Source organism: Streptomyces sp. NPDC020801 (assembly GCF_044334385.1).
Lineage (GTDB): Bacteria > Actinomycetota > Actinomycetes > Streptomycetales > Streptomycetaceae > Streptomyces.
Map to the genome: position 1 here is coordinate 163,859 of NZ_JBIRST010000010.1, position 57,087 is coordinate 220,945.

General features: G+C 71.5%; 47 protein-coding genes and 2 pseudogenes (1 of these 49 running past the window's edge). 25 read left to right on the forward strand and 24 right to left on the reverse strand.

What is annotated here, in order from left to right:
• A partial coding sequence (locus ACH4UM_RS22080) for an NAD(P)/FAD-dependent oxidoreductase (RefSeq protein WP_398182101.1) occupies window positions 1-1,393 on the reverse strand: 1,393 nt, incomplete at its 3' end.
• A 97-nt stretch (window positions 1,394-1,490) separates the two neighbouring features.
• Between ACH4UM_RS22080 and ACH4UM_RS22085 the strand changes: the two are divergent.
• Window positions 1,491-1,934, forward strand: a pseudogene (locus tag ACH4UM_RS22085) (LLM class F420-dependent oxidoreductase); the annotation flags it as partial.
• A gap of 168 nt (window positions 1,935-2,102) precedes the next feature.
• On the opposite strand, the gene ACH4UM_RS22090 reads toward ACH4UM_RS22085, so the two are convergent.
• On the reverse strand, window positions 2,103-2,597 hold the full coding sequence (locus tag ACH4UM_RS22090; protein WP_398181807.1) for a phage holin family protein: 495 nt from the start codon (window positions 2,595-2,597) through the stop codon (window positions 2,103-2,105).
• A 110-nt stretch (window positions 2,598-2,707) separates the two neighbouring features.
• On the opposite strand from ACH4UM_RS22090, the gene ACH4UM_RS22095 reads away from it, so the two are divergent.
• Window positions 2,708-3,055, forward strand: a complete 348-nt coding sequence (locus ACH4UM_RS22095; protein WP_398181810.1) for a VOC family protein — start codon at window positions 2,708-2,710, stop codon at window positions 3,053-3,055.
• A 132-nt stretch (window positions 3,056-3,187) separates the two neighbouring features.
• On the opposite strand, the gene ACH4UM_RS22100 is transcribed toward ACH4UM_RS22095, so the two are convergent.
• From ACH4UM_RS22100 to ACH4UM_RS22155, 12 genes and pseudogenes are all read right to left on the reverse strand, one after another.
• Window positions 3,188-5,185 (reverse strand): DUF5107 domain-containing protein, encoded by a 1,998-nt coding sequence (locus tag ACH4UM_RS22100; RefSeq protein WP_398181813.1) that lies wholly within the window; start codon window positions 5,183-5,185, stop codon window positions 3,188-3,190.
• Window positions 5,186-5,403: 218 nt separating this feature from the next.
• Window positions 5,404-5,955, reverse strand: a complete 552-nt coding sequence (locus ACH4UM_RS22105; RefSeq protein WP_398181816.1) for a GNAT family N-acetyltransferase — start codon at window positions 5,953-5,955, stop codon at window positions 5,404-5,406.
• A gap of 61 nt (window positions 5,956-6,016) precedes the next feature.
• Entirely contained in the window at window positions 6,017-6,940 is a 924-nt protein-coding gene (locus ACH4UM_RS22110; RefSeq protein ID WP_398181819.1) for an LD-carboxypeptidase, read from the reverse strand.
• Window positions 6,937-9,006, reverse strand: a complete 2,070-nt coding sequence (locus ACH4UM_RS22115; protein ID WP_398181821.1) for an LpqB family beta-propeller domain-containing protein — start codon at window positions 9,004-9,006, stop codon at window positions 6,937-6,939. Before ACH4UM_RS22115 ends, ACH4UM_RS22110 begins: the two co-directional genes overlap by 4 nt.
• A gap of 4 nt (window positions 9,007-9,010) precedes the next feature.
• Window positions 9,011-10,315: a M20/M25/M40 family metallo-hydrolase gene (locus tag ACH4UM_RS22120; RefSeq protein ID WP_398181824.1), complete on the reverse strand. Its 1,305-nt coding sequence runs from the start codon at window positions 10,313-10,315 to the stop codon at window positions 9,011-9,013.
• A complete protein-coding gene (locus ACH4UM_RS22125; protein ID WP_398181826.1) occupies window positions 10,308-11,141 on the reverse strand; it encodes a M55 family metallopeptidase in 834 nt (277 codons plus the stop codon). The genes ACH4UM_RS22120 and ACH4UM_RS22125 overlap by 8 nt, the downstream gene beginning before the upstream one ends.
• Before the next feature lie 127 nt (window positions 11,142-11,268).
• Window positions 11,269-12,402 (reverse strand): glycosyltransferase, encoded by a 1,134-nt coding sequence (locus ACH4UM_RS22130; protein WP_398181829.1) that lies wholly within the window; start codon window positions 12,400-12,402, stop codon window positions 11,269-11,271.
• Window positions 12,399-15,275 carry a CDP-glycerol glycerophosphotransferase family protein gene (locus ACH4UM_RS22135; protein ID WP_398181832.1) on the reverse strand — a complete coding sequence of 959 codons (2,877 nt, stop codon included), beginning with the start codon at window positions 15,273-15,275 and terminating at the stop codon, window positions 12,399-12,401. Before ACH4UM_RS22135 ends, ACH4UM_RS22130 begins: the two co-directional genes overlap by 4 nt.
• 155 nt (window positions 15,276-15,430) lie before the next feature.
• Window positions 15,431-16,156: a class I SAM-dependent methyltransferase gene (locus ACH4UM_RS22140; RefSeq protein ID WP_398181835.1), complete on the reverse strand. Its 726-nt coding sequence runs from the start codon at window positions 16,154-16,156 to the stop codon at window positions 15,431-15,433.
• A gap of 509 nt (window positions 16,157-16,665) precedes the next feature.
• Complete coding sequence (locus ACH4UM_RS22145) at window positions 16,666-19,137, reverse strand: SpoIIE family protein phosphatase (RefSeq protein WP_398181838.1); 2,472 nt, start codon at window positions 19,135-19,137, stop codon at window positions 16,666-16,668.
• 147 nt (window positions 19,138-19,284) lie between these two features.
• A pseudogene (locus ACH4UM_RS22150) lies at window positions 19,285-19,643 on the reverse strand (carboxypeptidase-like regulatory domain-containing protein); the annotation flags it as partial.
• A 170-nt stretch (window positions 19,644-19,813) separates the two neighbouring features.
• Window positions 19,814-20,257, reverse strand: a complete 444-nt coding sequence (locus ACH4UM_RS22155) for an SRPBCC family protein (protein WP_398181841.1) — start codon at window positions 20,255-20,257, stop codon at window positions 19,814-19,816.
• A 192-nt stretch (window positions 20,258-20,449) separates the two neighbouring features.
• Between ACH4UM_RS22155 and ACH4UM_RS22160 the strand changes: the two genes are divergently transcribed.
• The 4 genes from ACH4UM_RS22160 to ACH4UM_RS22175 all read left to right on the forward strand — a co-directional run bounded on the left by ACH4UM_RS22160 (window position 20,450) and on the right by ACH4UM_RS22175 (window position 24,287).
• The gene (locus tag ACH4UM_RS22160) at window positions 20,450-21,532 is read left to right on the forward strand and encodes an Rv2578c family radical SAM protein (protein ID WP_398181844.1); all 1,083 of its coding nucleotides are present in this window, start codon (window positions 20,450-20,452) and stop codon (window positions 21,530-21,532) included.
• Window positions 21,533-21,667: 135 nt separating this feature from the next.
• On the forward strand, window positions 21,668-23,272 hold the full coding sequence (locus ACH4UM_RS22165) for an alpha/beta fold hydrolase (protein ID WP_398181847.1): 1,605 nt from the start codon (window positions 21,668-21,670) through the stop codon (window positions 23,270-23,272).
• An 80-nt stretch (window positions 23,273-23,352) separates the two neighbouring features.
• Complete coding sequence (locus tag ACH4UM_RS22170; protein ID WP_398181849.1) at window positions 23,353-23,766, forward strand: Rid family hydrolase; 414 nt, start codon at window positions 23,353-23,355, stop codon at window positions 23,764-23,766.
• Window positions 23,767-23,786: 20 nt separating this feature from the next.
• Window positions 23,787-24,287, forward strand: coding sequence for a GNAT family N-acetyltransferase (locus ACH4UM_RS22175; protein ID WP_398182104.1), 501 nt, complete (start codon window positions 23,787-23,789; stop codon window positions 24,285-24,287).
• Window positions 24,288-24,291: 4 nt separating this feature from the next.
• Here the strand turns inward: ACH4UM_RS22175 and ACH4UM_RS22180 are convergent, their stop codons facing one another.
• A complete protein-coding gene (locus tag ACH4UM_RS22180; RefSeq protein WP_398181852.1) occupies window positions 24,292-24,867 on the reverse strand; it encodes an adenylosuccinate lyase in 576 nt (191 codons plus the stop codon).
• Window positions 24,868-25,406: 539 nt separating this feature from the next.
• Here ACH4UM_RS22180 and ACH4UM_RS22185 point away from each other — a divergent pair.
• The 9 genes from ACH4UM_RS22185 to pssA all read left to right on the forward strand — a co-directional run bounded on the left by ACH4UM_RS22185 (window position 25,407) and on the right by pssA (window position 36,600).
• Window positions 25,407-27,212 carry a 3-hydroxyacyl-CoA dehydrogenase family protein gene (locus ACH4UM_RS22185; protein WP_398181855.1) on the forward strand — a complete coding sequence of 602 codons (1,806 nt, stop codon included), beginning with the start codon at window positions 25,407-25,409 and terminating at the stop codon, window positions 27,210-27,212.
• A gap of 322 nt (window positions 27,213-27,534) precedes the next feature.
• Window positions 27,535-28,353: a TetR family transcriptional regulator gene (locus ACH4UM_RS22190; RefSeq protein WP_398181858.1), complete on the forward strand. Its 819-nt coding sequence runs from the start codon at window positions 27,535-27,537 to the stop codon at window positions 28,351-28,353.
• A gap of 474 nt (window positions 28,354-28,827) precedes the next feature.
• Window positions 28,828-30,165, forward strand: a complete 1,338-nt coding sequence (gene ccrA / locus ACH4UM_RS22195; RefSeq protein ID WP_398182107.1) for a crotonyl-CoA carboxylase/reductase — start codon at window positions 28,828-28,830, stop codon at window positions 30,163-30,165.
• A gap of 18 nt (window positions 30,166-30,183) precedes the next feature.
• On the forward strand, window positions 30,184-32,211 hold the full coding sequence (locus tag ACH4UM_RS22200; protein WP_398181861.1) for a protein meaA: 2,028 nt from the start codon (window positions 30,184-30,186) through the stop codon (window positions 32,209-32,211).
• Complete coding sequence (locus tag ACH4UM_RS22205) at window positions 32,208-33,182, forward strand: HpcH/HpaI aldolase/citrate lyase family protein (RefSeq protein ID WP_398181863.1); 975 nt, start codon at window positions 32,208-32,210, stop codon at window positions 33,180-33,182. Before ACH4UM_RS22200 ends, ACH4UM_RS22205 begins: the two co-directional genes overlap by 4 nt.
• 15 nt (window positions 33,183-33,197) lie before the next feature.
• Complete coding sequence (locus ACH4UM_RS22210) at window positions 33,198-33,725, forward strand: MaoC family dehydratase (RefSeq protein ID WP_398181866.1); 528 nt, start codon at window positions 33,198-33,200, stop codon at window positions 33,723-33,725.
• Window positions 33,725-34,930 (forward strand): acyl-CoA dehydrogenase family protein, encoded by a 1,206-nt coding sequence (locus tag ACH4UM_RS22215; protein ID WP_398181869.1) that lies wholly within the window; start codon window positions 33,725-33,727, stop codon window positions 34,928-34,930. The genes ACH4UM_RS22210 and ACH4UM_RS22215 overlap by 1 nt, the downstream gene beginning before the upstream one ends.
• Before the next feature lie 169 nt (window positions 34,931-35,099).
• Window positions 35,100-35,756: a phosphatidylserine decarboxylase gene (locus ACH4UM_RS22220; RefSeq protein WP_398181872.1), complete on the forward strand. Its 657-nt coding sequence runs from the start codon at window positions 35,100-35,102 to the stop codon at window positions 35,754-35,756.
• Between the two features lie 22 nt (window positions 35,757-35,778).
• Complete coding sequence (pssA, locus tag ACH4UM_RS22225; RefSeq protein WP_398182109.1) at window positions 35,779-36,600, forward strand: CDP-diacylglycerol--serine O-phosphatidyltransferase; 822 nt, start codon at window positions 35,779-35,781, stop codon at window positions 36,598-36,600.
• A gap of 18 nt (window positions 36,601-36,618) precedes the next feature.
• On the opposite strand, the gene ACH4UM_RS22230 is transcribed toward pssA, so the two are convergent.
• Both ACH4UM_RS22230 and ACH4UM_RS22235 read right to left on the reverse strand, forming a co-directional pair.
• Window positions 36,619-36,942, reverse strand: a complete 324-nt coding sequence (locus tag ACH4UM_RS22230) for a hypothetical protein (protein ID WP_398181874.1) — start codon at window positions 36,940-36,942, stop codon at window positions 36,619-36,621.
• 37 nt (window positions 36,943-36,979) lie between these two features.
• Window positions 36,980-38,098, reverse strand: coding sequence for a glycerate kinase (locus ACH4UM_RS22235; RefSeq protein ID WP_398182112.1), 1,119 nt, complete (start codon window positions 38,096-38,098; stop codon window positions 36,980-36,982).
• Window positions 38,099-38,293: 195 nt separating this feature from the next.
• Here ACH4UM_RS22235 and ACH4UM_RS22240 point away from each other — a divergent pair, with 195 nt between their 5' ends.
• Both ACH4UM_RS22240 and ACH4UM_RS22245 read left to right on the forward strand, forming a co-directional pair.
• Complete coding sequence (locus ACH4UM_RS22240) at window positions 38,294-39,367, forward strand: ADP-ribosylglycohydrolase family protein (RefSeq protein ID WP_398181877.1); 1,074 nt, start codon at window positions 38,294-38,296, stop codon at window positions 39,365-39,367.
• Window positions 39,364-39,855: an NUDIX domain-containing protein gene (locus ACH4UM_RS22245; RefSeq protein ID WP_398181880.1), complete on the forward strand. Its 492-nt coding sequence runs from the start codon at window positions 39,364-39,366 to the stop codon at window positions 39,853-39,855. Before ACH4UM_RS22240 ends, ACH4UM_RS22245 begins: the two co-directional genes overlap by 4 nt.
• Window positions 39,856-39,872: 17 nt before the next feature.
• Here the strand turns inward: ACH4UM_RS22245 and ACH4UM_RS22250 are convergent, their stop codons facing one another.
• The gene (locus ACH4UM_RS22250) at window positions 39,873-40,073 is read right to left on the reverse strand and encodes a type II toxin-antitoxin system VapB family antitoxin (protein WP_398181883.1); all 201 of its coding nucleotides are present in this window, start codon (window positions 40,071-40,073) and stop codon (window positions 39,873-39,875) included.
• A gap of 563 nt (window positions 40,074-40,636) precedes the next feature.
• Here ACH4UM_RS22250 and ACH4UM_RS22255 point away from each other — a divergent pair.
• Both ACH4UM_RS22255 and ACH4UM_RS22260 read left to right on the forward strand, forming a co-directional pair.
• A complete protein-coding gene (locus ACH4UM_RS22255) occupies window positions 40,637-40,978 on the forward strand; it encodes a hypothetical protein (protein ID WP_398181886.1) in 342 nt (113 codons plus the stop codon).
• A 136-nt stretch (window positions 40,979-41,114) separates the two neighbouring features.
• The gene (locus tag ACH4UM_RS22260; protein WP_398181889.1) at window positions 41,115-41,849 is read left to right on the forward strand and encodes an SIR2 family NAD-dependent protein deacylase; all 735 of its coding nucleotides are present in this window, start codon (window positions 41,115-41,117) and stop codon (window positions 41,847-41,849) included.
• Between the two features lie 149 nt (window positions 41,850-41,998).
• On the opposite strand, the gene ACH4UM_RS22265 is transcribed toward ACH4UM_RS22260, so the two are convergent.
• From ACH4UM_RS22265 to ACH4UM_RS22290, 6 genes are all read right to left on the reverse strand, one after another.
• Complete coding sequence (locus ACH4UM_RS22265) at window positions 41,999-42,208, reverse strand: hypothetical protein (RefSeq protein WP_398181892.1); 210 nt, start codon at window positions 42,206-42,208, stop codon at window positions 41,999-42,001.
• Window positions 42,209-42,636: 428 nt separating this feature from the next.
• On the reverse strand, window positions 42,637-43,119 hold the full coding sequence (locus ACH4UM_RS22270) for a methylated-DNA--[protein]-cysteine S-methyltransferase (RefSeq protein WP_398181894.1): 483 nt from the start codon (window positions 43,117-43,119) through the stop codon (window positions 42,637-42,639).
• A gap of 65 nt (window positions 43,120-43,184) precedes the next feature.
• Window positions 43,185-44,693, reverse strand: coding sequence for a DNA-3-methyladenine glycosylase 2 family protein (locus ACH4UM_RS22275; protein WP_398181896.1), 1,509 nt, complete (start codon window positions 44,691-44,693; stop codon window positions 43,185-43,187).
• A gap of 128 nt (window positions 44,694-44,821) precedes the next feature.
• Window positions 44,822-45,340 (reverse strand): O-acetyl-ADP-ribose deacetylase, encoded by a 519-nt coding sequence (locus tag ACH4UM_RS22280; RefSeq protein WP_398181899.1) that lies wholly within the window; start codon window positions 45,338-45,340, stop codon window positions 44,822-44,824.
• Entirely contained in the window at window positions 45,337-46,746 is a 1,410-nt protein-coding gene (locus ACH4UM_RS22285) for a phytoene desaturase family protein (protein WP_398181902.1), read from the reverse strand. The genes ACH4UM_RS22280 and ACH4UM_RS22285 overlap by 4 nt, the downstream gene beginning before the upstream one ends.
• A 144-nt stretch (window positions 46,747-46,890) precedes the next feature.
• On the reverse strand, window positions 46,891-47,262 hold the full coding sequence (locus ACH4UM_RS22290) for a hypothetical protein (RefSeq protein ID WP_398181905.1): 372 nt from the start codon (window positions 47,260-47,262) through the stop codon (window positions 46,891-46,893).
• A 313-nt stretch (window positions 47,263-47,575) separates the two neighbouring features.
• Between ACH4UM_RS22290 and ACH4UM_RS22295 the strand changes: the two genes are divergently transcribed.
• From ACH4UM_RS22295 to ACH4UM_RS22320, 6 genes are all read left to right on the forward strand, one after another.
• Window positions 47,576-49,180 (forward strand): penicillin-binding transpeptidase domain-containing protein, encoded by a 1,605-nt coding sequence (locus tag ACH4UM_RS22295; RefSeq protein WP_398181908.1) that lies wholly within the window; start codon window positions 47,576-47,578, stop codon window positions 49,178-49,180.
• Between the two features lie 156 nt (window positions 49,181-49,336).
• Window positions 49,337-51,691, forward strand: coding sequence for an alanine racemase (gene alr, locus ACH4UM_RS22300; RefSeq protein ID WP_398182115.1), 2,355 nt, complete (start codon window positions 49,337-49,339; stop codon window positions 51,689-51,691).
• On the forward strand, window positions 51,688-53,376 hold the full coding sequence (locus ACH4UM_RS22305; protein ID WP_398181910.1) for a sensor histidine kinase: 1,689 nt from the start codon (window positions 51,688-51,690) through the stop codon (window positions 53,374-53,376). Before alr ends, ACH4UM_RS22305 begins: the two co-directional genes overlap by 4 nt.
• The gene (locus ACH4UM_RS22310) at window positions 53,354-54,052 is read left to right on the forward strand and encodes a response regulator (RefSeq protein WP_398181912.1); all 699 of its coding nucleotides are present in this window, start codon (window positions 53,354-53,356) and stop codon (window positions 54,050-54,052) included. The genes ACH4UM_RS22305 and ACH4UM_RS22310 overlap by 23 nt, the downstream gene beginning before the upstream one ends.
• Window positions 54,053-54,254: 202 nt before the next feature.
• Window positions 54,255-55,064, forward strand: a complete 810-nt coding sequence (locus ACH4UM_RS22315; protein WP_398181915.1) for an ABC transporter ATP-binding protein — start codon at window positions 54,255-54,257, stop codon at window positions 55,062-55,064.
• A 48-nt stretch (window positions 55,065-55,112) separates the two neighbouring features.
• Window positions 55,113-57,087, forward strand: partial view of an ABC transporter permease gene (locus ACH4UM_RS22320; protein ID WP_398181917.1) — the 5' portion only. The gene runs 617 nt beyond the window's last position; the window shows 1,975 of its 2,592 coding nt (coding positions 1-1,975); its start codon is at window positions 55,113-55,115; the stop codon falls past the right edge of the window.

A 57,087-nucleotide genomic window follows, 5' to 3' on the forward strand; every position in this document is an offset into this window, starting at 1 on the left:
TCGCGGGCTCGCCGCCCGGCTGGTTCTTCGCCGGCTTCGCCCCCGCGTCCGAACAGGTGGCGGCTCCCGGTCCGGAGCGGTCGGCCGTCTCCCCGTGCGGTTGTGGGCCGCCCGGCACACGCGCCAGCTCCGGGGAGGCCGACTCCAGCGGCACCGACCAGGAGCGTACGAGACCCAACTGCACCGCCTGGCGCGGCAGTACGGCGTCGAGCAGCCAGTCCGCGGCCACCCGGACGCGGTTGCCCGGCAGCGCCGCGAGGTGGTACCCGCGGGTGACCGCACCGGCCACGGGGCCGGACAGCGCAACGCCGAGCGGGTTGGCGGCGGCCTGCGCACCGCCGAGGTCCACCACGAAGCCCAGGTCGCGATGGCGGTAGGGACGCCGCTCGCCGACGCCGAGCGAGGCGGCGACGTTGATCCCGGCGACCCTGCCCTGCCGCCAGGCGTGCTGGGCGGTCATCGGGGTGTACTTCCCCGGGTTGTCGAGGTCGGGGACGGCGGCCGCGTCGCCGCACGCGAAGACCTCGGGCCGCCCCGGCACCTGGAGATACGGGTCGACGACGAGCCGGCCGCGCTCCAGCGGCTGTCCGGTGCTCTCCACCAGCGGGTCGGGCCGTACGCCGACGCACCACACCAGCGTGCGGGTCGGCACGAAGTCGCCGTCGGTCAGCAGCACCCCGTCGTGCGTGGCCTCCTTCACGGAGGTGCCCATGCGCACGTCCACGCCCCGCTCCCGCAGCACGCGGTCGGCGGTGCGTGAGAGCCGTTCGTCCATCTCGGGCAGCACACGGGGCGCGATGTCCAGAAGCATCCAGCGCGGGCGCATGCCCTGCCGCAACGGGTGTTTGCGCACCTGCGCGTCCGTGTACATCTTCCCGTGCGCGGCGACCTCGGTGCCGGTGTAACCGGCGCCCACCACCACGAAGGTGCAGCGGGCGGCGCAGCTGTCGTCGTCCTCGGCGGCGGCCGCGAGCTCCACCTGACGGGTCACGTGGTCCCGCAGGTAGAGCGCCTCGGGCAGCCCCCGGAAGCCGTGCGCGTGCTCGGCGACACCGGGGATCGGCAGCAGCTTGTTGACGCTGCCCACGGCCAGCACCAGCCGGTCGTAGGCCAGCGAGCCGCCCTTGCCCTCGGGGTCGGTGCAGTGCACGGTGCGCGCGTCCATGTCGATGCCGCGGGCCTCGCCGAGGACCAGTCGGGCGTGGGGCAGGGTGCCGGAGAGGGAGACGGTCACCCGGCGCGGTTCCAGGATGCCGGCGGCGACCTGGGGCAGCAGCGGCAGGTACAGGAAGTAGTCGGTCGGGTTCAGCAGGGTGATGTCCGCCTTCCCCCTGGACATCCGGGACAGGGTCCGGGCGGCGCGGTAGCCGGCGAAGCCTGCACCGACGATCACGATGCGGGGTGGGCTCACGGTTCGCCTCCGGCGCTGTCGCCTGCCTGGTACGGAACCTTCCGCGTCCCCCCGGCCAGGGCCCCCAAACGTGCGCCGGGCCGGCCCGGCGGCGATCCAGCTGGCCTCCCGTGTCGCCGGCGGCTTCATCACGGAGATGCCGGACGCGGCGATGGTGGAGCAGTTCCGCAAGGGCGGAGGCGGCGGCAACCTCGTCAGCGGCGGCACCAAGGTGTGCTACGGCGCGGACAAGGACGCGTGCGTGCGCACCGTGCACCGGCTGTGGGCGAACGAGCAGCTGCCCGGCGAACTGGGGCAGGTGCTGCCCTCGCCCAAGCACTTCGAGCAGGCGCAGCGGCTGGTCACCGAGGACATGGTGCGGGACAACCGCGTCTGCGGCGACGACGTTGACGAGCACGTCGCGGAGCTGGGGCGGTTCGCCGACGCGGGCTTCGACCGGATCTACGTCAACCAGATCGGCCCGGACCACCGCGGCTTGTTCGACTTCTACCGTACGAAGGTGCTGCCGCAGCTGCCGCGGTGAGGGCGCGGGACGGGACCGACGCACACGGGGGGCGGACATGGGTGGGCGCCCGCCGTCGAAGGACGAGCGGGCGCCCGCGATCGTTCGGGGGCCACCTTCAGGGCCGTTCCTCCGGGGCCGTTCCGGGGCCCTTCCGGAATCGTCGGGCCCGGTGATCAGGCCCGGTGATCAGGCCCGGTGATGCGGCTCCCGGTCGGTGCCCTCCCAGCCCGGCGGCCGCGTTCCGGCCGGGGGCGCGGGCGGGACCGGCGGCACCGGTGGGTACGCGGCGCCACCCGGTCCGCCGGAGGGGACTGCGGGCGCCGCGCCGCCGTGGGCGCGGTCGTGGCCGGCCGTGAGGTCGTCCGTCTGCCCCGGCCCGGGCCGGGACGCGGTGGGCCGGGCGGCGCCCCGCAGCGCGTAGGCCACCGCGCCCAGGATCGCCGCGGTGATCAGCGCGGCCGCCCAGCCTGGCAGGCCGATCGCGAGGGCCAGTCCCACGGCGAGCGCGACGGCCCCGCCCGCGTACAGGGCGGCGGCGCCGGACGCCGCGTACAGCATCGCCGTGCGGCGCTGCCTGCGAGTCTGCTCGCGCAGTTCGTCGCGCACGGTCTCGCGCGCCACCTGCGCCAGCTCGTCGACCAGTTGCTTGTCCAAGTGCTCCAGGTGATCCAAGCGCTCCATGCCCTGCGGGCACCCGTACAAGCGTGCGGATAACACGGCCCGGCGGCCCTCCCCCGGCGATCACCGGAAACGATCTCCCTCGTCGGCCGCCCCCAATTAGGCTCGTCCGCATGGAGATTCTCGGAGCCACCCTGCGAGTCTGCGTCGACGATCTGGAGACCGCGGTCCCCTTCTACGAACGTCTCGCGGGCGGCAGAGCTCTCCGTTTTGAACGTGGCGGCGTCGAGGTGGCCGCGATCGGCTGCTTCCTGCTGATGAGCGGGCCCGAGTCCCAGCTGGAGGTGCTGCGCAAGGTGGCGGCCACCATCGCCGTCGAGGACGTCGACGAGGCCCACCGGGTGCTGACCGAGCTCGGTGCCCGTATCGTCGCGGGCCCGCTCCCGACCCCGGCGGGCCGCAATCTCATCGCCATGCACCCGGACGGCGCGGTGTACGAGTACGTGGACCGCCGGGGCTGAGGACGGGTACGCGCACGCCTGGACCGAGGACGAGAACGCGCACACCTGGACCGAGGACGAGTACGCGGACCGCCTGGACCGAGTGCGAGTACGCGGACCGCCTGGACCGAGTGCGAGTACGCGGACCGCCGGTCAGGCGGACGGCGGGCGCATCCGGAAGTCGTAGCGCCCGGGCAGTTCCTCACCGCAGATCCGTTCCCACACCCGGCCGATCCGCTCGTCGCCCTCGCGCAGATCGGCGACCTCGAAGCCCTCCTCGAAGATGGCCCGCGCCCGCTCGGGCCGCCCCTCGGCGAGCAGCATCTCCGCCTCCAGCAGCCGGAACCGGCCGCGCGCCCGGGTCGCGGGATCGACCCGCTCCCACACGGCGCGGGCGTCCTCCGGGCGCCGCACCTTCAGCAGCGCCTCGATCGCCTCGCGGCCGAGCGCGGCGGTGGCCGCCGTCCACTGCTCACCGCTGTCGCGGCGCTCCTGGCACAGGTCGTCGAAGGCCTCGGCATAACGGTCGGCGGCCCGCTCGTGGTGGCCGGCCTCCTGATCGGCGACGGCGAGACAGCGCAGCAACGGCCAGACCGACGGGGCGAGCGCGAGCGCCCGCTCCCAGCTGCGCACCGCCTGGGCCCGGTCGCCGGCGTGCCACTGGGCGACCCCGAGGTGGTACTCGGTGAGCGGGGTGGCGGGCGCCGTCTCCAGCAGGTCCCGCCAGTGCGGGGCGACGAGCGTCTCCCCGGGCGGCCGGACCCTGCGGGGCTCCGGGAGGGAGCCGGAGCGCAGCAGTTGCCGCCAGGGCTCCTGGGCCTCGCCGATCGTGGCCTCGGCGAACGGCGTGCCGGGCAGCTTCCAGTCGGCGCGCAGCACTTCGAGCGCGCCCCACCCGGAGCCGGTGCCGAGGATCTCGCCGGGTTCGGCGTCGGCGTGCGGCTTCCAGGCGGCGTAGGCGGCCTCGACGTCGGCGCGCGGCAGGGCGGCGTCGAGATGGGCCTCGGTCCGCTCCACGACGGTGTCCCACTGCCCGGCCGGCGGCGACGCGTCCAGCGGCCCGTAGGCCTCCAGCCACGCCACCTCGCTCTCCGGCTCCAGCCGTACGTGCTCCAGCTGGGTGCGGGCGAGTCCCGCCTGGATCTCGCAGTAGCCGCCGGTGCCGGGCTCGGTGAGCCACTGCTGCCAGCGCCGCCCGCCGGGCCCGGCGCCCCAGACGAACAGCTTGCGGCCGCGCAGCACGTCGGTCGACGTCTGCACCAGCCCGTGGCCGTACTCGTCGAGCGCGGCGATCCAGCGGCGCCGTCCGTCGGGCATCTCGTAGAAGTAGTCGGCGGGGTAGGTGCTGTTGAGCGGGTACGTCCGGTCGACGCCGTCGTGTTCCGGGACCGGCACCCGCCGCAGCCGGCGCTCGTGGCCGATGGGGGTACCTCCCACGCCGTCAAGGCAGTGGGGGAGCCACGCCTCCTCGGCCGGGGCGAGTACCCGGCGCTCCTCGGGGACGGCGATGTTGGACCACCAGTAGGTGGGCACGGGCCGCTGGTGCGGATTGCGGATGCGGACGCCGACGTGAAGGAAGTCGGAGCCCTCCGGCAGCCACAGGTCGACCTGGAAGGGCAGGTCGCGCAGCCGCTCCCACTCCCACAGGCGCAGCATCTCCCCGCCGCCGGGGGCGGGGACGCGGGCCGCGTGCAGGGGCGAGCAGGAGAGGGTGGTGTGGCCGGTGGCGCCGATGTTCCACTCGATGCCGCCGGAGAACCAGGCGCCGTTGAGGGCGAAGTTGGCGGGCTGCAACACCGGGTTGCGGTAGAGCAGTTCCCGTCCGGTGGGCTTGTGGACGAGGGAGGCGACGCGGCCGCCGAGGCCGGGCAGCACCGTCGCGCGCAACCGGTCGTTCTCCAGCACCAGGGCCTCGACGCGGCGGGGCTCGCGGGTTCTGCCGTAGCCGTCACGGACCCGAACCGGCAGCAGACTGTGCAGCGGTGCGTAGCCGACCTGCCGGGCCATGTCGCGCGGCAGGTCCTGCTTGTCGCGGTCCTCGATGCGGTGGACTTCGTCGAGCGGCCGCAGGGCGGGCAGGGGGTTGTCCGGTCCCATGGGCGCGGCGGGCAGCGTCAGTTCCTCGCGTCGGATCGTCGTCACGATGACCATGGAACCCGGTCGCCGGTGAGCTGACCAGGGGCGCCGCCGGTCAGGATTGCGCAAAGGCGCCCGGACGGGGGGCCGTTGGGACATCCGTGGGCGGCGGGTCACCGGCGCCGTTGCGCCTGCTCCGTGACGACGTGTACCGATGCGTCGCACGACGACTGACGATGCCCGCCGAGGAGTGCGGAGGCCGGCGAGCGAGCAGCGCACCCACCGGGTCGAGATCAACCGGAAGACCGCATCTCGGCGGTGATCGCCCACCGCTCGTGGTCCCGCCAGGCCCCGTCGATGTACAGCATGTTCGGCGAGAACCCCTCCAGGCGGAAGCCGCAGGAGCGGGCCAGCGCGATCGAGGCGGTGTTGCCCGGCTGCACGTTGATCTCCAGCCGGTGCAGCCGCATCGGGCCGAAGGCGTGTGAGACGACCAGGTCCAGCCCCTCGCGCATCAGACCGCGCCCGGCGGCGTGGGCGAAGGCGCCGTAGCCGAGCGCGCCGGACAGGAAGGCGCCCTCGACGATGTTGTTGATGTTGATGTACCCGGCGATGGCGCCGCCGTCCTTCTCGCAGACCAGGAAGCCGGCCTTCGTCGGGTCCTCGATCAGCCGCGCCGCGTAGGCGGTGTACGCCTCGGCCGTGTCCGGCGGGAACAGCCAGGGGTGGTGCAGGTCCTTGCTCTCCCGGGCGCGGGCGGTGAACTCGGCGCCGTCGTCGTGGGTGAATTGGCGGATGCCCACGCGGGGGCCCTCGGCGAGATGGCGGGAAGGGGTGTGCGGCATCCCGTCACCCTACGCGGCACCCGTCCCTGCCGGCTCGGGGCCGGGCTTCGCCGCGCACCGCTCAGCGCAGGGCGGGTTCGTCGAGCGTCAGGGTGCCCGCATCCGCGTCGAGGAGGGCCGCGACGCCGAAGGGAATCGTCAACGCCCCCTCGCAGTGGCCGAATCCGAACTCCTCGGCGATGGGCACCCCGAGTCCGCCGAGCCGGTCGGCGAGCAGGGCACGCACCCGGTCGTACTCCTCGCAGCTCTGCCACGAGCCGAGCAGCACGCCGCGCACCCCCTCCAGCCAGCCGGCGCGCAGCAACTGGGTGAGACAGCGGTCGAGGCGGTACGTCTCCTCGCCCACGTCCTCCAGGCACAGCAGACCGCCGGCCGCCGAGGTCCGCGCCTGCGGGGTGCCGAGGTCGGCGGCGAGCAGGGCCAGGCAGCCGCCGAGCGTGACGCCCCGGGCCCGCCCGGGGACCAGCGCCGTGCCGCCGGAGGCGATGGTGCGGACCGTCTCGGGGGCGAACAGCGTGGCCCTGAGGTGGTCCTGCGCGCGGGCGTTCTTGATGAAGTCGATGCCGGCCGCCATCGGCCCGTGCAGCGTGACCAGGCCGAGGCGGGCGGCGAAGGCCTCGTGCAGCGCGGTGATGTCGCTGAAGCCGACGAACACCTTCGGACCGGCGGCCCGCATCGCGTCCCAGTCGAGCAGGTCCACGGTCCGCTGCGCCCCGTACCCGCCCCGGGCGCACAGCACCGCGTCGACGGCCGGATCGCACCAGGCGCTCTGCAGATCGGCGGCGCGGTCGGCGTCCGCGCCCGCCAGATAGCCGAACTCCCCGTGCCGGTCCAGCACGTGCGGTGCCACGACGGGGTCCAGGTCCCAGCCGCGCAGCACGTCCAGACCGGCCTGCAGGCGCTCCTCGGGCACGGGCCCGCTGGGCGCGACGACGGCCACGCGCGCGCCGGGTGCGAGCCGGGCGGGGCGCAGGAGTTCCTTCACGTGACGAGCTCCAGGGTCGGAATACCGGGCGGCTTCAGGCCGAACACCTGAGCGTACAGCGACAGCTCCGACTCCAGGACGCGCACCATGGTTCCGGCCCGCCGGAACCCGTGCCCCTCCCCCTCGAAGGCGATGTACGCGTGCGGCACCCGCCGGCCCTCCAGCCGGGCCAGGAACCGCTCGCACTGGGCCGGCGGGCAGATCACGTCGTCCAGGCCCTGGAGCAGCAGGAAGGGCGCCGTGATGCGGTCGGCGTGCTCGGCCGGCGAGCGCTCGGCGTACCGCCCGGGCACCTCGGCCAGTGGCCCGACCAGGGTCTGCAGGTACTGCGACTCGAAGTCGTGGGTCTCTCCCGACCCCCAGGCGGCCAGGTCCAGGATCGGATAGAGGATGGTGCCGCAGGCGTAGACGTCCGTCGCGGTCAGGGACGCCGCCGCGGTCCAGCCGCCCGCGCTGCCCCCGCGGACGGCCAGCCGGGCGCGGTCGGCGGTGCCCTCCTGGGCGAGGGCCAGCGCGACGGCCGCGCAGTCCTCGACGTCGACGACGCCCCACTGCTCGCGCAGCCGGTTGCGGTACTCCCGGCCGTACCCGGTGGAGCCGCCGTAGTCGACCTCGGCGACGCCGATGCCCCGGGAGGTGAAGTAGGCGATCTCCAGGTCCAGCACGAGCGGGGACCGGCTGGTGGGTCCGCCGTGCGCCCACACGACATACGGCGGGAGTTCGCCCGCGGGCGCCACGCACTGCGGGTTGCGGGGCGGGTGGAGGTGGGCGTGGACCTCGCGGCCGTCCGGTCCCGTGAAGGTGCGCGGCTGCGGCTCGGGGTAGTACGCGGGGTCGACCGGGTCCTCGTGGGCGGCGCCGATCACGCGGGTGTGTCCCGTGCCCGTGTTCAGCTCGACGACCTCGTAGGCGCTGCGCGGGCCGGCGGCGACCGCGACGACCCGCTCGCCGCGCACCGCGAGCGTGGCGTCGAACTCGGTCCAGGGGCCCACGGCGTCGACGACCTCGCCCGTTCCCGGGTCGAGGATGCCGAGGGCGGTGGCGCCGCGGCCGTGCACCACCGCGATCAGCCCGTCCTCCAGCGGCGCGAACCAGCGCTGGCCGAGTTTCCACAGCGGACCGCCGAACTCCTCCTCCCGTGGGCAGAGCGGGCGCGGGCCGCCGTGCGGATCGGCCCGGTAGAGATTCCACCAGCCGCTGCGGTCGCTCACGTACAGCAGCGAGCCGTCGGGGGCCCACTCGGCCTGGGGGATGGATTCGCCGGGGCCGCCGCCGCAGGTCCGCGGCTCACCGAAGGTGCCGTCCCCGGCGACCTCCGCCACCACCAGTTCCGTGCCGTCCCACGGCATCCGCGGATGGTCCCAGGCCAGCCAGACCGCCCGGCGCCCGTCGGGCGCGAGACGCGGGCCGGTCACGAACCGGTGGCGGTCGTCGGTGAGTTCACGCACCGCGGCCCGGTCCTCGGCCGCGGAGCCGTCCAGCGGTACGGCGGCCAGGACGCGCCGCACGTCGGTGGGCCCCGCACCGGTGAACTCCTCCAGTACGCACCAGACCTCGCCGTGTTCCGGGCGCAGCTGCGGGTCCGCCCAGCGCAGTCCGCCGCCCACCGCGGACAGGGGGGTGAGGGGACGTGGCTCACCGCCGGGCTCGTGACGGTAGAGCCGCTGGTCGGCGAAGTTCACGAACACCACCAGCGGTACGCCGTCCTGGAGCGCCCCCGCCCAGGGCCGGCCGCCGTACTCGATGACGCGGCTGCGCACGTTCCACGGCTCGGGCAGCACCGGCTCCTCGGTGGCGCCCGCCCGCCGTCCGCCTCCACCCTGCCAAGGAGGCTCCTCCAGCGCCGAACGCCTGGGGGCACCCCCATCGCGTCCCAGCTCGCCATCGCGCCGCCGCACCAGCGTCCGCCGGCCGCCCTCGGCGGGACGTGGCTCGGTCCACCAGACCTCGTCGCCGACGAAGCCCACGAACTCCGGTCTGCCGTCGTGCGCGGCGGCCAGGGCCGCGTCGACGGGCGAGGGCCACGAACCGTACGGCAGGATCCGCACGTCTTCCCCTTCCCCCATGCGCTCAGGCCGTCCGCAGGAAGCGGTCGAGGACGCGGACACCGAAGTGCAGTGCCTCGACGGGGACACGCTCGTCCACCCCGTGGAACAGGGCGTGGTAGTCGAAGCCCTCGGGCAGCTTCAGCGGCGAGAACCCGTACCCGGTGATGCCGAGCCGGGAGAACTGCTTGGCGTCGGTGCCGCCCGGCATGCAGAACGGCACCACGTGCCCCTCGGGCGCGAACGCCTCGACGGCGGCCCGCATCGCCGCGAAGGCTGGCGAGTCGACCGGCGCCTCCAGCGCCACCTCACGATGGTGGAACTCCCAGTCCACGTCCGGGCCGGTCAGCCGGTCCAGGGTAGCGCGGAACTCCTCCTCGCCGCCGGGCAGATACCGTCCGTCGACATGGGCGACGGCCTCCCCCGGGATCACGTTGACCTTGTAACCGGCCTCGAACATGGTGGGGTTGGCGCTGTTGCGCAGGGTCGCCTCGACGAGACGGGCCGCCGGGCCGAGCTTGTCCAGCAGCGCGTCCACGTTGCGCAGGTCGGTGTCGACGCCGTAGAGGGCGGCCAGTTCTGTGAGGGCCGCGCGTACCGTCGGCGTGAGCCGCACCGGCCACTCGTGGGCCCCGATGCGGGCGACGGCGGCGGCGAGCCGGGTCACCGCGTTCTCCTTGTTGACCCTGGAGCCATGACCCGCCCGGCCGCGCGCTGTGAGCTTCAGCCAGGCGGTGCCGCGCTCGGCGGCCGCGATCGGGTAGATCTGGCGGCCGGCGCCGTCGTGGAAGGTGAACGCACCGGACTCGCTGATGCCCTCGGTGCACCCCTCGAACAGCGCCGCGTGCTCGTCGGCGAGGAATCCGGCCCCGTCCGCGGCGCTGGCCTCCTCGTCGGCGGTGAAGGCGATCACCACGTCCCGTCGCGGCCGCACGCCCAGCCGGGCCCAGGAGCGGACCACGGCGAGGATCATCGCGTCCATGTTCTTCATGTCGACCGCGCCCCGGCCCCACACCACCCCGTCGCGGACCTCGCCGGAGAACGGGTGCACGCTCCAGTCCCCGGCCCGCGCGGGCACCACGTCCAGGTGACCGTGGACGAGCAGCGCGTCGGCCGAGGGATCGGTGCCCTCGACCCGGGCGACCACATTGGTCCGGCCCCGGGTGCGCTCCAGCAGCAGGGGCTCCACGCCGGCCCCGGCCAGCTGTTCGGCGACGTACTCGGCGGCCGGGCGCTCCCGGCAGTCGCCGCCGCCCCGGTTGGTGGTGTCGATACGGATCAGGTCGGACGTGAACCGAACGACCTCGTCCAGCGCCTGCGCGTCAGCCATACTGCTCCTCCACGGCGGCCGAGGCGATCGTGGTGACCGCCTTGAAGGTGCGGATTCCCTCGTACATGGACCTGCTGGTGTACGCCACCTTGCGCTCCCCGATGCGTGCCACTCCGGGAACGACGGTGGCGGCCATCGCCAGATGCTCGGCGTCGAACTCCAGCGCGACGGTGAACGGGCCTCCCGTCACCGGCTCGTGACGGACCGCCAGCGCCGCCGCCTCCTTGGCCGCCGCGCGGATGTCGGCGGCGGTGCGGGCGGGGGTACGGCACACGGCCGCGTACCGCGACACATGGTCCTTCACGGCGACCTTCAGCGCCTCGGGCGCGTACCCGAGCGCGTCCTCACAGGCCACGTCGTCACCGGTGACGAGGACGACCGGCACACCGTACTCGGCGACGACCTGTGCGTTGAGCAGCCCCTCGCTCGCCCTCGCGTCGTTCAGCCAGACGCCCGTGACGGAGTTGGCGAGGTAGGTGTGCGCGAGGACGCCCTCCATGCCGGCGCCCGCGTGGTAGCCGACGAAGGCGATGCCGTCCACGTCGCCGTGCTGGACGCCCTCCACCATGGACAGCGACTTGTGCCGCCCGGTGAGCATCTGCGCCCGCTCGTCGAGCTCCTCCAGCAGCAGGTTGCGCATGGTCCAGTGGGCCTCGTTGATGAGGACCTCGTCGGCGCCGCCGTCGAAGAAGCCCAGCACGGCGGCGTTCACGTCGGAGGTGAACATCGAGCGGCACCGCTCCCACTGCGGCGTCCCCGGCAGCACGTCGGCAGGCCAGGTCACACCGGTGGCGCCCTCCATGTCGGCGCTGATGAGGATCTTCATGCCGCCTCACGCTACGCGCTGTCGCCAAAGTGCGGCCAGGCCTGTGGAAAACTCTCACCGGCACAGACCAATGGCGCCCCGGACACCTGTGGTGCCGGGACGCCATCAGGGCGGTCCCAGGGGGCGCTCAGCGCTCCAGGAAGTCGAAGAGTTCCTCCCAGCGGCGGGTGATGGCGTCCGGGTCGAAGCGCCGCACGCTGCGCAGGGCCTGCTCGCCCATGGTGTCGCGCAGCTGTTCGTCGGACATCAACCGGACCAGGTGCCGGGCGAGCTCGGTGGTGTTGCCGGGCCGGGCCAGCAGGCCGTCCTCGTCGTGGGTGACGATCTCCCGGACGCCGGGCGCGCAGTCGAAGGCCACGCACGGCACGCCGCAGGCCATCGCCTCCAGCAGGACCAGCGGGAAGCCCTCACCGCGGGAGGACTGGACGAAGACGGAGGAGGCGCGCAGCGCCCCGGGCACGTCCTCGGTCTGCCCGGCGAAGTCCACCGAGTCCTCCAGCCCGAGTTCCGCGCACTGCCGCTTGAGCTCCGCCTCGGACTCTCCCCTGCCGTAGATACGCAGGGTCCAGCCGGGCTGCTGCGGCGCGGCCTCGGCCCAGGCGTCCAGGAGCAGGTCGACGCCCTTCTCGTGGGAGAGCCGGCCGATGCTCGCCACCACCTTCTCGGTGCGCGGCGACGGCGTGTCGGGCACGATCGGCAACGGGTTGGGCATGAAGCCGAGGTTGTTCATGCCCTCGGCCACCCAGCGGTCGGCGTCCTCCTGGGTGAGGGCCAGCAACCGGTCGACGTCCTGGTAGTACTTCTTGACCCGCTCGAAGCGGGAGGACTTGCGGGCCGTCTCGAAGGACTCGTGGGTCATGCCGATGACGGTGTGCCCGGCGGTGTCCGCGAGCGCCACCCACTCCATCGCCCACACCTGCGTCACGATGATCACCGCGCCGGGCCGGGCCGCGCGGAACAGCGCCGTGAGCCGGTCGGCGGCGGTGCGCATCTGGGCCTGGTGCCGGCGCAGGGCCGGGTCGGCGGAGCCGAGCAGACGGCGCCGCCTGGGGCGGCCCGGCGGCCGGCGGGTATAGAGCGTCACCGTCTTGAACGGCGGGTTCTCACCGAGGTCCATCGGGTGGTTGGCCGGGGCGATGCCGGCGATGGTGACCCGGTGGCCGCGGTCTGCCAGAAGCTGGGCCAGCTGGGCCTGCCAGCGGCCCACACCGCCGAGTTCGTCGACCTCGTTGGCCACGAAGAAGATGTCGCGCTGGGTCATCGGGCCTCTCCCGCGGGGCCGAAGAAACGGTCCACGATCTGTGCCGCGGCGTCTCCGCGGTCGTACTCACCGTACTTGTCCACGAACTCCTTCAGCCGCGCCTCGTGCCTGGCGTGGACGGAGGACAGGTCGCCGATCGCGGCGAACAGTTCGTCCTCGGTGCGCGGCACCGGGCCCGGCGCCTCGGCGAGGAGGTCGAAGTAGGTGCCGCGGGTGTCCTGCGCGTACTCCTCCCAGTCGTGGGCGTAGAACACGATGGGACGCTGGAGGAGGGCGTAGTCGAACATCACCGAGGAGTAGTCGGTGATCAGGCCGTCTGCGAGCAGCAGCAGCGGGGTGATGTCCGGTTCCTCACTGACGTTGATCACGCGTCCGGCCACCGACGGCGGCAGGGTGAGCCGGTTCAGGTAGTGGGCGCGCACGAGCAGGGTGTACTCGTCGCCGAACCGCGCTGCGAAGCGCTCGACGTCGAAGGGGAACTCGAAGTCGCGTACGCGGCCGTCGGGATGGGCGCGGAACGTCGGCGCGTACAGCAGCACCCGCCGGTCCGGGTCGATCCCGAGGCGTTCGGCGAGCCGTCGCGCCTCGGGGCCGGGCGCGGCGCCCTCCCGGGCCCGGACCAGGGCGTCGTTGCGCGCATAGCCGGTGCGCAGCAGCTTGTGCTCGGGGATGCGGTAGGCGCGGGCGAGGGTGCGCACGTCGTGCTCGCTGCGCACCACGAAGTGGTCGAAGCGGTCCAGCGCCTGCTGGTAGGCGCGCTGCTCCTGCTCGGACTGCATCCGGTAGGTGGGCTCGTCGAAGCCCATCCGCTTCAGCGCCGAACCGTGCCAGGTCTGGATGTACGTGGTCTCGGGGCGCTTGGCGAGCCGCAGCGGGTAGCCCTGGTTGTCGATCCAGTACTCGGCCTGGGCGAGCGCCCTGAGGTAGCGCCACGACCAGCGCCGCACCAGCTCGACGCCCTCCGGGAAGCCCTCGGGGCGCTCACCGGCGTAGGACCAGATCGGCGTGACCGGCGTCCCGCGGCGCCTGAGCTCCTCGAAAATGGCGCGGGGGCTGTCGCTGTACTGCTTGCCGAGGTGGCTCTCGAAGACGACGGTGCCCTTGCGGATGGGCAGCCGCGTGAGCATCCGCTCGTAGACCTGGAGCTTGCGGGCGCCGGAGTTCAGGTCCCGGCGCGCGGCGCGCAGCTTGCGGTAGGCGCCCTTGGCGGCCCGCGCGGGGCCGCCGTGCAGGTTGCGCTCCACCGCGGCGCGGCCGGCGCGTGCGGCCTGGCCCTGCTGGATGAGCCGGAAGGCCAGATGGCCCTTGGCGGACACCTGGGCCTCGATCCGGTCGGCCATCAGCCGGGTCAGCCGGGGCCGGACGGGCACGGCCGCCGCGTGTTCGAGGTCGACCGTGCCGACGGTGAGCCGGCTGGTGGTCCACTTGCCGTCCGCGGTGAGGTGCAGCCGGACGTCCCAGACGTCGTCGACGATGCCCAGTGGTCTCAGCCGCCGGGCCAGCGGGATCTCGGCCCGCCAGGCGATCGCGTCGCCCTCGTGGCTCGGGGTGGCCACGGGGAACCGGAAGCTCTGCAGGCTGCGGCGCCTGGCGCGGAACTCCAGCTCGGCCGTCAGCTTCGCGTCCCGGGAGATGGTGTGCAGCGGGTTGACGATCTCGCCGGCGAGCACCACGTCGCCGCCGTGCGCGGAGTAGGCGGTGAGCTGGTTGCGCAGGAACATGCTGCTGAGCGGCTTGGCGTGGTAACCGAGCGTGGTGACGTCGAGGACGGCGCGCATCTCCGGGTCGTCCAGGTACCGGTCGGTCCAGTAGATCCGGCCGTCCCGCTCGACGAGCGGCGTGGAGATCTTGCTCCGGTTGATCAGCGTGTCGATGGCCGGCATCAGGTCGGTCCAGTCCTCGCGCAGCAGCAGCTGGGCGCAGATGGCGTGGACGCGGTCGAGCTCGGCGTAGGCCGCTTCGGGAAAGTCCTGGACGTAGCCGCGGGCCAGTTCGGCGAAGCCGTGCCGGTAGTCGTCGTCGAGGAACGGCAGCTCCATCAGGTACAGCACGAGGTCGTGCTTGAGGAACTTGATGTCCTTGCGCAGCTTCAGCTCGTCCTGGCCCCGGCGGTCCAGGATGGCGTCGATACGGCGGTGGATCTCGACCCGGTCGGCGAAGTTCCGGATCTCGTTGCGCCGGTTGCTGATCGACTTGGCGGCGGTCTTCTGGACGACGTTCCAGAAGTAGACCGTGTTGGGGATGAGGGTGATTCGCTCGGCGGCCAGATAGGCCTGCGCGGAGAAGAGCAGGTCCTCGTAGTGGATGCCCCGGGGGAAGGTGAGCTCGTTGTCGAGGAGGAACTCACGCCGGTAGCACTTGTTGGTCGACAGGGTGTCGAAGACGAACAGGTCCGGCAGCTCGGCGACGGACTCGAACGTGCGCGTGGTCCGGTACAGCCATGGATACCAGAGGATCCGCTTGTCGTGCCGGCTGTCGGTGTGAACCCGGACACACAGGCCCGAGACGAGGTCGGAGCCGGTACGGTCGGCGGCCTCGATCATGTTGCGGCACGCGTTGCGTTCCAGCGTGTCGTCGCTGTCCAGGAACATCACGTACCGGCCGCGGGCCACCTTGACGCCCTGGTTGCGGGGCTCTCCGCAGCCGCCGCTGTTCTCGGGCAGCCGGATCGCCCGGACCTTGCCCGGGTGGGCCGCGGCGAGTGCCTGCGCGACCTCGTAGGAGCCGTCCGTCGAGCAGTCGTCGGCGATGATCACCTCGACATTGCGCAGTGTTTGCTCAAGGACGGAACCAACCGCCGTCGGAAGACGCTCTTCGTCGTTGTAGACGATGACGACAACACTGACGTCCGGTTCGGGCGCGACGCTCGACACGGCCACCTCTCGTCTCTGATCCGTTCGGTCTGCGGCTGGGTGGACGTAACCCTACAGCGTGTAGGGATGGCGAAAGCCCCCGCCCCCTCCAAACTACGTCAATGCGACAATACGCCGTCCCCCTCACACGCAGCCCGACCCGGCGCACGGGACCGTCACCCGGCACGTCCCGCCACGAGCCACTGGGCCGGCAGCTCGATCCGGGTGCCGTCGGGCGCCAACTCGGTCGTGGTGAGAGGTATTTCGCCGCGGACGAGAACAGTGAGACCGGCCGAGTGGAGGTACTCCGGCACCGCGTCGTCGGCCACCTCACCGGGGGCGATGCCGTGCCGGAACACCGGTGCCAGCTTCGGCGGCGGTCCCGCGGGGCTCTGGGCCAGGCGGACCAGGATCGGGCGGGCGGCCTCGGAGAGCTCGACGAGGAAGACCCGGCCCCGCTCGCCGACGAGGGCGGCGATCCCGTCGGCCAGCGGCTGCCGGTCGTCCGGTTCGCACTGGTGCAGCACGCCGCGCATATAGACGTTGACGTCGCCGAGCTCGGCGTGCAGGGTCTCGGCCTCACCCTTGTCGGCGGCGTCCAGGATCCGGTACGTGGCCTGTCCGGCGGGGTCGGCGTGGCGGGCGTGCTCGATGGCCGCCGCGGCGACGTCGGCACCGAGGACGCGCGGGAACCGCTGGGCCAGGAACCGGGTCTGGGTGCCGTTGCCGCAGCCGAGGTCGACCAGCGGCAGCCCGGGGTCGCTCAGCTGGGGTTCGAAGAGAGGGAGGTGGAGCCCGGCGGTCAGTTGGGGATCCGCGTCCCAGAACACCGCCCCTTGCTCCTCGGGCGCCTCGCGCCAGAACGCCTCCCAGGCCTGGCGGTACCGACTCGTCACGCTCATGCCCAACTCCCCAGTGTGCGGCGCCGATCCGTCTGTCCGACGGGCCAGTACGGTCTATCGCGCCGGGTTTCCCGTCACAACCGCATGGCGTGTTCCTTCACGCCGTGTCCGCCCTGCGCACGCGCCCGCACGCCCCCTCGACCGCCGCACGGCAACCCGCGACGCCACGGACGCCACGGACGCCAGGACGGCCGCGTGCACGCCGCGTGTACGCCGAGCGCGGGCCGAAGCCGGTCGAGCGCACGCCGGGTGCGGGCCGAAGCCGGTCGAGCGCAGGCCGGGTGCGGGCCGAAGCCGGTCGAGCGCAGGCCGGGTGCGGGCCGAGTGCGGCCGGTTCCCGCGGGCATGCAGACCGGCGGGGCGGCGCGTTCCGTGCGGTGGGGTGTTTCGAGGTGGACCGGCCGCCCTGCAGGACTCGGGGGCGAACGCCTGCCGGACCGGCGTCGCGCCCGCACAGGCGTACTTCGCCGGCCGGCGGTCGGGGACCTCCCCTCGGGCCTGGCCCGTCCTCAGCGGCGCGGCAGGGTCAGTTCGAACCACACCGTCTTGCCGGTGCCCGTACGGCTCGTGCCCCACTCTCGGGCGAGGGTGCTGACCACGCGCAGACCGCGCCCGGACTCGTCCATGGGGCCGGCGCTGAGCAGTGTGGGCAGGTCGTGATCGTCGTCTTCGACCTCGCACAGCAGCGTGTCACCGCGCACGAGACGCAGTTCGACCGGGCGCCCGTGGGAGTGCCGTACCGCGTTGGTGACGAGCTCGCCGACCATCAGCCCGGCGGGGTCGGCGAGCCGGGCGAGCCCCCACTCGTGGAGCTGCTCGCGGACGGCGGCGCGGGCGCGGCCCACCTCGGCCGGGTCACGGTTCAGGCGCCACTCGGCGACGTCGCCCGGCTCGATGCCGTTGAGGCGGGCCATCAGCAGGGCCACGTCGTCCTTGCGGCCTCCGCGCGTGTTGAGGGCCCGGATGATCGTGTCGCAGGCGTCGTCCATGGAGGCGGCCGGGTGGGCGGCGGACTCGCACAGCGTGGCCAGCCGGACACCGATGTCCTCGCCGCGCACCTCGACCAGCCCGTCGGTGCACATCACCAGCCGGTCGCCGGGCCGCACGGGTACACGCACCGCCTCGAAGGGGACCCCGCCGACGCCGATCGGCGCGCCCGTGGGCAGGTCGAGCAGTTCGCTGCGGCCGTCGGCACGGACCAGGACCGGTGGGATGTGGCCCGCGTTGGCCAGGTGCAGTTCACCCGCGATGGGGTCGTAGACGGCGTAGAGGCAGGTGGCGAGATAGGTGTCGCCGAGCCGCTGGGCGAGGTCGTCGAGGTTGCGCAGCAGCTGGGCGGGCGGCAGGTCGAGCGCGGCCATGGTCTGGACGGCGGTGCGCAACTGACCCATCATCGCTGCCGAGTTCAGGCCGTGTCCCATGACGTCACCGACGACCAGGGCCGTGCGCGCGCCGGGCAGCTTCACCGAGTCGAACCAGTCGCCGCCGACCCTGCCGAGCAGCGTGCCGGGCAGGTAGCGGGTGGCGATGTCGCAGCCCGTCATCCGCGCCGGGATGTGCGGCAGCATGCTGTCCTGGAGGGTCTCGGCGACGCTCTCCTGATAGGTGTACATGCGCGCGTTGTCGATCACGAGGCCCGCGCGGGCGGCGAGTTCGGCGCCGGTGACCCGGTCCATGTCGTTGAACTCGGCCCGCTCGGGGTGGCGCAGCAGGATCATGAAGCCGAGGACGACGTTGCGGGCCTTGAGCGGCACGACCAGCATCGAGCGGTGGGTGATGAGCGGGCGGATGTCGCGCTTTTCGAACTGCGAGGCGATGGCGTGGCCCATCTCCTCGCTGATCCGCGGCACGAGAACCGGCCGGCCGGATGTCATGCACTGGAAGAACGGGGTGTGCGCGGGGAACGGCATGGCCTCGCCGACCGGTACGACGTCGTCCCAGCGGCCGGGTTCGTCGGTGTGCTCCACGGCCACCCGGTGCCACATGGTGGTGGTGTCGGGTACGCCCTCGGGGAAGCCCTCGCCGGCGACGACCTGTTCGCGCAGATAGGTGCCGGCGACGTCGGTGAAGCGGGGTACGACGGCCTTGCTGACCTCGACGATGGTCCGCGCGAGGTCGAGCGAGGTACCGATCCGGCCGCTGACCTCGTTGAGGAACTCCAGTCGCTCGCGGACGGCGGCGTACTCGAGGTCCTCGCCCTCGTCGTCGGCGAGCTCCGCCGGCACGGGCTGGCCCTGGGCCGCGGCCCTCGCGGCCCGCTCGCGGCGTGCCGTGCGCTCGGCCCGCCGGGGCACGCCCCAGTCGGGGGTGACGGGCACCCGGTCGCTCTGGCTGAACTCCAGTACCGGATAACCCAGTTCGAGGACCTGTGCGACGATGCGGGCGCTCTCGCCGACGCTCATGCTGGGCAGGATCTCGGGCAGCCGGCCGGCGAGATCCGCCGCGCCGGGGAAGTCGGTGTGCAGGGCGAAGGCCGGCGCGATGCGCTCGAACGCCCCGGTCCCGCCCGGGTGGGCCGCGCCGGCGGGGCGCAGCGCCTGCGCGTCGGCGGCGAGCACCAGCAGCCGCTCCGGGCCCGGCCCCACCAGCGGGTAGGCCCACCACAGCACGTCCACGCGGTCCCGGCCGGGCACGGTGAGCCGGGCGCGGCCCGCGGCCGGGTAGGACAGCCGTCCGCCGAGGGAGGACTCCAGGTCGGGCCCGAGTCCGTCGTAGGCGGCACGGCGCCCGTACGGAACGTCCTCGGCCTCCTCGGGCAGGGCGCCGGAGACCGGCAGCAGGTCGACCGCCGGGCGGCCGATCGCCTCCTCCTTACCCGTGCCGAACAGCCGCCGCGCGCCCCTGCTCCAGTGCGACACCAGGCCGTCGCGGTCGACGACGACCACGGCCAGCGGAACCCGGCCGGAGGCCACGTCGGTCGCCGGCGTGCCGGTCCCGGCCACGCGGCCGGGAGGTGCGTCCCTCTCGGTGCCACGGTCCATGGCACAGGCCCCTCTCCCCACGGGTCCGCAAGATCTGTTCCCCCGGTCACCACGGTACGGTGACGGCCGCTCACGATGTGTGGCAACAGTGGAATTGGTTTCGGCGCGGCACGCCGGCGCGCTCGCGTGCGCCCCCGTGGGGCCGGATCAGTCCTCGTGGCCGAGCTGAAGATCCCGTTCCGTTCGCCCCCCGCCCGCGACCTGCAGCACCGTGGCGACCGGCGGGTAACCGGCCGCGATCACGGTGTACTCACCGGAGGACAGATCGACGAACCGCAACGTTCCGTCGGGTCCGGTGGTGAGGGTGTCGACGACGTTGCCGGCGGCGTCGAGGAGGGTCACGCGCACCTCCCCCACCGGCCGGCCGCCGCAGGCCCGGACGGTCCCGCGCAGCACGGCGCCGCCCGCGAACTCGACGTCCTGGCGGGTCTCGCGCGCGGCCTGCACGGTGACGGGAGCGCGGCCGGGCGGAAGGCGGGCGCGCCGGTGGCGAGGGTGTACTCACCGTACCGCTCCCTCGTCGCACCTGCTCACAATTCCCGCAAGGAGCGACAACTACGAACAAGCACGACGAGTTACGGCACACCGTCGAATCGAACGCGGATCCACTCGAACCGGTGAGTGGTCAACGTGCCCCGTTCTCTGGCGAGTTGCCCGGGTGTGCGCACTCCCGGGACTACTTCTCGACCTCGGTGGCCAGCTTGGCGAGCAGGGCGTCGTAGATCCGGGCGAGGCCCTTGGGGGCGAAGGTCTTCTCGAAGAAGCCGCCGATGCCGCCGGCACCCTTCCACGTGGTGGTGACGACGACACGGGAGCTGCCCTCGCCGGCCGGCGTGACCCGCCAGGTGGTGACCATGGAGGAGTTGCGGTCCTTCTCGACGAGCTCGCCGTCGGTCGGCTCGCCCACCTCCATCAGGCAGTCGCGGATCCGCTTGCTGGTGGCCTGGAGCTTCCAGTGGACGAGGGTGCCCTCGCCGTCGCCGCCCTCGCGCACCTCGTACTCGCTGAAATGCTCGGGCAGCAGCCTCTCGCGGGTGCCGCTGTAGTCGGCGAGGGCGTCGAACACCTTCTCCGCGTCCGCCGCGACGACCCGTTCCGTAGTGGCCTCGACCTGCGCCATGGGGTTCCTCCAGGACATCCGTTCTCGGGGTTGGGGCAAGCCAACCACCCCGCTCCCCGGCCACCCAAATCGGGGTCCGGCAACTGATCGATCCCGGCGTACCAGGCGATCGGGATGGGCTTCCGTACGGTCAGCCGCACGATCAAGGGAACACGTGTTCTATTCTATGGTCAGTGCTACCGAGGAGGCGTCATGCGCTGGGACAACCTCACCGTGAGCTCCACGGGCTCCACGGGCTCCACGGGCTCCGGGGATTCCGGGGACGGCGGCCACGGCCGGGCGGACGCCGCGCTGTTCGGCGCGGACGCGGTGACCACCCGCACCTTCGACACCCCCGAGTTCCGCGGGATCACCTTCCACGAGATCCGGGCCCGCTCGATCATCAACCGGGTGCCGGGCGCCTCCCGGATGCCCTTCGAGTGGACGGTCAACCCCTACCGCGGCTGCACGCACGCGTGCGTGTACTGCTTCGCCCGCAAGACGCACAGCTATCTGGATCTGGACACCGGCCTGGGCTTCGACAGCCAGATCGTGGTGAAGGTGAACGCGCCGGAGCTGCTGCGCCGCCAGCTGGCCTCGCGCCGCTGGCAGGGCGAGCACATCGCCATGGGCACCAACGTCGACTGCTACCAGCGCGCCGAGGGCCGCTACCGCCTGATGCCGGGCATCCTGGCGGCCCTGCGCGACCGCGCGAACCCCTTCTCGATCCTGACCAAGGGCACGCTGATCCTGCGCGACCTGGACCTGCTGACGCAGGCGGCCGAGGTCACCGACGTCGGCATCTCGGTCTCCGTGGGCTTCACCGACCCCGAGCTGTGGCGCACGGTCGAGCCGGGTACGCCCGCGCCGGAACGCCGGCTGGACGTCGTCCGGACCCTCGGCGGGCACGGCATCGGCTGCGGAGTGCTGATGGCGCCGGTGATCCCCTTCCTGAGCGACCACCCGGCCCAACTGCGGGCGACCGTACGGGCGATCGCACAGGCCGGAGCCACCTCCGTCACCCCGCTGGTGCTGCATCTGCGACCCGGCGCGCGCGAGTGGTTCATGGCCTGGCTCGGCCACCACCACCCGCATCTGGTGCGCCGTTACGAGCGGCTGTACGCCGAGGGCGCCTACGCCCCGAAGTGGTACCAGCGCCGGATCACCCGTCAGGTGCACGAGCTGGCACAGGAGTACGGGGTCGGGCCCACGCGAGCGGGGATGCCGCGGCGCACCCGGCCACCCGAGACCGTTCCGCCCTCGACGACCGAACCGACCCAACTCTCGCTCATCTAAGATCGTTCGAGCGCATCACGCGGCCCAATTGGGTCAAGAATTGCCAGAACGCGTTCTTCCGGAGGTGCTTTCCGGGACGATTCGGCGAGGATCGCGAGACCCGCGGTCCGCAGCCCCTCCGTCCTGGGAGGACTCATGAGAAGACGCGCTGCCGTGCTGGGCGGCGCCGTCGTCGTCGTGGCCGGTTCCGTCACCGCCGTCCCCGCCGACGCGAGCACGTCGCACCCCGCAGTTGCCGTACAGGCCGCCAAGGTCACCTGGAAGAAATGCGGCACCGCCGATCATCCGACCCTGCAGTGCGGGTCCGTGACGGTGCCGCTGGACCACCGACATCCCTCCGGGAAGAAGATCACGCTTGCGCTGTCCCGCGTCCCGCACACCGCGAAGACGTACCAGGGACCCCTGCTGGTCAACCCCGGCGGTCCCGGCGGCAGCGGCCTGTCGCTCGCCGGGTTCGTCGCCTCCTCACTGCCCAAGGCGGTCGCGGCCCAGTACGACGTCGTCGGATTCGACCCGCGCGGGGTGGGCGCGAGCAAGCCGGCGCTGGACTGCCGGCCGGGCTACTTCAAGCCGGTGCGCCCGGACTCGGTGCCGAGGACGCCCGCGCTGGAGAGGGCCAACCTCACGCGCGTGAGGTCCTTCGCCGCCGCCTGCGGCAAGAAGTACGCGAGCCTGCTGCCGTACATCAACACCGTCAACGCCGCCACGGACATGGACTCGATCCGCCGGGCCCTCGGCGTCAAGAAGATCAATTACTTCGGTTACTCCTACGGTACCTACCTCGGCGCGGTGTACGCCAAGCTCTTCCCGCAGCGGGTGCACCGGCTGGTCCTCGACTCCATCGTCGACCCCACCGGCGTCTGGTACGGCGACAACCTCCGGCAGGACTACGCCTTCAACGACCGTCACCTCGCCTTCATGGCCTGGGTCGCCAAGTACGACTCGACCTACAAGCTGGGCAGCGACCCGGCCAAGGTCGAGGCCAAGTGGTACGCGATGCGGGCGGCGCTCGCCAAGAAGCCCGCGGGCGGCAAGGTGGGCGCCTCCGAACTGGAGGACACCTTCATCCCGGGCGGCTACTACAACGGCTACTGGCCCGACCTCGCCAAGGCGTTCGCGGCATACGTGAACGACAGGAAGACCGGCCCGCTGGTCAAGGCGTACGGCAGGCTCGGCGCCGTGGACACCTCCGGCGACAACGGATACAGCGTCTACGCCTCGGTGCAGTGCCGTGACGCCGCCTGGCCGCACGACTGGCGGCAGTGGCACAGGGACAACTGGGCGGTGTACGACAAGGCGCCGTTCATGGCCTGGAACAACGCCTGGTACAACGCGCCCTGTGCGTTCTGGCCGGCCTCCACGCTGCGGCCGGTGAACATCGCCAACGGCAAGCTGCCGCCGGTGCTGCTGTTCCAGGCGACCGACGACGCGGCCACCCCCTACGAAGGCGGTGTCACGGTGCATCACCTGCTGCGCGGTTCCAGCCTGGTGGTCGAGCAGGGCGGCGGCAACCACGGCATCACGCTGAGCGGCAACGCCTGCCTGGACAAGTACCTGTCCGCGTACCTGACCGACGGCACGGTGCCGCGCGGCCACGTCGGTGTGGCCAACGCGGTGTGCCAGAAGCTGCCGGACCCGAAGCCGCTGAGCGCGAAGCCGGCCGCCACCAAGGCCGCACCGTCCGGTTCGGGTGGCTCGCGCGGCGCCGCGTTGCACGCGCTGTTGGGCTTCCACGGCTGAGCCGCCGTGGGGGCGGACCGATCGTGCGTAGGGGGCGCGGGGCGGTCCTGGTTGTCAGACCCGTGGTCCACCATGGACGCATGAGTGAGCCGACCAGGATTCCCACCCCCGACGGGGTCGCCCCCGCCGCGCAGAATTCTCATGTCGTCATGGGCGCCGGCCGCTTCGTCGCGGTCTCCGGCCGGCTCCCCCCGGACGCGGACGGCAGGCTCGCCGGCGTGGGCGACCCGGCCGCGCAGGCCCGCCAGGTCTTCGAGAACCTCCGCCGCTGCCCGGCCGCCGCGGGGGCGACCTTCGCCGACGTCGTCGAGCTCACCTGCTTCGTCACCGACACCTTCGTCACCGACACGGCCCACCTGCCGGCCGTCCGCGCGGCTCGTGCCGCCCAGACACCCGACGAACGCCTCCCGGCCTCCCCGGCCGTCCAGGTCGCCGCACTGGTCCGCCCGGAGTTCCTGATGGAGATCGAGGCGTACGCGGTGGTCGGCGAGTGACGGCCCCGCACGTGCGGGAGATGACGCCCGCCGACTGCGGCCGGGTGGCCGAGATCCGGGTCGGGGGCTGGAGAAGCGCCTACCAGGGCCTCGTACCGCAGTCGTACCTCGACGCGCTCAGCGTGGAGCGGGACGCCGAGCGCCGCCGCACCCTGCTCGCGCAGGACGACGGCGGCGTGGTGAACCTGGTCGCCGAGCGGGAGGGCGAGGTGGTCGGCTGGGCGTGCCACGGGCCGTACCGGGACGGTGAAGTCCGCACCCGGGAAGCCGAGCTGTACGCGATCTACGTGGATCCGGCCCGGTACGGCGGCGGTGCCGGCGGGGCGCTGCTGGCGGAGGCGGTGCGGCAGTGCGCGGCCGCCGGGCATGTCCGCATGTATCTGTGGGTGCTGAAGGGGAACACCCGGGCCCGCCGCTTCTACGAGCGGGTGGGTTTCCGCGCGGACGGCGCCGAGGAGCCCTTCGAGGCGGGCGGGGTCGCGGTGCCAGAGGTGCGGTACGTCAGGGACCTGCGGGACTGACCGGTCACCGCTGTCGCGGGATGCGCGAGAGCGCGTGCACGGCGGCCCGGGCGAGGGCGGGATGGGCGAGGGCCTCGTTGAGGACGGGGCGGGCCCGCGGGTCGGCGAGGTCGCCGAGTCCCTCCACGCAGGCGAGGGCCACACGGCGGTAGGGGTCGTGCGGGCTCAGCCGGCGTTGCAGGGTGGTGATCAGGGCGGGCACGGACTCGGGTGCGCGCAGTTCCACCAGGAGACGTACGGGATGCAGCGCATAGGCGACCCGCAGTTCGTTGGTGGCGAGGGCGGCCGCCGCGCGGGCGGTGCGTGGATCGCCGAGGCGGGCCAGGGCGTGGGCCGCGGAGGCGCAGCGCTGCGGATCCCGGTGGTTCAGGAGCAGGACGAGGGACTCGAAGGCCCGCCGGTCGCCCCCGAGCCCCAGGCGGAACGCGGCCAGCTCCCTGGCCCACAGCGGCTGCCCGGGAGCCGTGAGGACTTCGGCCAGTTCGTCCGGGTCGTCGGTCGCCGCGAGGAGCTCGTACGCCGCCGAGCCGCCCGACTCCCGCTGCAGACGCTCCGTGAGTGATCGCAACTCTTCGTCCACGGCGCCCAGCCTAGTGCTGTGGCCGTAGAGGTTTGCCGGAAGGCTCGCGGCGTCCGGCGCGGTGCATCGCACGGCGGAGCATCGCCCGCGTACTGGACGTACCCGGGTGCTGCGACAACGCGGCGAGGTGCCGTGCCGGGCGCCGTGGGCCGGTGAACCTTTCCGGTCGCCGCACCAGGGGCGCGGCCGGTGGCGGGGGGACGTACATCACAAACCCAGGGGGGTGGCGCGCTCGTTACCCACGGGTTAAGCTCAGACGAGCGAGTTACCCGCTCGCACTGACTTGCAGTGGCCTGGTGACGCAGCCACTGCGAGTGTTGTCGGTTCGGTGCCTCAGGTACCGCAGTACGGCCCGGCTTCGGGACAGAGCCGGTCGGCATCCCGCCGCTGTCCGGGCGTGTGCGCGCCCGCGGCGAAGGCACCGGGCGTGTGCGCTTGCAGCCCGGCAACACCCGCATTCCTTTCCGCCCCCCGTGTGCGCCTCTTCGGCGCACACGGGGCGCGTTCCCAGTCGTCACCCTCATCTCTGGAGTCCCGCGATGGCCACTCCCCTCTCCGACACCCCTCTGTCCCCGCTGAAGACGATCGCCGTCGTCGGCCTCGGCACCATGGGCACCGGCATCACCGAAGTCCTGGCCCGCGCCGGCCGCGAGGTCGTCGGCATCGACGTCAGCGAGGCGGCGGCCGCCAAGTCCGTCGCCGCCCTGGAGACCTCCACCGCCCGCGCCGTCGAGCGCGGCCGTCTGACCGAGCAGGAGCGCGCGGACGTTCTCGCCCGGGTGCGCACCGCCACCGACCTCGCCGCCGCGGCCGACGCCGACCTGGTCATTGAGGTGGCCCCGGAGTCGTACGAGATCAAGCACCAGATCTTCCGGGAACTTGACGGCATCGTGCGCCCGGAGACGATCCTGGCCACCGGTACCAACGCCCTGTCCGTGACCCGCCTGGCCGCCGACTCGGCCCGCCCCGAGCGCGTGCTCGGCCTGCACTTCTTCAACCCGGCGCAGGCGATGAAGCTGGTCGAGGTCGTCTCCTCCGTGCTGACCGCCCCGCAGGCCGTCGCCGCCGTCACCGACCTCGCCCTCGAACTCGGCAAGGAGCCCGTCGCGGTCGGCGACCGGCCCGGATTCGTCGCCGACGGGCTGCTGTTCGGCTACCTCAACCAGGCCTCCGCGATGTACGAGGCGAAGTACGCCTCCCGCGAGGACATCGACGCCGCGATGCGGCTGGGCTGCGGTCTGCCGATGGGCCCGCTGGCGCTGCTGGACCTGATCGGCGTCGACACCGCGCGCACGGTCCTGGAGGCCATGTACGCCGAGTCGCACGACCGGCTGCACGCCCCCGCGCCGATCCTCAAGCAGCTCAGCGAGGCCGGCCTGACCGGCCGCAAGTCGGGCCGCGGCTTCTACACCTACGAGGCCCCCGGCAGCGGCACCGTCGTGCGGGACGCGCTGACCCCGCTGGACGGCGACACCCTCACCCCGGGCCGCCCCGTCCGCTCCGTCGGCGTCGCCGGCTCCGGCACCATGGCCTCCGGCATCGCCGAGGTCTTCGCCAAGGCCGGCTACGAGGTGGTCCTCGCCGCGCGCAGCGAGGAGAAGGCGCAGGCCGCCAAGGCCCGTATCGGCAAGTCGCTTTCGCGCTCGGTCGACAAGGGACGGATGACCGCCGAGGCCGCCGCCCAGACCCTGGACCGGATCACGGCGACCGGCACCTACGACGACTTCGGCGACGTGGACCTGGCCCTGGAGGCCGTCGCCGAGGAACTGGCGGTCAAGCAGCAGCTGTTCGCGACGCTGGACAAGGTCTGCAAGCCGGGTGCGGTGCTGGCCACCACCACCTCCTCGCTCCCCGTGGTCGCCTGCGCCCGTGCCACCTCGCGGCCGCACGACGTGATCGGCATGCACTTCTTCAACCCGGCACCGGCCATGAAGCTGGTCGAGGTCGTGCGCACGGTGCTGACGGCGGACGACGTCCACGCCACGGTCCGCGAGGTCTGCGCGAAGATCAGGAAGCACGCAGTGGACTGCGGCGACCGGGCCGGATTCATCGTCAACGCGCTGCTGTTCCCCTACCTCAACAACGCGATCAAGATGGTGCAGGAGCACTACGCCTCGCTCGACGACATCGACGCGGCGATGAAGCTCGGCGGCGGTTACCCGATGGGCCCCTTCGAGCTGCTCGACGTCGTGGGCCTGGATGTGTCGCTGGCCATCGAGAAGGTGCTGCACCGCGAGTTCCGCGACCCGGGGCTGGCCCCGGCTCCGCTCCTGGAGCACCTGGTGGCCGCGGGCTGCCTCGGCCGCAAGACCGGCCGCGGCTTCCGCGAATATGCCCGGCGCTAGGGGGCGCCTCGTGGATCAGGCCGGCTCCGGGGAGCGGCCCCTCTCCACTGAGCCGAGCGGGGCCTGGCGCGTGCGGATGCAAGGCGGAGGAGGGAGTCGGCGCGGAGCGTCGGCGAGTGACGACGACGCCGCAGACGCGCGTACCGGGCCCCGCGACCCCGGCAGGATCCACGGGACGCCCCCTGGGCGTCCCGGCGACCGGTTCGGGGCGGGACGGGAGTGGGGCGGGCTGCTGGACCCGGCGGCCGGTCCCTCGCCCGCCGAGGACGCCGGAAACCGGGGACATGCGCACCAGGCTGCGCGGATGCAGTACGTTCGGGTCATGCCCCAGCCCGTCAAGTCCTCACGTACACCAGCCACGCCCGACGCGCCGGAGAGTGCCGCGGGCTCCCGTGCGGCCGCCCAGCGCCTCAAGATGCGCCGGGAACTGGCGGCCGCCGCGATGGAGCTGTTCGCGACCAAGGGGTACGAAGCGACCACGGTCGACGAGATCGCCGCGGCGGCCGGGGTAGCCCGCCGCACCTTCTTCCGCCACTTCCGCTCCAAGGAAGAGGCGATCTTCCCCGACCACGACGACACCCTGATCCGCGCCGAGGCGGTCCTCAACGCCGCCCCCGCGCACGAGCACCCGCTCGACACGGTGTGCCGCGGCATCAAGGAAGTCATGAAGATGTACGCGGCGCGGCCGGAGATCTCGGTCGCCCGCTACAAGCTGACCCGCGAGGTACCCACGCTGCGCGAGGCGGAGATCGCCTCGGTGGCCCGCTACGAGCGCCTGTTCACCCGCTATCTGCTGGGCCACTTCGACGAGCGCGCGCACGCCGACGACGCCAACGACGACCCGCTGCTCGCCGAGGTCGCGGCCTCCGCCGTGGTCACCGCGCACAACCACGTACTGCGGCGCTGGCTGCGGGCGGGCGGCCAGGGGGACGTGGAGGCGCAGCTGGACCACGCGTTCGCGATCGTGCGCAAGACCTTCGGCACCGGCATCGGGGCCGGCCGCACCACGGTGCCGGGACCCGCCGCCACCGCCTCCGCAGCGGTGTCCCAGCAGGGCGAGGTCCTGGTGGCGGTCGCCCGCACCGACGCCCCGCTGGAGGAGGTCATGCGGACCATCGAGGAGGCGCTGAAGGACCGCTGAGCGGCCTCCGCGCGAGCCCGGCAAGCCCTTCGCGACCGCAAGAGCCATGTGATGACGGCCACCCCACGGGGTGGCCGTTTTGGCATGTCGGAGCCCCTTTTCGCACTGCTTTACGGCCCCGTTCGATCGATCATCGCTCATTTGTTACGTAAAGATTTCGCCTGAGCGAAAGTTCTGGCACTCAGTGCCTTGCCAGGTGACACGCGGTGTCATACGTTGAAGTGGTCCGGGCGGCCGGCGTGCAGGACCGAACGCACGCCGGCTGTCCCAGCAAGCCTCCCCCGGCTCTGCGAGCGGGGGGAACACCAGCTCGCCCGCCCGGACGCCTGCGTCACAGGCACCTCCCGCGCCACAAAGCGCTGCCGAAGCACCACCGCCGAACCGACGGCACCCCTCACCCAACCCTCAGCAGCCCGACGTAACCCTCAGCGCCCCTCCCTCAGGGCGCTCATCGCCGGAGGCAACACCGTGACCGTGAAGGACATCCTGGACGCGATCCAGTCGTCGGACTCCACGTCCGCCGACTTCGCTGCTCTGCCGCTCCCCGAGTCGTACCGCGCGATCACCGTGCACAAGGACGAGACGGAGATGTTCGCGGGGCTCGCCACCCGTGACAAGGACCCGCGCAAGTCGCTGCACCTGGACGAGGTGCCGCTGCCCGAACTGGGCCCGGGCGAGGCCCTGGTGGCCGTCATGGCCTCCTCGGTCAACTACAACTCCGTGTGGACCTCGATCTTCGAGCCGCTGTCCACCTTCGGCTTCCTGGAGCGCTACGGCCGGCTCAGCGAGCTCACCAGGCGCCACGACCTGCCGTACCACATCATCGGCTCCGACCTCGCGGGCGTCGTCCTGCGCACCGGCCCCGGCGTCAACGCCTGGCAGCCCGGTGACGAGGTCGTCGCGCACTGTCTGTCCGTCGAGCTGGAGTCGTCCGACGGCCACAACGACACGATGCTCGACCCCGAGCAGCGCATCTGGGGCTTCGAGACGAACTTCGGCGGCCTCGCCGAGATCGCGCTGGTCAAGTCCAACCAGCTGATGCCCAAGCCAGGCCACCTCAGCTGGGAGGAGGCCGCCGCGCCGGGTCTGGTCAACTCCACCGCCTACCGGCAGCTGGTCTCCCGCAACGGCGCCGGCATGAAGCAGGGCGACAACGTGCTCATCTGGGGCGCGAGCGGCGGCCTCGGCTCGTACGCCACGCAGTTCGCCCTCGCCGGCGGCGCGAACCCCATCTGTGTCGTCTCCAGCGACCAGAAGGCGGACATCTGCCGGTCCATGGGCGCCGAGGCGATCATCGACCGTAACGCCGAGGACTACAAGTTCTGGAAGGACGAGCACAACCAGGACCCCAGGGAGTGGAAGCGCTTCGGCAAGCGCATCCGTGAGCTCACCGGCGGCGAGGACGTCGACATCGTCTTCGAGCACCCGGGCCGCGAGACCTTCGGCGCCTCCGTCTACGTCACCCGCAAGGGCGGCACCATCGTCACCTGCGCCTCCACCTCGGGCTACAACCACGAGTACGACAACCGCTACCTGTGGATGTCCCTGAAGCGGATCATCGGCTCGCACTTCGCCAACTACCGCGAGGCCTGGGAGGCCAACCGGCTGATCGCCAAGGGCAAGATCCACCCGACGCTGTCCAAGGTCTACTCGCTGGAGGAGACCGGCCAGGCGGCGTACGACGTGCACCGCAACCTCCACCAGGGCAAGGTCGGCGTGCTGTGCATGGCCCCAGAGGAGGGCCTGGGCGTGCGCGACGAGGAGATGCGCGCCAAGCACATCGACGCCATCAACCGCTTCCGGAACATCTGAGGACGGCGGAGGCCACAGATGACTGAGCGTCAGAAGGACCGGCCGTGGCTCATGCGCACGTACGCCGGTCACTCCACGGCCGAGGCGTCCAACGAGCTGTACCGGCGCAACCTCGCCAAGGGCCAGACCGGCCTGTCGGTGGCGTTCGACCTGCCGACGCAGACCGGCTACGACTCCGACCACGTCCTCGCGCGCGGCGAGGTCGGCCGGGTCGGCGTGCCGGTCGCGCACCTCGGTGACATGCGCCGGCTGTTCCAGGACATCCCCCTGGAGCAGATGAACACCTCGATGACGATCAACGCCACGGCCATGTGGCTGCTGGCGCTCTACCAGGTCGTCGCCGAGGAGCAGGGCGCGGACATCACCCAGCTCCAGGGCACGACCCAGAACGACATCGTCAAGGAGTACCTGTCCCGCGGAACCCATGTCTTCCCGCCGGGGCCCTCGCTCCGCCTGACGACGGACATGATCGCGTACACGGTCTCCCACCTGCCCAAGTGGAACCCGATCAACATCTGCAGCTACCACCTGCAGGAGGCCGGGGCCACGCCGGTGCAGGAGATCGCGTACGCGATGTCCACCGCGATCGCCGTCCTCGACGCGGTGCGCGACTCCGGCCAGGTGCCGCAGGAGCGCATGGGCGACGTCGTCGGCCGTATCTCCTTCTTCGTCAACGCGGGCGTCCGCTTCGTCGAGGAGATGTGCAAGATGCGGGCGTTCGGCCGCATCTGGGACAAGATCACGCGTGAGCGGTACGGCATCGAGAACCCCAAGCACCGCCGTTTCCGCTACGGCGTCCAGGTCAACTCCCTGGGGCTGACCGAAGCCCAGCCGGAGAACAACGTCCAGCGGATCGTCCTGGAGATGCTCGCCGTCACCCTCTCCAAGGACGCACGCGCGCGTGCCGTGCAGCTGCCGGCCTGGAACGAGGCACTGGGTCTGCCCCGGCCCTGGGACCAGCAGTGGTCCCTGCGCATCCAGCAGGTACTCGCCTACGAGAGCGACCTGCTGGAGTACGACGACATCTTCGAGGGCTCGAAGGTGATCGAGGCGAAGGTGGACGAGCTGGTCGAGGCGGTGCTCGCCGAGATCGACCACATCCAGGAGCTGGGCGGTGCGATGGCCGCCGTGGAGTCCGGCTACCTGAAGTCCCAGCTGGTCGCCTCGCACGCCGAGCGCCGGGCCCGGATCGAGTCGGGCCGGGAGAAGATCGTCGGCGTCAACATCTTCGAGGGCACCGAGCCGAACCCGCTCACCGCCGACCTGGACACCGCGATCCAGACGGTCGACCCGGCCGTCGAGGCCCGCGTCATCGCCTCCCTCCAGCACTGGCGCGACACCCGCTACCAGCCGCCGTTCAACCACCCGCGCCCCTGCAAGGCGCTGGAGCGGCTGAAGGAGGCGGCCAAGGGCACCGACAACCTCATGGAGGCCACCCTGGAGTGCGCCCGCGCGGGTGTCACGACCGGCGAGTGGGCCGGGGCGCTGCGCGAGGTGTTCGGCGAGTTCCGCGCGCCGACGGGCGTCTCGTCCGCCCCGGTCGCGGTGGCCGCCGAGGAGGGCACCGCGCTGGCCCAGGTCCGCCGCAAGGTCGACCTGACCGCCCGGGACCTCGGTGTGGGCAAGCTGCGCTTCCTGGTCGGCAAGCCCGGCCTGGACGGGCACTCCAACGGCGCCGAGCAGATCGCGGTGCGGGCCCGCGACGCCGGGTTCGAGGTGGTCTACCAGGGCATCCGGCTCACCCCCGAGCAGATCGTGGACGCCGCCCTCGCCGAGGACGTGCACGCGGTGGGCCTGTCCATCCTCTCCGGCTCGCACGCCCAGCTGGTGCCGGACGTGCTGGAGCGGCTCCGTGTGGCCGGTGCCACAGATATACCGGTGATCGCCGGTGGCATCATCCCGAATGGTGACGCCGAGCAGCTCAGGGCCGCCGGAGTGGCCGCGGTGTTCACCCCGAAGGACTTCGACATCACCGGAATCATCGGCCGCATCGTCGACGAGATCCGCAAAGCGAACAAGCTCGACCCCCTGGAGGTCCCCGCATGACCAGCCCTGCTCCCCAGGTCAACCGCCTGCGCCCGCGGCGCTCCTGCCTGGCCGTACCGGGCTCGAATCCCCGCTTCCTGGAGAAGGCGCAGGGCCTCCCCGCCGACCAGGTCTTCCTCGACCTGGAGGACGCGTGCGCGCCGCTGGCCAAGCCCGAGGCGCGGCACACCATCGTCAAGTTCCTCAACGAGGGCGACTGGACGGGCAAGACCAGGGTCGTGCGCGTCAACGACTGGACGACCGAGTGGACGTACCGCGACGTCGTGACCGTCGTCGAGGGCGCGGGCCCGAACCTCGACTGCATCATGCTGCCGAAGGTGCAGGACGCCCAGCAGGTCGTCGCCCTCGACCTCCTGCTCACGCAGATCGAGAAGACCATGGGCTTCGAGGTCGGCCGCATCGGCATCGAGGCGCAGATCGAGAACGCCCAGGGCCTGAACAACGTCAACGAGATCGCGCAGGCCTCCCCGCGCGTGGAGACGATCATCTTCGGCCCGGCCGACTTCATGGCGTCGATCAACATGAAGTCGCTGGTCGTGGGCGAGCAGCCGCCCGGCTACCCGGCGGACGCCTACCACTACATCCTGATGAAGATCCTGATGGCGGCCCGCGCCAACAACCTCCAGGCGATCGACGGCCCCTACCTGCAGATCCGCAACGTGGAGGGCTACCGCGAGGTCGCCCAGCGCGCCGCGGCCCTCGGTTTCGACGGCAAGTGGGTGCTCCACCCGGGCCAGGTCGAGGCGTCCAACGAGATCTTCTCGCCCTCCCAGGAGGACTACGACCACGCCGAGCTGATCCTGGACGCGTACGACTACTACACCTCCGAGGCGGGCGGCAAGAAGGGCTCCGCGATGCTCGGCGACGAGATGATCGACGAGGCCAGCCGGAAGATGGCCCTGGTCATCTCCGGCAAGGGCCGCGCCGCCGGCATGCAGCGCACCAGCAAGTTCGAGATCCCCGCCAACTAAGGAGCCCTGAGCGCGATGCAGTTCGGACGCACCTACGAGGAGTTCGAGGTCGGGGCGACGTACAAGCACTGGCCGGGCAAGACGGTCACGGAGTACGACGACCACCTGTTCTGTCTCCTCACCATGAACCACCACCCGCTCCACATGGACGTCAACTATGCGGAGAAGACGACGGACTTCGGCAAGAACGTCGTCGTGGGCAACTACATCTACTCCCTCCTGCTCGGCATGTCCGTGCCGGACGTCTCCGGCAAGGCGATCGCCAACCTGGAGATCGAGTCGCTCAAGCACGTGGCGCCCACCTTCCACGGCGACACGATCTACGGTCAGACGACCGTCCTCGACAAGTGGCCGTCGAAGTCGAAGAACGACCGCGGCATCGTCCACGTCGAGACCAAGGGCTACAAGCAGGACGGCACCCTCGTGTGCGTCTTCCGCCGCAAGGTCATGGTGCCGACCGAGACCTACATCAAGGAGCGCGGCGGCGAGCAGCCCGGCCGCCCGGAGCTGACCGCACCCGCGGAAAAGAAGACGGAGAAGTAATGGCGCGCCTCGCCCAGACCGCCGGTCTGACCGACGTCCAGCAGGAGATCATCTCCACCGTCCGGGACTTCGTGGACAAGGAGATCATCCCGGTCGCGACCGAGCTGGAGCACCGCGACGAGTACCCGCAGCAGATCGTCGACGGCCTGAAGGAACTCGGCCTGTTCGGTCTGATGATCCCCGAGGAGTACGGGGGCCTGGGCGAGTCGCTCCTGACCTACGCGCTGTGCGTGGAGGAGATCGCCCGCGGCTGGATGTCGGTCTCCGGCATCATCAACACCCACTTCATCGTCGCGTACATGCTCAAGCAGCACGGCACGCAGGAGCAGAAGGACCACTTCCTGCCGCGGATGGCGGCCGGCGACATCCGGGGCGCGTTCTCGATGTCGGAGCCGGGTCTGGGCTCGGACGTGTCGGCGATCACGTCGAAGGCGGTCAAGGACGGCGACGAGTACGTCCTCAACGGTCAGAAGATGTGGCTGACGAACGGCGGCACGTCCTCGCTGGTCGCCGTCCTGGTGCGCAGTGACGAGGGTCACCCCGAGGGCACCGCGCCCCACAAGTCGATGACGACCTTCCTGGTGGAGAAGGAGCCCGGCTTCGGCGAGGTCCGTCCCGGCCTCACCATCCCGGGCAAGATCGACAAGATGGGCTACAAGGGTGTCGACACCACCGAGCTGATCATGGACGGACTGCGCGTTCCGGCCGATCGGGTGCTCGGCGGCGTCACCGGCCGCGGTTTTTACCAAATGATGGACGGCGTCGAGGTCGGCCGGGTCAACGTGGCGGCACGTGGCTGCGGCGTCGCCCAGCGCGCCTTCGAGCTGGGTGTGCAGTACGCCCAGCAGCGGCACACCTTCGGCAAGCCGATCGCCCAGCACCAGGCCATTCAGTTCAAGCTGGCGGAGATGGCCACCAAGGTCGAGGCCGCGCATGCCATGATGGTGAACGCAGCACGCAAGAAGGACTCGGGTCAGCGAAACGACCTCGAGGCCGGCATGGCGAAGTACCTCGCCTCCGAGTACTGCAAGGAGGTCGTGGAGGACTCCTTCCGCATCCACGGCGGCTACGGGTTCTCCAAGGAGTACGAGATCGAGCGCCTCTACCGGGAGGCCCCGATGCTCCTCATCGGTGAAGGTACCGCCGAGATCCAGAAAATGATCATCGGCCGCAGGTTGCTCGAAGAGTATCGATTCCAAGGCTGAATGTCCGGCTACGGGGTGTTTTCTTCGAGAAGAAGATCACACCCCGTCAGCGGTCTTCGGCCGCCGACTCGGCAGCTCGGCTTACCCAGTTGCGGCCCTTAACCGCTACGATCGCGGAAAGCCGCCGTCCCCCGTCGAAGCGCGGCATCATCCGCTACGAAGGTCATCCATGCCCCACAGCCAAACCTCTGCACCACGCGACAGCCTGGCAGGCGCACGCCTCGCGCGCGGAGCATCGCCGTGGCTTCTCCCGACCGTCGCCACCGCAGCCGTCAGCCTGGTACGCGCCCGCCGCTCGGGTGCCGCCAAGGCCGTAGCCGTCCCCGTCACCGCGCTCGCGGCGGGCATGCTGTGGTTCTTCCGCGACCCCGAGCGCGAGATCGCCCAGGGCCGGGTCATCTCGCCGGCCGACGGAGTGGTGCAGAGCATCATGCCGTGGAAGGACGGCCGCACCCGCGTCGCGATCTTCATGAGCCCGCTGAACGTGCACGTCAACCGTGCCCCGCTGGCCGGCACGGTGACGTCGGTCGAGCACATCCCCGGCGGGTTCGTGCCGGCGTTCAACAAGGAGAGCGAGAACAACGAGCGCGTCGTCTGGCACTTCGACACCGAGCTCGGTGACATCGAGATGGTCCAGATCGCCGGCGCGGTCGCCCGTCGCATCGTGCCCTACATCCCCCGGGGCACCAAGGTCGAGCAGGGCGAGCGGATCGGCCTGATCCGCTTCGGCTCGCGTGTCGACATCTACCTGCCCGAGGGCGTGGAGGTCGCGGTCGAGGTCGGCCAGAAGACCGTGGCTGGGGTGACTCGCATTGACCGTGATTGATCCAGAGACCCAGGCCGGCTGGGTGCCCGAGGCGGACGAGGTGGACGACGAGGAGGAGATGCCCCTCTCGCTCCGCCTGTCGATAGCGGACACCCTCACCCTCGGCAATGCCACGTGCGGCTTCATGGCGGTGTACTTCACCACCACCGGCATCCTGATCCCGCACCTGACGGGCAACGACGAGTCGGCGGGCATGGCCCGGCACAGCGCCGCCACGGCGGTCATCCTGATGCTGTGCGCGGCCGTCTTCGACCTGTTCGACGGCCTCGTGGCCAGGAAGCTGCGCTCGTCACCGATGGGCGCTGAGCTCGACAACCTGTCGGATCTGATCAGCTTCGGACTGGCGCCCGCGTACTTCGTCCTCGTCTACGGCATGGTGGCGGACGACGCCCACCAGCGGGTGGCGGCGCTCGGCGCGATCGTGGTGCTGCTCGCGGTCGTCCTCCGGCTGGCGAGATTCTCGTGCGTGACGATGAAGGACGGCGTGTTCCAGGGCATGCCGAGCCCCTTCGGCGCGCTGACGGTGGTGTCCATCGTCCTGCTGGAGCTGCCCTTCGTGGCGACGCTGCTGGCGATCCTGGGAACGGCCTGGCTGATGGTGAGCCGGGTGGAGTACCCCAAGCCGCGGGGCCGCCTCGCGGTGGCGATGCTCTCCTGGATCGTGCTGTCGATGGGCCTGCTGGCGGCCTGGGCCTTCGACGCCCCGAGCGGCCAGCTGCTGCTGCAGACCGGCTGCGCGCTGCAGCTGGTCATGGGCGCGGTGATCCCGCTGTTCGCCACGGCCCGCCGGGTGAACAACTTCCGCGACAACCGGCGTGAGGCGCGGGCGGCGCAGCTGCCGTAGCGCTCCGCCGCAGCTGTCCTACGACGGGAAGGGCCCCGAACCGCGAGTTCGGGGCCCTTCGGCATGCGGGCGGGACCCCGTGTCTCCCGGGTTCCCCAGGTCCCCGGCAGGGCCGCCCGGTGCCGCGGTGAGGCTGCCGAGGATCTTCAGCAGCCCGGCGCTGCGGCTGCCGGGTTCGGCGTGGAGGACGACCAGGGTGAGCCCCTCGTCGGTGCCGTCGATGGTCGGCTTGTCCGAGTCCGGCTCGATGTCGCCGACCCGGGGGTGGGCGAGCCGTCTGACCAGGGACGGAGTCCCGCCGGGGTCCGGGGCGGAGCCCCCGGACGGGGACCCCCTCCCCACCACCGAGACGGGCGGACGGGTGGGCGATGACCCCCCGTCAGAGCAGGAAGTCCCGGCCGATCCGTTCCGCCACCCGTTCCAGAATCGGTCCCGCCTGCGCGATGCACGTCGCCACGTCGGGCTCCTCCTCCGTCAGCGGGAAGGCGCGCCGGATCCCGGCCCGCCCCAGCGCCTCCGGGGCCAGCGCCAGCCGCCCGCACACCGCGACGACCTCCTTGCCGGCCGCCCGCGCCGCCGCCGCGACCCCGGCCGGCGCCTTCCCGTGCAGCGTCTGCTCGTCCAGCGACCCCTCACCGGTGATCACCAGCGAGGCCCGTTCCAGCGCCGGCGCGAAGCCGAGGACGTCGAGCATGACCTCGATTCCGGCCCGGAAGCGCGCCCCGAGCAGCAGCGCCCCGTACCCGATGCCGCCGGCGGCGCCCGCGCCGGGCGACGCCGCGTACTCCGCCGCCCGGACCCCGATCGCGCCCTCCAGCACCTTCGCGAAGTGCGTGAGCGCCGCGTCCAGCGCCTCCACGTCGTCCGGCGAGGCGCCCTTCTGCGGCCCGTACACGGCGGGCGCGCCCTTCCGCCCGGTCAGCGGGTTGTCGACGTCGCTGGCGAGCACGAGGTCGACGGAGGCGAACCGGGGGTCGAGCCCGGACAGGTCCGCGTGGGCGAGCCCGGCCAGCCCTCCTCCCCCGGGCGTGATCGGCTCCCCGTCCGCGTCCAGGAAGCGCGCCCCGAGCGCGGACAGCATCCCCGCGCCCCCGTCCGTCGTAGCGCTCCCGCCGACGCCGAACACGATCGTCCGCGCCCCCGCGTCCAGCGCGGCCCGCAGCAGTTCCCCGGAGCCGTACGTCGAGGCCGTGAGCGGCGCGAAGACACCCGCCGGCAGCCGCTGCAGCCCGCTGGCCTCCGCCATCTCCACGACCGCCGTCCCGCCGCGCAGCGCGAACGCGGCGGTCACCTCATGGCCGAGGGGACCGGCGACCCGTACCTCCCGGCGCTCGAACCCGGCCGCGACCGCAGCGTCCACGGTCCCGTCGCCGCCGTCGGCGACGGGCATCGCCTCCACCTGGAGGTCCGGTACGGCCCGGCGCAGCCCGGCCGTCACCCGGTCGGCGACCTGCACGGCCGTGAGCGACCCCTTGAACTTGTCCGCGGCAACCAGCACCCCGCGGGTGCCGTGCACTGCAGCGTCCGCCACCTTGCCATCCCCTTGCTCTCCGGGCCCCGCGCACGTCAGGGCCAGTCGCGCCGCTGCGACCCTAACCGGAGACCACCCACGCCGTCATGCCCCGCCCGTACCCTGAGAAAGGCGGTCCAAGGGGCCTGGGCGGCCGCCCCCGGAATCGGGTACACCGGTCGTATGACCCCTGTGGGCACCGAGCCGGGGCTCGCCGACCGTATCCTCGGCGGCTGGCTGGGCCGGATCGCGGGCAACATGCTCGGCAAGCCGGTCGAGCAGGGCGAGGTGTGGACGCGCGACCGCATCGACCGCTACCTGCGGCAGGCCTCGGCCCTGCCGCTGACCGACTATCTCCCGGAGCCGGCCGACGACGACACCGGCGTCGCGCTGCGCCCCGAGTGGAAAAGCTGCGTCCGCGGCCGCATCCACGGCAGCTGCCGCGACGACGACGTCGACTACGCGATCCTCGGTCTGGACCTGCTGGAGACGCACGGCTTCGGCTTCAGCACCGAGCAGGTCGGCGACCTGTGGCTGCTGCGGCTGCCGTATCTGCAGACGTTCACCGCGGAGCGGGCCGCGTACCGCAACCTCGCCGCCGGCCTCAAGCCACCGCTGACGGCGACGTACCACAACCCCTACCAGGAGTGGATCGGCGCCCTGATCCGCGCCGACATCCACGGCTGGACCAGTCCCGGCGACCCGCGCCGAGCCGCCCGGCTGGCCCGCCGCGACGCGGTGCTGTCGCACACCGGCAACGGCGTGTACGGGGCGATGTGGGCGGCGGCGCTGATCGCGGCGGCCTTCACGGCGCCCACCGTCCGCGCCGCGCTCGACACCTCGCTCACGGTCGTGCCCGCGAGCAGCCGCCTGGCCCGCACCGTACGGCGGGTGGTGTCCCTGCACGAGACGCGGATGTCCTGGGAGGAGACCCTGGCCACGGTCGCGGAGGAGACCGCGGGCCTCGGCTGGATCCACACCATCCCCAACGCCGCCGTCCAAACGGCGGGTCTGCTCTACGGCGACGGCGACTTCACCCGCACGATCACGCTGACCGTCCGCGGCGGCCTGGACACCGACTCCAACGGTGCGACGGCAGGTTCGGTGGCCGGTGTCCTGTCGGGCGCGGAGGCGATCCCGGCGCAGTGGAAGGACCCCTTGGAGGACACGGTGCGCAGCGCGGTCTTCGGCTTCGACGGGGTGCACATCAGCGAGCTGGCAAGGCGGACACTGCGGCTGGTTACCCTTCCTGAATGACCACTCCCGACTTCGCCACGTACATCGCGGGGCTCCCCCGCGTCATCTCCGGGGCCGCCGCCCTCCTCCGCGATGCGGACGGGCGGGTGCTGCTCGTCGAGCCCAACTACCGCGAGGGCTGGGCGCTTCCGGGCGGCACCATCGAGTCCGACGACGGCGAGACCCCGCGGCAGGGCGCGCGGCGCGAGACTGTGGAGGAGATCGGCCTGGACCGCGAGCTCGGCCGGCTGCTCGCGGTGGACTGGGTGCACGGCGCGGGGCGCCCACCGCTGGTGGCGTACCTGTACGACGGCGGAGTCCTCGCCGAGGACGACGTCAAGGCGATCCGGCTGCAGGACGAGGAACTGCTGTCCTGGCGTCTGGTCCCCCGTGACGAACTCACCGCCCATCTCCCCGGCGCTCTGGGCCGCCGCGTCCTGGCCGCCCTCGACGTCCTCGCCGACGGCACGGGCACGGCGGAACTGGAGAACGGCCACCGGGTCGGCTGACGGGCCACTGCCGGTGCTCAGCCCTCGATGTCCCTGGGCCTGGCGTCCACTTCGCGCAGCGCCTCGTCCCGCGCGGCGACCTGGGCCTCGGTACGGTGGCCGCGCTGGATGTAGTCGCGGACGACGAGCTCGACGGCGTCCTGGGGGCTGCCCACGCCGGCGAGCACCATGACCTCCACGACGAGTTCGGCGTCGAGCGAGACGGTGACCTTGGCCATGCCCGGACCGTAGCACCCGGTGGCCCGCGGGCGGGCGGACATCGCACGGACATCCGTTCGCACTCCCTTGCTGTACAGCAACCGACCGCCGGAGCTCGTCAGTTGAGCCCGAGAAGCCGGGCGGCCGTTCCTCCGGCACCTCCTCGCGCATCTCACCCGGGTTCGTGACGCGCTCGCCGGTCGCGCGGGCGGGGACCGGTCGCCGTACAGACCCGCGCTCCTCGGCTCGAGCCGGCGAGGTGGCGGCCCGCGAGTTCCTGGCCGGCTCGCCGACCTTTACCGTAATTCACCGCAGATTGCGGTTTCATCGGGCACACATGGGGCACGAAAGGCTCTCTGTCGCGCTCTCGGCCTCCGCCGCCCGGTCCCCCCGGTTGCGTCACCGTAGACGTTCACCTGCTTCAACGAACGGCCCGAAAGCATCACTTGGCTCCTGTCATCGTGCCCCCTGGGCGCCCAACCCGGGCAGGAAAACGTCTGGGAATCCCGACCGGTTGCGACAGTCACACAGGTGACTACAGTGGAAATTGACCCTATGTGAGAAACTTGCGAAGGGGGTTGTTATGCCCGCCACGAACAGAAAACGGGCTGCCATCCTGAGCTCGGTCTTCATCGCCGCAACTGTCGCTCTCGCTCCGGTCGGCCTCGGCCTGCAGCAGGCTTCGGCGGCCACACCGAGCGCGACTCACGTAAGTACAGCCGTCAACGTTCCCAAGTCGGACCAGGACTACCGGCGGGGCTTCAAGGACGGCTTCAAGGCCGGCCTCCGCCTGGGGCACCGGCACTGCGATCACGGCGACGGACGAGCCCTCGCAGCTCCTCGCAAGAACTCGGACAAGGACTACCGGCGGGGCTTCAAGGACGGCTTCAAGGTCGGATTCCGCCAGGGGCAGAGGTCGTGCTGAGTCTGCCGTAGCCTCTCGGGCGTCCGGGCGCCGGCCGGTGGATCAGGCTCATTGGACCGGCCGGCCGGTCGCGGGCGATTTGGGCACACCCGGATATCCGTTCGCCCCGAACAGCCGGGCGTCCTACTCTCGGCCCATGGACAAGCCCCTTGTCGCCATCCTCAGTGGCGCAGGTATCTCCACCGATTCGGGAATCCCTGATTATCGCGGCCCCAACGGGCTGTGGCGGCGAGATCCCGAGGCCGAGAAGCTCGTGACGTACGAGTACTACATGGGGGACCCCGAAATCCGCCGCAGATCATGGCAGATGAGGCGCAAGAACGGGACACTCAGGGCCGGGCCGAACGCCGCGCACCTGGCCGTCACCGAACTCGAGAAGTCCGGAATCCCGGTGCGGGTCATCACTCAGAACGTGGACGGACTGCACCAGCTCGCCGGTATGCCGACCCGCAAGGTGCTGGAACTGCACGGCACCGTACGCAGCGTGGTGTGCACGAAGTGTCACGCCCGGGGGCCCATGGAGGACGCACTCGCCCGCGTGGAGGCCGGCGAGGAGGACCCCCTCTGCCTGGACTGCGGCGGGATCCTCAAGTCGGCCACCGTGATGTTCGGCGAGCGGCTCGACCCCGTGGTCCTCGGCGAGGCACTCGCCATCGCCAAGGCCTGCACCGTCTTCATCGCCGTCGGCACCAGCCTCCAGGTCCAGCCCGCGGCCGGCCTCGCGGGCCTGGCCGCCGACCACGGGGCAAGGCTCGTCATCGTCAACGCCGAGCCCACCCCGTACGACGACCGCGCCGACGAGGTGATCCGCGAACCCATCGGCAGCGCGCTGCCCGCGCTCCTGCACCGTCTCGGCACGGGCAGCGTGTGACCGACCGGGGTGCGCCGGGGGTCGGGCGGCTGACCAGTCACCCGGACCGGGTCTTGTTTCACCCGGGAGTTCCGGCCGGCCGCGACCGCCGTCGGCCCTGCCACCCGGGCGGGGTTGCAGGGCCGGCCCGGTGGTGTCCGGGGTGTCGGTCAGAAGGAGACGGCGACACCGGCCTGGTGGTACTCGCCAAGGGTGCCGAGCACCTGGCTCTGGACCGCGCCGGCCTGGGCCAGGAGGTCCGAGTCGCTGAGGGCCGTGGGGCCGGCGAAGGCGCCGACGTGCGGGGCGAGGCCGCCGGAGACGCTGTCGAGCTCGGTCTCGGAGAGCTCGGTGGTCTCGAAGTGGCGAGCGGAGTGCATGGGGGACTTCCCTTCGTACCGGTGTTTCGCGAACGGGGAGCGGCACCGCCGGGGACGGGCGGGCCGCGACGCGTGAGATACAAGCACGGAGCCGGTCGGGGCATCCACCCGAACAGGGCTCTGACCAGGCGCGTCGGGCGCGTGGGGCGCCCATCCGTGCAGATCCGTGCAGACGCGCCCACATGGTGGGGGTGACATCTCCACACGGTGCGCCACTTCGGCACGCGGACACCGTTGCCATCGTGTCCGCGAACGGGGCATCCGGCCGGAAACGGGGCAGTCCCCTGCCGGTCCGCCCGCCGTCCGCCGGGCACCGTGGCGCGCTCGCGTATTGACTGTGCAGATTGCGAAACGGATGCCGTGACGTACTGGGCAGCAGGCCGTTGTCGGCCGGTAGCGGACCGTACGCGCCATTCGCGGCATACGTGTCAGAAGAGGCCCGCACCCTGTTCGAAGTCCAGCAGGCGCCGCTTGCGGGACAGTCCGCCGCCGTAGCCGGTGAGGCTGCCGTTGGCGCCGATGACGCGGTGGCAGGGGACGATGATGCCGATCGGGTTCCTGCCGTTGGCCAGGCCGACCGCCCGGGAAGCGCCCGGACTGCCGAGGGCGTCGGCGAGCTGGCCGTAGGAGCGGGTCTCGCCGTAGGGGATGCGGCGCAGCTGTTCCCACACGCCGCGCTGGAACGGGGTTCCAAGCAGACGCAGTTGAAGGGTGAATTCCCGCAACCGGCCCGCGAAGTAGGCCTCCAGTTGTTCCGTCGCCTCACCGAAGCAGGTGTCGCCGGGGTCGCCGAAGGACTCCTGCGGTGGACGGTGGCGCTGGTCGGTCATGTAGAGGCCGCACAGGACGCCGTCGTCGGCGACGAGGGTGAGCGGACCGTAGGGGCTGTCGATGACGGTGTGCTGTCTCACGGTGTCCTCGGAAGGTACTCGGAAGGGTCTCGCCAAGACCCTTCGGAAGGTCTCTCAAAGGTCTCTCAGACGGGAAGGAAGTTGATCGGGTGGCTGTCGGTCGCCCACAGGTACTGCACGGCGTACGCCCGCCAGGGCCGCCAGGCCGCCGCCCGCGCGGTGAGCGCCGCCGGGGTGGAGGGCAGGCCCAGTTCCCGGGCGGCTCGGCGGATGCCGAGGTCGGTGGGGAGGAAGGCGTCGGGGTCGCCGAGGGCGCGCATGGCGATGACGTCGGCCGTCCAGGGGCCGAAGCCGGGCAGTGCCAGGAGACGGGCGCGGGTCTCCGCCCAGTCGCTTTCCGCGCCCAGGTGGAGCGTTCCGTCGGCCAGTCGGCTCACCAGCGTGGTGAACGTCGTCCGCCGGGTGCGCGGCATCGCCAGCGACTCGGGATCGAGGGCGGCCAGCGCCGCGGGGGCGGGGAAGAGGTGGGTGAGGCCGCCCTCGGGGTCGTCGACCGGCTCACCGTGCGCGGTGACCAGCCGGGCCGCGTGGGTGCGGGCGGCGGCCGTGGAGACCTGCTGGCCGAGCACGGCCCGTACCGCGAACTCGGCCTCGTCGACGGTGCGCGGTACCCGCCGGCCCGGGGCCTTGTCGACCAGGGGGGCGAGTGCCGGGTCCGTGCGGAGCTGGTCGTCGACGGCGACGGGGTCGGCGTCCAGGTCCAGCATGCGCCGGCAGCGGCTGATGGCGACGGGCAGGTCGCGCAGGTCGCTCAGGGCGAGGCGGCAGGCGATGTGGTCCGGCTGCGGGGTCAGCGCGGCGACCGCGTGACCGTAGGGCAGGCGCAGCGTCCGCCGGTAGGCGCCGTCCCGCCACTCCTCGACGCCGGGTACGGCGGTCGCCGCGAGGTGGCCGAAGAGGTTGTCCGGGTTGAGGGGAAGCCGGAAGGGCAGGCGGAGGGAGAGCGCGGCGGGCGTGCCCTGGTGCGTCGGCGCGGCGGGGCACGGTCCGGCGCACTGCTTCGGGACGCGGGTGCGCAGTTCGCTGGGGGACAGTGCGAAGACCTCGCGCACGGTGTCGTTGAAGGTGCGGATGGAGGAGAAGCCGGCGGCGAAGGCGATCTCCGCCATCGGCAGGGCGGTCGTCTCGATCAGCAGCCGGGCCGTCTGGGCGCGCTGGGCCCGTGCGAGGGCGAGCGGACCGGCGCCGAGCTCGGCGAGGAGCTGGCGTTCGATCTGGCGGGTGCTGTAGCCGAGGCGGGCGGCGAGTGCGGGCACTCCCTCGCGGTCCACGACGCCGTCGGCGATCAGGCGCATCGCGCGGGCCACGAGGTCGGCGCGCTGGTTCCACTCCGGCGAGCCTGGGCTGGTGTCGGGGCGGCAGCGCTTGCAGGCCCGGTATCCGGCCTGCTGGCAGGCGGCCGCGCTCGGGTGGAAGGTCATGTTCTCCGGCTTGGGCGGCACCGCCGGGCAGCTGGGCCGGCAGTAGATGCGGGTCGTGACGACGGCGGTGAAGAACCAGCCGTCGAACCGTGCGTCCTTGGACTGGACCGCGCGCACACAGCGCTCCCGGTCGGTGTGCATCCCGTTCTGCATGCGTCCAGCATCGGGCACCGGCCGGGCCGGGGGCTGGCGGGAATCCGACATGAACCTCGCGTGCCCTGTGATGTCCCGGATCACCTCCAGGGCGCACGGGCCGTGCCCGGGCCCGTGCCCGTGCCCGGTCAGCCCACCTGGGCGGCGAACACGTCGTAGGCCCCGTCGTCGAAGAGGACGAAGCGGACCTCCTCGACGGCCGTCCCGGTCGCCCTGACCGTCGCCACCGCGATACGGGCCGCGTCGTCCATCGGCCAGCGGTAGACGCCGGTGGAGATCGCCGGGAAGGCCACCGTGCGGGCGCCGAGCTCGTCGGCGACCCGCAGGGACTGGCGGTAGCAGGAGGCCAGCAGGTCCGAGCGGTCCTGGTTGAGGCTGTGGACCGGACCGACGGTGTGAATGACCCAGCGGGCGTCCAGCAGGCCGGCGGTGGTGGCGACGGCCTGCCCGGTGGGCAGGCCCCGGCCGTAGTGGGAGGCGCGCAGGGCGCGGCACTGCGCCAGGATCGCCGGGCCGCCGCGGCGGTGGATCGCACCGTCGACGCCCCCGCCGCCGAGCAGGGAGGAGTTGGCGGCGTTGACGATCGCGTCGACGCTCTGCCGGGTGATGTCGCCCCGGACGAGGGTGATGGTGGTCCTGGCGGTCATGTGTGCCGCAGCCTCCTCCAGACGGCCTTGGCCGCGTTGTGCCCGGACATGCCGTGCACGCCGGGGCCCGGCGGGGTGGCCGACGAGCAGATGAACACGGCCGGGTGCGGGGTGCTGTAGGGGAACAGGGACAGTTTGGGGCGCAGCAGCAGCTGCAGCCCGCAGGCCGCGCCGGAGCCGATGTCGCCGCCGACGTAGTTGGCGTTGCGGGCGGCCAGTTCGGGCGGGCCCGCGGTGGCGCGGGCCAGGACCAGGTCGCGGAAGCCCGGGGCGAAGCGCTCCAGCTGGCGTTCGACGGCGTCGGTGAGGTCTCCGCCCCAGCCGTTGGGCACATGGCCGTACGCCCAGAAGACCTGCTTGCCGGCCGGGGCGCGGGTGGGGTCGGCGACGCCGGGCTGGACGGTGATCAGGAAGGGCCGGTCGGGCGCGCGGCCCTCGCGGGAGGCGGCGCGCAGCGCGGCACCGATCTCGGCGGTGTCCGCCCCGATCTGTACGGTGCCGGCGACGCGGGGGGCCTCGGCGGTCCACGGGACGGGGCCGTCCAGCGCGTAGTCGATCTTGAAGACGCCGGGGCCGTACCGGTACCCCTCGTAGTACCGGCCGAGGCCGGCGATCCGGGCCAGGGCGGTGGGCGAGGTGTCGAAGACGTACGCCCGTGCCGGGGGCAGGTCGTCCAGGCGCCTGACCTCGTAGTCGGTGTGCAGGGCGCCGCCGAGGTCCTTCAGGTACGCGGCGAGGGCGTCGGAGATGGCCTGGGAGCCGCCGCGCGCCACCGGCCAGCCGCGGGCGTGCGCGGCCAGGGCGAAGACCAGGCCGACGGCGCCGGTGGCGAAGCCGCCGAGGGGGGCCATGACGTGGGCGACCAGGCCGGCGAAGAGGGTCCTGGCCCGCTCGTCGCGGAAGCGGCGCATCAGCCACGTCGAAGGGGGCAGGCCGACCAGGCCGAAGCGGGCGAGCGTGACCGGATCCCGCGGGAGCGCGGTCAGGGGCAGCGACATGAAGTCGCGGGCCAGGGTGTCCCACCGGTGCAGGAACGGCTCGACCAGCCTGCGGTACGCGCCCGCGTCCCGGGGGCCGAAGGAGGCCGCGGTCTCGGCGACCGAGCGGGACAGCACCGCCGCGGTGCCGTCGGGGAAGGGGTGCGCCATGGGCAGCTCGGCGTGCAGCCATTCCAGGCCGTAGCGCTCCAGGGGCAGGGCACGGAACGCGGGCGAGTTGACGCCCAGGGGGTGCGCGGCGGAGCACGGGTCGTGCCGGAAGCCGGGCAGGGTGAGCTCCTCGGTGCGGGCTCCGCCACCGACGCTGTCCCGCGCCTCGAACACGGCCACGGAGAAGCCGCGGCGGGCGAGCTCCACGGCCGCGGTCAGTCCGTTCGGCCCCGCACCCACCACGACTGCATCGAGCATCGACGGCACCTTCGGACCCCTTCGTCAGCCGATGGCCACTCGGGGCCAGGATATGCCGGGGGACTGACACGCAGGGGCCCAGGGCGACGCGGCCGGAGATCCCTCCGGCCCCGGACGGGGGATCGTCCCGCCCGGGACGGGGGCTCAGGCCGGACCCGACAGCAGCCCGGTCACCCGTCGTGCCGTCCCGCGCCGCAGTGAACGGCAGAGCGTCACGATCTCTCGACCGTACGCCGAGGGGGCGGTCGGCGCGGTCGCCCTGGGCGAGACGTTCACGGAAATCGGCCAGGACACTGTGGTGGAAGCCGAGATCGTCCAGTTCCATGGCCAGGGCGAAATCGATGCGGCAGCGCATCGCGCCTCGGCCACCTGCCAGTCCGACAGATCAAGCGGGAACCGCAGCACACAGACGGTGGCCGGCTGGGCGGGCGAGAGGCCGGGGCGCCCGTCGCGCGGGTACCAGAGCCCGAAGTCCTCGACTGCATCGGCCTTGGAAACAGCCCTGAGCATGGCCATTGGTCATGCTGACGCACCGGCAAATCCCAAGAACTCCGGAAGGTGCCGCTCGTGAGGTGCCAAGCGAAAGCAGGTAATCAGACGGGGACTTATACGCTGTCCATGCGGATGGAATTGATCATAGCTTCCTGGCTGTGGAGTCAAATTCCGGCCGAGAGGATCTCTGTCGGGATTGACTGCCCGGAGCTGGTCCCCTGCCCCTGTGGTGTCTTGTCCGCCCTCGGCTGCCCGGGTTCACACGTGTCGTCTACCGCGGCCCGCCCCGCCCGGGTGTCGTGCCGCCCAAACTGACCAGGGCAAAGGACTTCGAAAGATGCCGCACGCTGGATCCCAGTTCTCTGTACAGCGCCGCCGATGGCCGTTGCCGACGGCCGTGTGCACGCTCGTTCTGACCGCTGCCGGCGGTGGAGCGTACGCCACGGGCTGGGGCCCCTTCGCCGGGGACGGCGCGTCGGCCGACCCCGCAGCAGTCGCCGAAGGACGCGCGTTCCTCGCCGACTGGGCGAGCGACAGGGTCGACAGTGCCGGAAAACGCACGACCAGCCCCGACAGGGCACGCACCGTCCTCACCGGCTTCACCCAAGGGCTGGACATCTCCCGGCCACAGCTCACCGCCGGGCAGGCCAGTACGACGAAAGACGGGACAGTCAACCTCTCGTTCACGGCGAAGATGCCTGTCAAAGGGCTGGGTACGTGGACCTACACCTCCACCCTCCCTTTGAAGAAGGAGAGCGACGGCGCCTGGAAGGTCGATTGGCGGCTCTCCCTGGTCCATCCGCACCTCAGCGACAACGCGAAGTTTCACCTGGACCGCAAGAGCACTAGTAAACCGGAGATAACGGACCGCAATGGTGAAAAGCTTTCAGGCACCGCAGGCCTGACCGCGATCGTGGACAGGCTCGCCGACTCCCGCTCCGGCGGCGCCATCCAGCTTGTGGACCGGACCACCGGCGAGGTCAAGCGCACCGAAGTGACCTTCGGCAAGGCCTCGTCCGCCCGACCGGACGAGTCGGTCCGAACCACCATCGACCCCACGTGGCAAACTGCGGCCGAGCGAGACCTGTCCCAGCTGGCCGGCAAGAACGCTGCTCTCGTCGCCCTGCGCATCGACAACGGCCAAGTGCTGGCCGTCGCCAATTCCCCCGCGGACGATTTCAACCGTGCCTTCTCCGGGACCTACGCACCGGGCTCGACCTGGAAGATCATTACCAGTGCCGCTCTGCTCCTCAAGGGTGCGGTCAAGCCCGACGACATGGTGGACTGCCCCCAATACCTCCCGGTCGACGGCAGGCAGTTCCAGAACGCGGAGACTTCCGAGCACCACAACACCACGCTCCGCACGGATTTCGCCCTGTCCTGCAACACCGCGTTCATCAGTCTGCGCGACAAACTCGGCGACGACGAACTGAGCAGCGTCGCCCGTCAGTACTTCGGCGTCGGTCAGAATTGGCACACCGGCGTGCCGTCGTTCGATGGCCTGGTCCCCACCCCAGCCAACCAGGTCGAGAAGGCCTCAGAGATGATCGGGCAGGGCCGGGTGCTGGCCAATCCGCTGATCATGGCATCCGTCGCTGCGACCGCTGTCTCCGGATCCTTTCACCAGCCCACGATCCTCCAGGGTGCCACGGGAACCGCCCGCACTACCCGGCTGCCGGGAACCGTCGTCACGCAGTTGCGCGACATGATGCGCGCCACCGTCACCCAAGGTACCGCGACAGTCCTCGCCGATCTGCCCGGGGACGTCGGCGCCAAGACGGGTACCGCCGAAGTCGGCAAGGGGCAGCCCAACAACGGCTGGCTCGTCGCCCACCGCGGCAACGTAGCGATCGCATGCGTCGTCGAGGGGGGCGGCACCGGTGCCGGATCCGCCGGCCCGATCATCCACCAGCTCCTGTCCGCCACCAGCGACATCCGATGACAGACCCCGAGTTCCACCGCACCGCCGCTGATGCAGTGGATCGGGCTGGGCCGCGGCATGTCCTTCCACGTCGGCGAGCTCGGACACCCCGATTCACGTGTCAAGAAGTATCAAGACGGAGTACGGATGATTCACGGACGGTCAAGCTCTGCCGCGATGCACTCCTGCGACCCGTGCAGTGGGTTCGCGGGCACAGGGGTGAGCAGACGTCAACTGGCAGACTCACACGACGGGGAGCTTGCTGAGGCGGTTGTCGACCTGGAGGCGATTGCCCACAACACACGAGTGCTGGTTGCACATGCACGTGGCGCCGTGATGGCAGTGGTCAAGGCCGACGGGTTCGGCCATGGGGCAGTTCACGTGGCTCGCACGGCGCTGGCCCATGGAGCCGGCTGGCTGGGAGTGACCTCCACCGTCGAGGCGCTGACGTTGCGTACGGCCGGGATCACGGCTCCGGTGCTGGCCTGGATGCACCTGCCGGACGAGGACTTCACTGAAGCGCTGCTGGCGGGCGTCGACCTGTCTGCGCCCTCGCCGGCGCACCTGGCCGGTATCGCGGCCTGTGCCGAGGAGTCGGGGATACCGGCGGTCGTGCACCTGAAGGTGGACACCGGGCTGCGTCGCAACGGAAGCAGCCCCGCCGACTGGCCACGACTGACAGAAGCCGCGTCAAGGCTGGAGCGTGCTGGTCTGATACGGGTGCGCGGCCTCTGGTCGCATCTCGTGCACCCAGACGCCCCTGACCACCCGACCACGGCATTGCAGATCCGGGCGTTCGAGACGGCCGTCGCGCAGGCCAGGGACTCCGGGCTCAGTCCGGATCTGCTGCATCTGGCGAACTCCGGAGCCACCCTCGCCGCCCCAGACACGCATTACGACCTGGTCCGCGCGGGCCTGGCGCTGTACGGAGTCGAGCCGGTCCGGGGACGGTGCTTCGGGCTGCGTCCTGCGATGACCCTGCGGGGCCGGGTCATCATGAACCGCAAGGTCGACACCGGTGACGGTGTTTCTTACGGACACGACTACGTCACCGAGCATCCCGGCACATTGGTCCTGGTGCCGCTCGGGTACGCGGATGGCCTGTCCCGCGTGGCTTCCGGCACAGCACAGATGTGGGTGGCGGGCGCGCGCAGACCCGTGGCGGGACGGATCGCGATGGATCAATGCGTAGTCGACACCGGGGACATGGCGGTCTCGATGGGCGAGGAGGTAGTGGCATTCGGCCCCGGGACCAGGGGTGAGCCGACGGCTGCGGAGTGGGCCGAGTGGGGCGGCACCACTGCTCACGAGGTCCTCACCGGGATCGCAGCTCGGATACCGCGCCGCTACCTGCCTGCGGACGAGCACGTTTCCCCGCTCCGGCGGCTTTCCGAGACCGACGCCAGGATTCGCGTCGTCGTCCTCTTCGGCGGGCCCGATGGTGAGTACGAGGTCTCCTGCGCGTCGGCCGCAGGCATCGTCAGCCATCTGGACCGGACCCGCTACGCGGTGCAGCCGATACGGGTCACGACGGACGGGGAATGGGTTCCCGGCCCCGCAGAACTTCCCGAAGGCAATTACCTCCCCCGGGACTTGCTGCATGTCACACCCGCTGGAGGCACTCGCGCGTGGGACAGCGTGGGCCTGGCGATGCCGGCCCTGGTTGCGGCGGACGTGGTCCTCCCGGCGTTGCACGGACCGTTCGGCGAGGACGGCACCGTGCAGGCTCTGATGAACGCGGTGAACGTGCCTTATGTGGGCAACGGCGTGACAGCCAGCGCGATCTGCATGGACAAAGACACGACCAAGCGGATACTCGGCGCCAGTGGCGTGGCCGTCACCCCGTGGGCGCTGCTGCGACGCAGTGAAAGCTCGCTCTCCGCAGAGCAGCAGCAGGAGCTGGGACTGCCAGTCTTCGTCAAACCGGCACGAGCCGGTTCCAGTATCGGGGTGAGCCGCCTGACGGACTGGGGGCAGCTGGAAGAGGCTCTGGCGGTGGCCCGCGCGTGGGACTCGAAGGTCCTGGTCGAAAAGGCTGTGCCGGGTCGTGAGATCGACGTCGCGGTGCTGGAGCACCCCGACGGACGCCTGGAGGCCGGCCCGCCACTGGAAATCGAGGTCAACGGTGGACGGACGTACTTCGATTACCAGGCCAAGTACGAAGACCGCGCCACCCGTTTCACCATCCCGGCTCATCTTGACCCCGACGTCGCGGCACATCTGCAACGCCTGGCGCTACAGGTCTTTGAGACACTGGACTGCTCCGGGCTGGTCCGGGTGGACTTCTTCCTGCGGGACGGTACCGAGCCGGTGGTCAACGAGGTCAACACCTTTCCGGGCTTCACCACGGTCTCGCAGTATCCGCAGATCTGGGCTGCGGCTGGTGTTCCGTACGAACGTCTGCTGGACCTCCTGATCGACACCGCGCTGGCTCGGGACGCTGGGACTCCACTCGGTTGTGCGGGCCGCGCCGAGCCATCGACGGCGCCGCGCCAGATGGACGGCGATTCCAAGGACCGGCCGCGGCGTTGAACGCATGGCTGAGGAACGCGTGCGGACACCACGCGGCTGCGGATCCGTACCCGTACCGGAGGCAGCTGTGGCAGGCGGCGGGCGAGGCGGTTCCGGCCGTGGCGCTGGTGCTGCTCACTTACCAGGGTGAGGCGAGGATCGACGCCGGGCTGGTGGGCGGCGTTCCGGCCCTGGGTGCCATCGGCGTCGCGTTGGTGGTGGTGCGGCGCCGTTTTCCGGTGGCGAGTGTGGCGGGCCTGGCTGCGCTGATGGGGGTGGTGCCTTCCGTGGCGCTGTTGACCGCGGTGGCCACGTACATCGCGGCCCGGCAAAGGAAGACCCCGCGGAGGCGTGCCGGGCTGCTGCTGGCGTCGGCCGGCGTGGCGATGGCGACCTGTGCGGCGTGCGCGCCCCTGGTGGGGCTGGGCAGTGGGCTGTTCGGTCTCGCGCTGGGTGCGGTGCTCGCCATGACCACGGTCGTCGTGCCCGGGCTGGTGGGCACCGCTACGGGGCAGCAGGACCGGCTGCTGCGGGCGTTGCGGGAGCGTGCGGCCGCGGCTGAGGACGCGCGACGACTGGTCGACAGCGAGTCCCGTATGCGTGAGCGGTCGCGGATCGCCGCGGAGATGCATGATCTGGTCGGACACCGGCTGAGCGTGGTCTGTCTGCACGCGGGCGGGCTGGAGCTGGCACTGAGCAAGCAGGCGCCTGAGCTGCGCGACGAGGCTGCTGTGGTGCTCCGTGCCACCCGTGACGCCATGCAGGAGCTGCGGGAGGCACTGGGGGTCCTGGGCCCGTTGAGGGGAGACGCCGGCCCCGACGCGCTGACCGACGCGGCGGGCACCCGCGTGGAAATCGAGGCGCTGGTCGAGGAGTCGCGGGGCTGTGGCATCCCGGTCGAACTGTTCTGGGAGGGGCCTGATCTCGACGCGCGGCCGGCCCGGGTGCGGCGGGCGGTCCACCACGTGGTGCGCGAGTCGCTCACCAACGTCCACCGGTACGCGGTCGGCGCCCATGTGACCGTCGCCGTCCACCACGCCGTCGGGCGGGTGGAGGTGCGGGTGCGCAACGGCGTGCCGCCCACAGCACCCGCCGCCGTCACGGGACTCGGCTCCGGGCGCGGGCTGACCGGCCTACGAGAGCGGGTGGCGCTGCTTGGCGGCTCCTTGGAGGCAGGGCGGACGCCCGGCGGCGGTTTCGCCGTGGCGGCCGGCATTCCTGCCGAGCCAGGGTCCGTCGTGGAGGCGGCGAAAGCGGCGCGTCTCGACAGCAGATCGGCCGTCGCCGACGAGCCGGGCAGTGGGCTCTCCGGCCTCCAGTGGCGTCTCGCCGGCGCCGTCACGGGGCTGCTGGGCCTGGCGGGTGTCGGCGTGATGATGCTGTTCGGGGTCGTGCTGGTGGACCACTCACGGTGCGACCTCGCGTATCAGCGCTCCGTAAAGCCACGGGTGGGGATGGCGAGGGAGCAGGTGCAGCGGGCCGTGGCCCCGGACGACGACGTGGCCCGCGCGGCCGCTGCCGGGCGCGAGCCGCCACGGCCCGCTTCCGCGACGGACTGCATGTACCCGTATGCGGCCGGGAAGGCCAGAGCCGGGCGGTTGGAGATCGTCCGTTACTGCTTCCGGTCCGACATTCTGATCGCGATCGACCGATTCACCGTTCCGGTGGTGACCGAACCGCCCCATGGGAGACGGACAAGTGACTGATCAGGCAAACTCCAGAGGTTCCGGGACGGGTTGTGCGATCCGGGTGCTGCTCGCCGACGACCACGAGTTGATCCGGCGCGGCGTCCGGCTGATCCTCCGGCACGCCGACGGCATCGAAGTGGTGGGCGAGGCGGCCAACGGCACCGAGGCCGTCCGGGTCGCCGCCGAGCACCGGCCCGACGTGGTGCTCCTCGACATCCGCATGCCCGTACTCGACGGGTTCGCTGCCGTCGAATCGCTGGTCACCCTCGCTCCGGCACCGAAGGTGGTCATGCTCACCACCTTCGGGGACGAGGAGAACGTCGTCCGCGCCCTACGGGCCGGTGCCACCGGTTTTCTGCTCAAGGACGAGGGTCCGCGGGAACTGATCAACGCAGTGCGGGCGGCGGCTGCGGGGGATGCAGTGCTGTCGCCCGGCGTCACCGCTGCTGTCATCCGGCGGATGCTGAGCGGCGCAGTCGATGCGTCGGCGAGCAGGGTGGCGGGGCTGACCCACCGGGAGCGGGAGGTGCTGGTCATGCTGGGGGAAGGGCTGTCGAACCCGGAGATCGGTAGGCGGCTGGGCATGGGCGTGGGGACGGTGAAGAGCCACGTCCGCTCGATCCTGGAGAAGACAAGGTGTGGGAGCCGGGTGCAGGCGGGGCTGCTGGCCCACCAGGTCGGGCTCATGGCCTGAGCCCGGGCCGGGGCGTTGGCTCTCTCTTCGGGCAGAGCCGGCGGCTCTGTCTCCGGGTAGAGGAACCGTGGTCCGCGAGGGGGACTCGGCAGCGACAGGTCTACCCATGGGCAGAGCCGCATTCCCGACCTGAGAGCGACGAATCCGGGGGGTGCCGCGGCCACGATGGTCAGGAGTTTCACACCCCCTTCCAGGAGCACTTATGCCACAGCGTGACACTCCTACCAACAGCTTCCGTGCCTCCTCCGTTGCCGCTTGCGTGACGGGGCTGGCCAAGGTCTACGGCGAGGGCGAGACCCGCGTCGTCGCCCTCGACTCGGTCACTGTGGAGTTTGAGCGCGGCCGGTTCACCTCGATCACGGGGCCGTCCGGTTCGGGCAAGTCGTCGCTGATGCACTGTATGGCGGGGCTCGACGCCATCTCCGCGGGATCGGCCCGGATCGGTGACACCGAGCTGTCCGGCCTGAAGGACCGTCAGCTGACCGGACTCCGGCGGGAGAAGACCGGTTTCGTCTTCCAGGCGTTCGACCTGCTGCCCACACTGAATGCCCTGGAGAACATCACGCTGCCACTGGATATCGCCGGCCGTAAGCCTGACCAGGAGTGGTTGGAGCTGATCGTGAGGACGGTCGGCTTGGCCGGGCGGTTGCGGCACCGTCCGTCGCAGCTGTCCGGTGGGCAGCAGCAGCGCGTGGCCGTGGCCCGTGCCCTGGCCGGACGTCCGGAGATCGTCTTCGCGGACGAGCCGACGGGCAACCTCGACTCCCGTTCCGGCGCGGAGGTCCTGGGCTTTCTGCGGGATTCAGTACGCGAGCCGGGACAGACGGTGGTGATGGTCACTCATGATCCGGTGGCCGCCTCCTACGCGGACCGGGTGGTCTTCCTCGCCGACGGGCGCGTCACGGACGATCTGCCCGCCCCCACGCCCGAGACCGTGCTGGGCCGAATGCGGCTCTTCGACGCCGAGGGGCGGACGAGCCGAAGCGGCCCGCGGCCGCTCACAGCCTCGTAACCCGCATCCGCGCTCCGCCACCCCGCACCCAGGACTGGACCGATCACCATGCTGCATACAGCCCTGCGCAACGTCCTTGCGCACAAAGCCCGATTGATCACGACCTCGCTTGCGGTCCTGCTCGGCGTCGCCTTTGTCTCCGGCACCCTCGTCTTCGCCGACACCACCGCGAACGCCTTCCGCAACGCCATGGCCCGCAACCTCAAGGGCGTGGCCGTTTCCGTGCGGGCGGAGGAAGCCATCAACACCGACACGGTTGCCCCGGATACGACGGGCGGCGAGGACGGCCGGCGGACCACCGTCCTCGATACCGCGCTGGCGCAGAAGATCCGCCGGCTGCCCGGCGTCGCTTCGGTGCGTCCCACTGTCAACGGGCAGGCCACCTTGGCCGCCAAGGACGGCCACCCGGTCAACTCCGACAGCAACGGGCAGAATCTGGCCACCAACTACCTGCCTGGCAAGGACGGCAAGGACAGCCACTTCCCACTGAAGGAAGGCCGCGGCCCCGCCGCCGCAGGCGAGCTGGCGCTGGACGCGAAGACCGCCGAGAAAGTCGGACACCGGATCGGCGACACTGTCCGCTTCGCCACGGACGGGCCCACCCTGACCATGAAACTGGTCGGCATCGTCTCCACCGACGACCCCCGGGTCACCGCCGGCGGCACTCTTGCGCTCTTCGGCACCCGGACCGCACAGGAACTGTTCCACCGACCTGGCCAGTTCGACGAGATCGCGGTCACGGCAGGCCCAGGGACCGATGAGTACGCGCTGAGGGCACAGGTACAGGCGCTCCTCCCCGATGGCGTCACGGCCACCAGCGGAGCCGAGCTGGCCGCCGAACAGTCAGCCGAGATCGCCGAGAACACCGGATTCCTCACCAAGACGCTGCTGGTCTTCGCCGGCATCGCCTTGTTCGTCGGCGTGTTCCTCATCGCCAACACCTTCACCATGCTGATCGCCCAGCGCAGCCGCGAGATCGCGCTGTTGCGGGCCGTGGGTGCCTCGCGCCGCCAGGTCGTTGGCTCCGTCCTCGTCGAGGCCGCCCTGCTCGGCCTCGTGTCCTCCGTTGGCGGGTTCGCGCTCGGCCTGGGCATCGCCGCAGCCATGCGTCCGTTGCTCAACACAACGGGTGTCGTACTGCCTGGCGGGCCGCTGGTCATCTCGCCCGCGGCCCTGCTGGCCTCGCTCGCGGCGGGAGTCGTGGTCACCGTTCTGGCGGCCTGGTTGCCGTCCCACAGGGCCGCGAAGATCGCCCCCATGGCGGCGCTCAGCAGTGTCGACCTGGCGCCGCCCGACCGTGCTCTGGCGGTCCGCAATGGGCTCGGCGTCCTGCTCACCGCGGCCGGGGTGCTGGTGATGCTGTACGTCTCCACGCTCAGGACGAGCAAGGAATCGAACTTGATGATCGCGATGCTCGGCGGTGTACTGACCCTCGGCGGCGTGATGGTGCTGGCTCCGCTGCTCTCCCGGCCGCTGATTGCCCTGGCCGGCACGGTCACAACCCGCTTTTTCGGCGTCGGCGGCAAGCTGGCCAAGCAGAACGCGCTGCGCAACCCGCGCCGCACCGCCGCCACAGCCTCGCCACTGATGATCGGGCTTGCCCTGATCACCGGTCTGGCCGTCGGCGGGCACTCCGCCCAGCGCGCCATGGCCCAAGAGGCCACCCAGGGGCTGGCCGCCGACTACCAGGTCAACTACAGCACCGCCCGTGGGCTCGACGCGGACGCGGCCACCAAGGTCGCCCGGGTGCCCGGGGTCGCGGCGGCCGCCCCTGTCGTCTCGGCGGAGCTCGATACCCGGGGCCACTCCGCCTCAATCATCGGTACGGACCCCGAGGCGTTCGGCAAGGCCGTACAGCTCGACTTCCGCGCCGGTTCACTACGCGAGATCGGCCCCGGGAAGATCGCGGTCTCCGACAAGTTCGCCGAGCAGACCGATCTCCACGTCGGCGACGTCATCGACGCTGCGATGGGCGCGAACACCGGCAAGGCCTGGAAGAAGTCGCTGGCGATCGTGGGCATCT

Bases quoted from the DNA above. Each gene is read 5' to 3' on its own strand.
- ACH4UM_RS22090 (WP_398181807.1), bottom strand. From the start codon at position 2,597: ATGGAGCGCTTGGATCACCTGGAGCACTTGGACAAGCAACTGGTCGAC.
- ACH4UM_RS22095 (WP_398181810.1), top strand. From the start codon at position 2,708: ATGGAGATTCTCGGAGCCACCCTGCGAGTCTGCGTCGACGATCTGGAG.
- ACH4UM_RS22100 (WP_398181813.1), bottom strand. From the start codon at position 5,185: ATGGTCATCGTGACGACGATCCGACGCGAGGAACTGACGCTGCCCGCC.
- ACH4UM_RS22105 (WP_398181816.1), bottom strand. From the start codon at position 5,955: ATGCCGCACACCCCTTCCCGCCATCTCGCCGAGGGCCCCCGCGTGGGC.
- ACH4UM_RS22115 (WP_398181821.1), bottom strand. From the start codon at position 9,006: ATGGGGGAAGGGGAAGACGTGCGGATCCTGCCGTACGGTTCGTGGCCC.
- ACH4UM_RS22120 (WP_398181824.1), bottom strand. From the start codon at position 10,315: ATGGCTGACGCGCAGGCGCTGGACGAGGTCGTTCGGTTCACGTCCGAC.
- ACH4UM_RS22125 (WP_398181826.1), bottom strand. From the start codon at position 11,141: ATGAAGATCCTCATCAGCGCCGACATGGAGGGCGCCACCGGTGTGACC.
- ACH4UM_RS22130 (WP_398181829.1), bottom strand. From the start codon at position 12,402: ATGACCCAGCGCGACATCTTCTTCGTGGCCAACGAGGTCGACGAACTC.
- ACH4UM_RS22140 (WP_398181835.1), bottom strand. From the start codon at position 16,156: ATGAGCGTGACGAGTCGGTACCGCCAGGCCTGGGAGGCGTTCTGGCGC.
- ACH4UM_RS22145 (WP_398181838.1), bottom strand. From the start codon at position 19,137: ATGGACCGTGGCACCGAGAGGGACGCACCTCCCGGCCGCGTGGCCGGG.
- ACH4UM_RS22155 (WP_398181841.1), bottom strand. From the start codon at position 20,257: ATGGCGCAGGTCGAGGCCACTACGGAACGGGTCGTCGCGGCGGACGCG.
- ACH4UM_RS22160 (WP_398181844.1), top strand. From the start codon at position 20,450: ATGCGCTGGGACAACCTCACCGTGAGCTCCACGGGCTCCACGGGCTCC.
- ACH4UM_RS22165 (WP_398181847.1), top strand. From the start codon at position 21,668: ATGAGAAGACGCGCTGCCGTGCTGGGCGGCGCCGTCGTCGTCGTGGCC.
- ACH4UM_RS22170 (WP_398181849.1), top strand. From the start codon at position 23,353: ATGAGTGAGCCGACCAGGATTCCCACCCCCGACGGGGTCGCCCCCGCC.
- ACH4UM_RS22175 (WP_398182104.1), top strand. From the start codon at position 23,787: ATGACGCCCGCCGACTGCGGCCGGGTGGCCGAGATCCGGGTCGGGGGC.
- ACH4UM_RS22185 (WP_398181855.1), top strand. From the start codon at position 25,407: ATGGCCACTCCCCTCTCCGACACCCCTCTGTCCCCGCTGAAGACGATC.
- ACH4UM_RS22190 (WP_398181858.1), top strand. From the start codon at position 27,535: ATGCCCCAGCCCGTCAAGTCCTCACGTACACCAGCCACGCCCGACGCG.
- ACH4UM_RS22200 (WP_398181861.1), top strand. From the start codon at position 30,184: ATGACTGAGCGTCAGAAGGACCGGCCGTGGCTCATGCGCACGTACGCC.
- ACH4UM_RS22205 (WP_398181863.1), top strand. From the start codon at position 32,208: ATGACCAGCCCTGCTCCCCAGGTCAACCGCCTGCGCCCGCGGCGCTCC.
- ACH4UM_RS22210 (WP_398181866.1), top strand. From the start codon at position 33,198: ATGCAGTTCGGACGCACCTACGAGGAGTTCGAGGTCGGGGCGACGTAC.
- ACH4UM_RS22215 (WP_398181869.1), top strand. From the start codon at position 33,725: ATGGCGCGCCTCGCCCAGACCGCCGGTCTGACCGACGTCCAGCAGGAG.
- ACH4UM_RS22220 (WP_398181872.1), top strand. From the start codon at position 35,100: ATGCCCCACAGCCAAACCTCTGCACCACGCGACAGCCTGGCAGGCGCA.
- ACH4UM_RS22240 (WP_398181877.1), top strand. From the start codon at position 38,294: ATGACCCCTGTGGGCACCGAGCCGGGGCTCGCCGACCGTATCCTCGGC.
- ACH4UM_RS22245 (WP_398181880.1), top strand. From the start codon at position 39,364: ATGACCACTCCCGACTTCGCCACGTACATCGCGGGGCTCCCCCGCGTC.
- ACH4UM_RS22250 (WP_398181883.1), bottom strand. From the start codon at position 40,073: ATGGCCAAGGTCACCGTCTCGCTCGACGCCGAACTCGTCGTGGAGGTC.
- ACH4UM_RS22255 (WP_398181886.1), top strand. From the start codon at position 40,637: ATGCCCGCCACGAACAGAAAACGGGCTGCCATCCTGAGCTCGGTCTTC.
- ACH4UM_RS22260 (WP_398181889.1), top strand. From the start codon at position 41,115: ATGGACAAGCCCCTTGTCGCCATCCTCAGTGGCGCAGGTATCTCCACC.
- ACH4UM_RS22265 (WP_398181892.1), bottom strand. From the start codon at position 42,208: ATGCACTCCGCTCGCCACTTCGAGACCACCGAGCTCTCCGAGACCGAG.
- ACH4UM_RS22275 (WP_398181896.1), bottom strand. From the start codon at position 44,693: ATGCAGAACGGGATGCACACCGACCGGGAGCGCTGTGTGCGCGCGGTC.
- ACH4UM_RS22280 (WP_398181899.1), bottom strand. From the start codon at position 45,340: ATGACCGCCAGGACCACCATCACCCTCGTCCGGGGCGACATCACCCGG.
- ACH4UM_RS22285 (WP_398181902.1), bottom strand. From the start codon at position 46,746: ATGCTCGATGCAGTCGTGGTGGGTGCGGGGCCGAACGGACTGACCGCG.
- ACH4UM_RS22290 (WP_398181905.1), bottom strand. From the start codon at position 47,262: ATGGCCATGCTCAGGGCTGTTTCCAAGGCCGATGCAGTCGAGGACTTC.
- ACH4UM_RS22295 (WP_398181908.1), top strand. From the start codon at position 47,576: ATGCCGCACGCTGGATCCCAGTTCTCTGTACAGCGCCGCCGATGGCCG.
- alr (WP_398182115.1), top strand. From the start codon at position 49,337: ATGCACTCCTGCGACCCGTGCAGTGGGTTCGCGGGCACAGGGGTGAGC.
- ACH4UM_RS22310 (WP_398181912.1), top strand. From the start codon at position 53,354: ATGGGAGACGGACAAGTGACTGATCAGGCAAACTCCAGAGGTTCCGGG.
- ACH4UM_RS22315 (WP_398181915.1), top strand. From the start codon at position 54,255: ATGCCACAGCGTGACACTCCTACCAACAGCTTCCGTGCCTCCTCCGTT.